Source organism: Ruegeria sp. BG5, from assembly GCF_056538425.1.
In genome coordinates, this window is the sequence record NZ_JBQFTC010000004.1 from 55,645 (window position 1) to 112,182 (window position 56,538).

Consider the following 56,538-nt stretch of genomic DNA (forward strand, 5'->3'; position numbering starts at 1 on the left):
GGCGTTGTCCTGATAAAAGGGCTGTTTGCCGATCACGTGGATCAATTGCGCGACGGCGTGGCGGCGAACATGGCAGAGCCTGGGCCCTATGCCTCGGAGAACAGAAAAGAGGGTCAGACCGGCCTGTTCTTTGACGATTACTGCAACTGGACCCGAATCCCGCAGTTTCGCGAGGTGATTGAGAATTCTCCGGCGGCCGAAGTGGCGGCTGATCTGATGCAGTCGAACAGCGTGCAGATGTTCCACGATCATGTGCTGGTCAAAGAACCCGGCACCTCGATGGCGACGCCCTGGCATCAGGACGGGCCGTATTACTTTGTCGAAGGGCAGCAGACCATCAGCTTCTGGTCACCGCTGGACCCGGTGAAACAGGCCACATTGCGTTGCGTTGCCGGATCGCATCGGTGGGAGAAAGAGGTTCTGCCGACCCGTTGGGTCAGTGAAGAGGGGTTCTTTCCGGATGAAGGTCAGTACATTCCCGTTCCCGATCCGGATGCCGAGGGCATGAAGGTTGTTGAGTTTGAGATGGAGCCGGGCGACGCCGTGGCCTTCAACTATCGCACGCTGCACGGTGCGCGTGGCAATCATTCGGACAGCCGCCGCAGGGCGTTCTCATTGCGGTTGGTTGGGGATGACGCGCGGTATGTGGACCGTCCGGGCCGGACCTCACCGCCATTTCCGGGGCATGACATGGTTCCGGGTCAGCGCCTGCGCGAGGATTGGTTCCCGGTCTTGCTGCAACGCTGATGGGGGGCTCTGCCCCCGCCGCGGCAAGCCGCGACTCCCCCGGGATATTTTTGGCCAGATGAAGAGCAGATCAGAACCACTGGCCGGGTTCCATCAGACCCAGCTCCATCAACTGATCTGACCGCCACTGGAACGGAACCGAGTTGCGCCAGCGGAAGCTGGGGATGTCGAAGGTGGAGCCCGCATTGCTTTTGAGGGCTTTTGCAGCGCGGAACGAGCAGATCGCAGCCGTCAGGTTGTGATGCCAGGGGCAGGAATAGGTGTTGTATTCCGGCTGGTTGAATGTGTGGTCCGGTTGAAGCGTCAGCTCTTTTTCGGCCTTGAACAGGGCGATCCTGTCGATGCGGCGTCGTTCATAGGGGATATGGTCCTCGAACCGCCAGCGCAGACCGCCGGACATGTCGAGTTGACGGTCGAGCGGTTGCCCCGTCGCGTCGTGGCGGGTGTGGGCATAGTAACCGGTACTGTCGAGCATGGCACTGTTCGGGGCGACGCCATTGGGGAATTGCGTCAGATCATCCGCGTACAAGTCGATCACATGGCATAGCATCGACGCGCGGCGTTCCTCGGTATGGAAGGCCAGCATCTCGCCAATGCTGCGGGTCTCGCAGAACGGATAGAACAGATATTCGGCATTGTAGCAATAGTATAGCCAGACACCCGGCGCGGCCTTTGTGATGCGGTTGACCGTGTCGAAGACAACAGACCCCGGGGCGCATTTCAACGTAACGCGATGCACCTGTTCGCTGATGGCCGCGCTCAGATCGAACTCGGCGGGCATGAAGGCGATCACGGATTTGAACCCGAGGCTCAGGTGGTGGTGCAGCGTGCTTTCGACCTCGACCTCATCCTCGGCAAAGACAAGCGCGACGGGACCTTTGCGCAGGGCGGTCTGACCCGATTTCAGGAAGGTATCGAGGGATTCGTACTGCATCGCCTGTTTTCGTTCGCGCCTTGCTGGAAAGTTCCGCCAAATTCGGGTAATTGCGCCCGCATTGCAAGCGGCGTTCGAAGCATATAGATGACGCCGATCCAGCGACTGCAAAGGCCCGATCCATGTCCGAACCGAAAAAGCTGTTTATCAAGACCTATGGCTGTCAGATGAACGTCTATGACAGCGAGCGCATGGCCGAGACGCTGGGCGGGCAGGGTTATGTCGAGACCAAGTCGGCGGACGATGCGGATATGATTCTGCTGAACACCTGTCACATCCGGGAAAAGGCGGCCGAGAAGGTGTATTCCGAACTGGGTCGGTTCAAGGGGCTGAAGGCCGAGAAACCCGATCTGAAGATCGGCGTTGCCGGGTGCGTGGCGCAAGCCGAGGGCGAAGAGATCATGCGGCGTCAACCGCTGGTCGATCTGGTGGTTGGCCCGCAAAGCTATCACCGCTTGCCCGAGATGGAGGCCAAGACCCGTACCGGGGCCAAGGCGCTGGACACGGATTTCCCCGAAGAGGATAAGTTCGAGAAGCTGAAGAACCGCCCCAAGGCCAAGCGCGGCCCGACGGCGTTTTTGACAGTGCAGGAAGGCTGCGACAAGTTCTGTGCCTTTTGCGTCGTGCCCTATACCCGCGGGGCCGAGGTCAGCCGCCCGGCGGATCGTATCATCCGCGAAGCGCAGGATCTGGTGGAACGTGGGGTCCGCGAAATCACCCTGCTGGGTCAAAACGTCAACGCCTATCACGGGGCGGGCCAAAATGGCGACATGACGCTGGCGGGTTTGATCTGGGAGTTGAACAAGGTTGATGGGCTGAAGCGTATCCGCTTTACCACCTCGCACCCCAACGACATGGCGGATGATCTGATCGAGGCGCATGGCACCTGCGAGAAACTGATGCCGTATCTGCATTTGCCGGTTCAGTCGGGCTCCGACCGGATATTGAAACGGATGAACCGCAGCCACACGGCTGAAAGCTATCTGCGCCTGATCGAGCGTATCCGGGCGGCGCGTCCCGATATCGTTATGTCGGGTGACTTCATCGTCGGATTCCCGGAAGAAACCGAAGAGGATTTTCAGGCGACGCTGGATTTGGTTGAGCAGGTCAAATACGGCTATGCCTATTCGTTCAAATACTCGACCCGACCGGGTACTCCGGCGGCAGAGCGGGCGCAGGTGGATCCGGATGCGGCCGATGATCGTTTACAGCGCTTGCAGGCCTTGATCACGCGCCATCAACGCGAAATTCAGGATGCGATGGTGGGCCGGACGGTGCGTGTCCTGTTCGAAAAATCCGGGCGTCTTGACGGGCAGATGGTGGGTAAATCCGAGTATCTGCATTCGGTTCACGTCAAGGGCCCTGAAATAGCGGTTGGAGATCTGCGCGACGTTCGCATCACCGAATCGGGGGCAAATTCGCTGGCGGGTGAACTGCTTTAGGTTGACGATTATCCGTCGATGAATGGCCAATTGTGGTGTTTGTTTCCAAAATTTACCCTTGATTTATTGCTTGGAACTATGTTCCGACGAAGGTCAGATTTTTGACAGACGAATATGGAAGCGTCTTTCAATTGTCGTTGGGCGTCGAATCACAGGCCTTGTCGACGTGTGATGGAGGGTACGAGTGGAAGTTCTTAGGGCATTGAAAATACCGGGTCCCTGGCGTGTTTTGCCGGTGGCCTCGGTCGTGACCATTCTGGCCAGTGCGACCATGGCGGGGGATGTGATCGGGGATATCACCGAACCGGATGTGGTCAGCCCGTTGCGTTACAGCAGCGATGTCCAAGCGTTCTACCTTGGATTGGGGGCAGGTTACGGATCGGGCGGCGATGATCGCTTTGGCCTGAGGACCAGTACCGATGTTTTTGCGATTGGCGAACAGGACGTTAGCGGATCTTACGGTGAAATCCGCGGCGGTTGGCGGGGCGTTGTCCCGACAAGCCTGGGTCGAGACTATGTCTACGGGTTCGAGGTTGGCTACAATTTCGGCTCGTTGGACGACACTGTCTCAACGCAAATCGGCAGCGATACGGTGCGCGGCGGAACCGAGATTTCGAATGTGCTGTCCGTGCGCCTGCGAAATGGCCTGACCAACAAAAGCGGACGTATCCTGTATTTCGTGAGCGTTGGATATGTCTGGGGCGATATCGAAACCACCAGCAGTATCTCGTCCGAATTCGCCAGCCAGTCGTTTGAAGACTCGGACCGCCGTGGAGGATTCTCGGCCAGTATCGGGGCCGAGCATAAGTTGAACGACAATTGGTCGATCACCGGAGAGTATGAATATATCCGCTTCGACTCGCGCGATGTGGATCTCGGATCCGACTTTTCCACCAAATCCACGCCCGGATATCAGGGGCTGAAATTTGGCCTCAACTACACGTTCTGACACGGGTCCTTGATGTCCTTTCGTGCTGGCCGGTTGGCGGTTTTGTCATCCGAATCGGAATTTTTGAATCTGTGGCTTGCGCCCACCAAGATTTGTTGTCTACGCTCGGGGTGAAACGCCAAGACAGGAGAACGGATTGGCCATCGGTGCCCTGACCCCACCGCAAGATGAAATGCCCCAGCGCGAGGCGTTTGTAGAGTTTCCCGATAACCGTTTGTTGATTGATCTTTGCGGCGAATATGACCGCAATCTGACCGACATCGAACACAAGCTGTCCGTGCAGATCGTGCGCCGTGGCAACCAGTTGGTTGTGATGGGCGAAGAGGATGCTCAGAAGCAGGCGATTGAGGTTTTGCAGTCGCTTTATGCCCGTCTGGAGGGTGGCCGCGACGTCGAAGCCGCCGATGTGGACCGCGAATTGCGCATGGGCAATTCCGAACAGGGCACGGGCAGTCGCGACGGCGATCAGCTTGAGATGTTCAAGGGCGGCGCGGTTGAGATCAAGACGCGCAAGAAACTGGTCGAGCCGCGCACGGATGCGCAAAAAGCCTATGTGCAATCGCTGTTCAACAACGAATTGGCCTTTGGCATCGGGCCGGCGGGGACCGGCAAGACCTATCTGGCCGTGGCCGTTGGCGTGTCGATGTTCCTTGGGGGACACGTGGATCGCATCATCCTCAGCCGTCCTGCCGTCGAGGCGGGCGAAAAGCTGGGCTATCTGCCCGGCGATATGAAGGACAAGGTCGATCCCTATATGCAGCCGCTTTATGACGCGCTGAACGACTTCCTGCCGGGCAAGCAGCTGGCGAAACTGATCGAGGAAAAGCGAATCGAGATCGCTCCGCTGGCGTTCATGCGCGGTCGCACGCTGGCCAACGCCTTTGTGGTGCTGGATGAGGCGCAGAACGCCACGACGATGCAGATGAAGATGTTCCTGACGCGATTGGGCGAGGGCAGCCGCATGGTCATCACCGGCGACCGGTCGCAGGTCGATCTGCCGCGCGGCGTGCAATCGGGGCTGGCCGATGCCGAACGTCTGCTGAAGACCATTCCAAATATCAGTTTCAACTACTTCACGTCCAAGGATGTGGTGCGCCACCCGCTTGTCGCCGCCATTATCGAAGCGTATGAGGCCGATGCGGGCCGTGAGACAGGTTGATCCATGGCCCCGAAACGGGGCTTTGGGCTGACAATATGAACCTGGAAGTAACAATCGAAGATGCGCGTTGGCAGGGGCTGGAGGCGTTGACCAAGCCAGCAATTGCGGCGGTTCTGGAGTATTGCGCGTTGGACGCCGAAATCTGCGAGATCAGCGTTCTGGGCTGCGATGACGACCGCATCGCACAGCTCAACGCTGAGTTCCGGGGCAAACCCACGCCCACGAATGTGCTCAGCTGGCCCGCCGAGGATCTTGCCGCCGAGGAGCCGGGCGGCAAACCCGACCGGCCCGATCCGGATTTCACTGGCGAAATTGCGTTGGGCGACATCGCGATCTCATATGACACCTGCGCGCGCGAGGCTGCCGAGGCGGGGAAATCCACAGATGATCACGTGACACATCTGATCATTCACGGAATGTTGCATTTGCTGGGCTATGATCACATTCGTGACCCGGATGCCACCTTGATGGAGGCTGTTGAGGTCGAGATACTTGGCAAACTGGGTATCGATAACCCATATAATGGATGAAGCGGGTACTTTCACCCGGACAATTGGAACAGGAAAATGGGCGACACAGACGGCAGTTCTAGGGCGGCGCACAGCGCGCAACCACAGGACAGCACCACGGAAATAGCTGAGAGAAGCGGTTTCTTTTCTCGGATTTTTGACGCGTTTACCGGTCAGGACGAAGATCAGGAAAGTTCTGTCAACGGCCAGCAGGTCGCGGCCCATCAGCCCCGAGGCATGATCAACCTGCGCCGGATGCGGGTCGAAGACGTTGCGATCCCCACGGCCGAGATCATCTCGGTTCCCTCGACAACCACCAAGGACGAGTTGGCGCAGCTGTTCCGCGAAAGCGGCCTGTCACGCATACCGGTCTATGAAGGGACGTTGGACACGCCGCTTGGGTTTGTTCACCTCAAGGATTTCGCGCTGACGCATGGGTTCAACGGCGGATCGGCCGAGTTCGATCTGGTGTCAATGCTGCGCACCTTGCTTTTTGTGCCGCCGTCGATGCCGATCGGTGTGCTGATGACCAAGATGCAAACCGAACGCCGCCACATGGCGCTTGTGATCGATGAATATGGCGGCGTCGATGGTCTGGTCACCATCGAGGATCTGATCGAACAGGTCGTGGGTGAGATCGCCGACGAGCATGACGCCGACGAAGATCAGCTATGGGTTCAGGAAAAACCCGGCTGCTACATCGTTCAGGCCCGCGTGCCGCTTGAGGATTTCGAGGCCGAGATCGGCCGGTCCCTGACCAGCCACGAGGATGTGGACGAGGAAGAAATCGACACGTTGGGCGGTCTTGTGTTCCTGCTGTCGGGTCGCGTGCCTGCGCGGGGCGAGGTCGTCCTGCATCCCGAAGGCCCCGAGTTCGAGGTTCTGGACGCCGATCCCCGGCGCATCAAACGCCTGCGTGTCATGCTGCCGGACGTGACTGCATGACCCCTGTCCGGGGCTGGCCCTTCAGCCTGAGGTTTGTTGCAACCGCCGCGTTGGGGGCGCTGGGCGCATTTGGTCTGGCCCCTTTCGGGTACTGGGTCGCCACTCTGCTGGCTTTTGTGCTAATCGCTCCGCTGTTTCTGGCTTCTGAAACGCGTGCTCGTGCGGCTTGGTTGGGCTGGGCTTTTGCGACCGGATATTTCGCCCATGCGCTAAGCTGGATTATTGAGCCGTTTCAGGTGGATGCAGAACGCCACGCCTGGATGGCCCCATTCGCTCTTGTCTTCATGGCGGGTGGGTTGGCGCTGTTTTGGGCGGCGGCATTCTGGGTCTCGCACGGGCGCGGGACCGCAATGCGCCAGGCCCTGTTTTTGGCTTTGGCCCTGTCGCTTGCCGAGTTTGCGCGGGGATATGTGCTGACCGGATTTCCTTGGGCTGGGCTGGCTCAGGTCTGGATCGATACACCTGCAGCGCAGCTTTTGTCCTTGGTTGGCCCCTACGGCCTGGGGGCACTGATGCTGTTAGTCACGCTTCCTGTTGGTGCGGCGCTGACGGGCCAGCGAACCGGGCGCGGGTTCCTTGTACCCGCCGTTTTTGTTGTGGCAAGCGTTGCGTTGACACTGGGTTATGCCGGTTCAAGGCCATCTGTTCTGAACACCGAAAATACTGTGCGGTTGGTCCAGCCAAACGCGCCTCAGCACCAGAAATGGGACCCGGCTTACGCGCCCCTGTTCTTCATGCGGCAGATCGAGTTCACGGCGGCCGAGCCGCGGCCCGATCTGATCGTTTGGCCGGAAACCGCGGTTCCCGCATGGCTCAGCAGCGCCGATCCATATCTCGAAGCCATTGCCGATGCGGCGCAGGGCACCCCCGTCGTGCTGGGCATTCAGCGCGGAGACGGCCCGCGGATCTATAACTCGATGATCTATCTGGATGAGGTTGGCGCGCGGACAGGTCTCTATGACAAGCACCATCTTGCCCCGTTTGGGGAATACATCCCGTTTGGCGATCTGCTCGGCCAGTTCGGCATTCACGGTCTGGCTGCAACGACGGGCCACGGCTTCAGCGCCGGTCCGGGACCGGAGCTGTTGGACATTGGCGCCTTGGGCCGTGCCGTGCCGCTGATCTGCTACGAGGCCGTGTTCCCGCAGGACGTCAACGGCGCGCCGGGGCGGGCAGATTTCCTGTTGCAGATCACCAATGATGCGTGGTTCGGCACCCGTTCCGGCCCCTACCAGCATTTGGTGCAGGCCCGTATGCGCGCCATTGAACAAGGCCTGCCCCTGATGCGCGCCGCCAATACCGGAGTGTCGGCGATGATCGACCCGCTGGGCCGGGTTACCGCGTCCTTGCCCTTGGGTGAGGCGGGCTATGTCGATGCCGTTTTGCCACAACCGCAGGCTCGGACCATTTATTCCCAAATCGGGGATAAAGCTGTCTTTGTCGCGCTATTGTTGCTTTTTGCCGGTGTCTTGGCCTTTGCCCGCAGGGGGCGATCTGAATTACCGATTGACCCGGTTTAACAAGGCGCGTATCCCCGCAAAAGCCTGTCACAACGGCTTCCTGGCGTGACAGAGAAATCTTAATGGAGCACTTTTATGTCCAGACAGAACTATACATTTACTTCGGAATCGGTTTCCGAAGGGCACCCGGATAAGGTTTGCGACCGGATCTCGGATGCCGTCCTTGACGCATTTCTGAATGAAGAACCCGAAGCACGCGTGGCGTGCGAAACCTTTGCGACCACGGATCGTGTCGTGATTGGTGGCGAAGTAGGTCTGTCTGATCAGGAAAAGCTGCACGACTATATGGGCCGCATCGACGAGATCGCGCGCGCCTGTATCAAGGATATCGGCTACGAGCAGGACAAATTCCACCATGAGACGGTCGAGGTGACGAACCTGCTGCACGAACAATCGGCCCATATCGCGCAGGGCGTGGATGCCTCGGGCGATAAAGACGAAGGTGCCGGTGATCAGGGCATCATGTTCGGTTACGCAACGACCGAAACGCCCGCGCTGATGCCCGCGCCGATCCAGTATTCGCACGCGATCCTGCGGCGTCTGGCCGAGGTGCGCAAGAACGGGTCCGAGCCTGCGCTGGGTCCGGACGCCAAATCGCAGCTGTCAGTTGTGTATCGCGACGGTAAACCGGTTGGCGTCAGCTCGATCGTGCTGTCGACACAGCATCTGGACGAGGCGTTAAGCTCTGCCGACATCCGCGCCATTGTTGAGCCTTATATTCGCGAAACTCTGCCCGAAGGCTGGTTGACCAACGAAACCGAATGGCACGTGAACCCCACAGGTAAGTTCGTGATCGGCGGCCCCGATGGCGATGCTGGTCTGACCGGGCGCAAGATCATCGTGGACACCTATGGCGGCGCGGCTCCGCATGGCGGCGGCGCGTTCTCGGGCAAAGACCCGACCAAAGTGGACCGCTCGGCTGCATACGCGGCCCGTTATCTGGCGAAGAACGTAGTTGCCGCGGGTATGGCCGAACGCTGCACCATTCAGCTCAGCTATGCGATTGGCGTATCCAAGCCTTTGTCGATCTACGCGGACACGCATGGTACAGGGCAAATCTCGGATGCCGAGATCGAGCAGGCGGTTGGGCAGGTCATGGACCTGACCCCACGCGGTATTCGCCAGCATCTGCAACTGAACAAGCCGATCTACCAGCGCACCGCAGCCTATGGCCATTTCGGGCGCACACCCGATGCTGATGGCGGTTTCAGCTGGGAACGAACCGACCTGACGGATTCGCTGAAAGCGGCGGTCTGACCTTCTGCTATCAAAAGGTGCGCCCTGACGGGCGCGCTCTTCTTTTTTGAAAATACCATTGGGGGTCGCTATTGGTTGCGCCATTGGTCCGAGAAACCAATGGCCATGGGCTGGCCCCCACCTCTGCCTCTTGCCACTCGTGAGTTGTCACAGTAAGGCGACCGCCATGAGCACCGAGACCCCCCAACGCCCCCGCAGAAACTTCTATGGCCGCTTCAAGGGCAAGACCCTGAAGCAGAGCCAGAAGACGTATCTGAACGAAGACCTCGACGCCCTGTCGCCCGGCGCGGTGGATTGGGAAAGCAACCCTGAACGCCACCCTCTGGACCTGAATACCCTGTTCGGTGGCAAGGATGTCTGGCTTGAGGTCGGCTTTGGCGGTGGTGAACATCTGGTGCATCAGGCCGCAAGCAATCCGGATATCGGGATCATCGGGGCCGAGCCCTATATCAACGGCGTCGCCATGTTGCTGGGCAAAATCCGTCAGGCCGGGGTTGAAAACCTGGCCGTACATCCCGGCGATGCCCGCGACTTGTTCGACGTTTTGCCTGAGGTGAGTATCTCACGCGCCTTCCTGCTGTATCCCGACCCCTGGCCCAAAACCCGGCATCACCGCCGCCGCTTTGTCACGCCCGAGCATCTGGAACCTCTGGCCCGCGCCCTGAAGCCGGGGTCGATCTTCCGGGTTGCGACCGACATTCCCGATTATGTTCGCCAGACGCTTGAGGAAGTCCCCCGCGCAGGGTTCGAATGGCTGGCCGAGCGCCCCTCGGACTGGCGCGAGCCGTGGGACGACTGGATTTCCACCCGGTACGAACAGAAGGCGCTGCGCGAAGGGCGTACGCCCCACTATCTGACGTTCCGTCGACTGGGTTAGCTGTCGTTCAGCGCAGGGAATGCACGCCCTTTGGCAAACCATGCGATCCCAAAGGCCCATAAGGCGATGGCCTCGACAAAGAAGGTCAGGTTCAGGCTGTTCCACCATTTAAGGAAACCCGGCCCGCCGATTTCGCCTTTGATCGCCAGCACCGCGACGCAGGCCAGAATGGTCAATCCGCAAATGCTGTAAAGCTTGTTGCGCCGCCGCTTGCTGTCGATCATCACGCCGTCCTTCTCGTGCCGTTGCGGGATGACCCGTTTCAGCACGATCAGGCAGTAGAGACCCAGATAGACGAACAGAATGCCTGCGGCGATCATGTGCCAGTTGCTGGCGGTGCTGAACAGGTTGAAAAAGCCTTGATCCGGTGCCTGTCCGACCTTGATGGGCGGGGCGTTCTTAACCTCGACAAAGACGCGCGACAGGAATGTCTGATGGCTTTCGCAGCCGCTGTCTAATGTGGGGACTGAGGCAACGATAAAAGCGCCGAACCCGGCGACGCTGCTCAGCGTGTCCTCAAAGAATGTATCACCTGTATAGGCGATCAGGAATCCACCAACGAAATAAAGCAACCCGACAAAGATCGCCCCCAGAAACTGGGCATAGTAGAAATGGCTGATACTGTCGCGAAAGCAGCTGCCGCCAAAGATTGCCCCGCCAGCCAGAATCAACGGCAGGCCGAAGGCAACGAGGCCGACAAGGAAAGCCAGCCTTTGTTCAATCTTGCTTTCAGGGCGCAGTGGATCTTTGGGGTGAAACAGGTCTCGGGGCCCTCGGGCCATCAGGGGTAAGGCGTCGGCCATGGCGTGTTCCTTCAATGTCAGGTTCAAAAATCAATCAAATCGAATGGCGGTATTGTAGCACCGAAGCGGCGTTTCTCACAGAATTAGCCGTTCGCCGGACCAAAGCGGCGTTTTGCGGGACCTTTGACGCTGGACCAACCGGTCCCAATTCGCTAAGCGGCTTGGGCACTGATAGCGCAAAAGGAGCCCCCATGTCCGGACACGGTACGCCCATTCCGATGACTTCGCATCCCTGCGGTCCGCTGACCGGTACTGCCGAAGTCCCCGGCGACAAGTCGATCTCGCACCGGTCCTTGATTTTGGGCGCGATGGCGGTTGGTGAGACAAGGATCTCGGGCCTTCTGGAGGGCGAGGACGTTCTGGACACCACCAAGGCCATGCGCGCCTTCGGGGCCGAGGTGACAGATCACGGCGGCGGCGAATGGACCGTTCACGGTGTGGGTGTCGGCGGTTTTGCCGAACCCGATCAGGTGATCGACTGTGGCAACTCGGGCACCGGCGTGCGGCTGATCATGGGTGCGATGGCGACCTGCCCGATCACGGCGACCTTCACTGGCGATGCCAGCCTGAACAAACGGCCGATGGCGCGGGTTACGGATCCTCTGGCGCTGTTCGGGGCGCAATCGGTGGGCCGTTCGGGTGGGCGTTTGCCGATGACCATCGTGGGCGCGGCAGAGCCTGTGCCGGTGCGCTATGAGGTTCCCGTGCCTTCGGCGCAGGTGAAGTCGGCTGTTCTGTTGGCCGGTCTGAACGCGCCCGGCAAAACCGTGGTGATCGAGCAAGAGGCCACGCGCGACCATTCCGAACGGATGCTGGCGGGCTTCGGGGCCGAAATCACGGTTGAGGACACCGATGAGGGGCGGGTCATCACCCTGACCGGTCGCCCCGAGTTGAAACCGCAGGTCATTGCCGTGCCGCGTGATCCCTCCAGCGCGGCCTTCCCCGTCTGCGCGGCGCTGATCACGCCCGGCTCGGACGTGCTGGTTCCGGGCATCGGCCTGAACCCGACCCGCGCGGGCCTGTTCACCACGCTGCGCGAAATGGGTGCGGACCTGACCTATGAGAATGAGCGTGAAGAGGGCGGCGAACCGGTTGCCGATCTGCGCGCGAAATACTCTCCGAATATGCAGGGGATTGAAGTTCCGCCCGAGCGCGCGGCGTCGATGATCGACGAATACCCGGTGTTGTCCGTCGTTGCGGCCAACGCCACCGGCACCACCATGATGGGCGGCGTGAAAGAGCTGCGCGTCAAGGAAAGCGATCGGATCGACGCGATGGCGCGCGGCTTGCGGGCCAACGGCGTCACGGTGAACGAAGGCGACGACTGGTGGTCGGTTGAGGGGCTGGGTATTGGCAACACCCCCGGCGGCGGCACCTGTGAAAGCTTTCTGGATCACCGCATTGCAATGTCCTTCATGATCCTTGGGATGGGCGCCAAGAGCCCTGTGACGGTGGATGATGCGGGCCCGATTGCGACCTCGTTCCCGATCTTCGAGCCTTTGATGGCGCGCCTTGGGGCGCAGCTTGTCAGAAACAATCGGTAAGTCGGACAATGACAAGCAGTTTCACCGTTGCGATTGATGGTCCGGCTGCGGCGGGCAAGGGCACAGTATCAAAGGCCGTCGCGGCGCATTTCGGGTTTGCGCATCTGGATACGGGGCTTCTGTACCGCGCGGTTGGCCGCCGTACGCTGCAAGGTGTGGAAGCTGTGGAAGCGGCGCAGTCCCTGACGGCAGAAGAACTGGATCAGGGTGATCTGCGCACGGCAGAAATCGCTCAGGCCGCGTCCAAAGTGGCTGTGATCCCCGAGGTACGAGCCGCATTGGTTGATTTCCAGCGTGCCTTTGCCCGGCGGGCAGGGGGGGCGGTTCTGGACGGGCGCGACATTGGTACCGTGATTTGCCCGCAGGCCGAGGTGAAACTGTTCGTCACCGCCAGCCCCGAGGTGCGGGCGGAACGGCGGTTTCTGGAACTTCACGCCAAAGGGGCCGACGTGACGCGGGCACAGGTGCTTGAGGATGTGCGCGAGCGCGATGCCCGCGACGCCGAACGCAGCACAGCCCCGATGAAAGCGGCGGATGATGCCGTTCTTCTGGATACGTCCGACCTGAGCATCGACGAAGCCCTGGCCGAGGCGCTTGCGGTGATAACAAAGAAACTGCCCGCGACACGGTAGCGACGCGGGCAGATCGGTCAGATTACAACTCGCCCACGGCGATGCTTTGAATCTTTGACCACTGATCGTCAGCAGTTTTCGCCGTTCCCGCAACATCTTTCAGGAAGGCGGCGCGGGTTTCGGCGTTCAGGAACAGATACAGCTTGCCATCTGCGACCAGATATTGATCCGGGTCGCCGTCGAACTTCTTGCCGACCGAAACACCAAACGAGCAGAAGCCACCATGTTGTGGCAGGAAGGCGGCTGGGTTGGCCTCGAACGCTTCGCGGTTTGCGGCGGTGGTAAAGTAGTAGGACGCCCCGTCATAGGTGGCGGAATGGGTCGCAAAACCTTCGACCGGGTTGCCGTCATTGACCAGCGCAACAAGGTCGACTCCGTGGGCGGCCAATGGCGCTCCGGCGGCGGAGATGCCGTTGGACACATTGATTTCATCTGCCGCAAAAGCGGGTGCGGCGGCCAGCGGCAGGGTTGCGATCAGAGAGGTCAAAACAAGTTTCTTCATGGTGTAGTCCTTTTCATTTTCTTTTTCGGGCCGAACCGGGTGTCGGCCTGTGAAACAGACATAGAGGCGGGGTTTTGAACGCGTTATCGCAGGAAGGCCCGCGTTTTTTGCAGATCGTTCAAACCTGCGGGCCTTGCATAAAATCCTGTTCACTAAGCTTTGTTTGGTCAGGGGCCATGGCAGCGCCTATGGTTAGCTGGACACTTGCAGGAGATTGATCATGATCCGCCTCGCCCTTGCGCTGATGTTACTGGCCGGAAGTCTTGCCGCCCAAGAGGCTGAGCCTCCGATGGATTATGAAAGGCTGGGCAAGATCCTGTTTGCCCTGGACCCCGAGGCGCAGCCGATTGGGCCGGGGTTTCAGCTTACAATCTCGGACGTGCCGGTTTTGGTTGTCACCGATGTCAGCACCAATCGGATGCGCGCGATGGTGGCGGTTCGCAGTGCCGATGAGCTGTCGAAAGAGGAACTTCACCGCATGATGCAGGCCAATTTCGACACCGCCCTTGATGCCCGTTATGCGATTGCCAACGGAACCGTTTGGGCGACGTTCATCCACCCGCTTGCATCCTTGCAAAAGGACCAGCTGATCTCGGGTCTGGCGCAGACAGTGAATATCGCTGCGACCTATGGCACATCCTACACCGGCGGCGCGATTCAATTCGGTGGCGGCGACAGCGATGAGTTGCAGCGGCAGCTGATCGAGGATCTGCTGAAGAAGGGCGAGGAAATCTAGGGGTTTACGTTGAACTTGATGCTTGTCGCTTGCAGCGTTCACAGGTCCGGGCAGTGTAGGAACCCCCAACAAAATATAGCGTCATAGACCCTAGCTGGACACAAGAATGATGCTATAGTCTCCCATAGCAAAAAAGGGACAGCTGCTACAAAAACCCCAAACAATAAGGGGAAGCAGCCATAAAATCCCCCAAGCCAACAGGGACAGAAATACATGAACAATCGTTTGCGCAAAATCACCATCGTGGGTGGCGGCACGGCGGGATGGATGACCGCGCTTATCCTCGAAATGGTGCTTTCCCGCACGTCCGCCCCCAAAGACCGCCCGCGCATCTGCCTGATCGAAAGCCCCAATATCTCGACCGTGGGTGTGGGCGAGGCGACAGTACCGCGCATGCCGGTCACACTGCGTCAGGCGGGTATTTCCGAGCGTGACTTTTTCCGTGAAACCAATGCCTCGTTCAAGCTGGGCGTGAAGTTCTGCAACTGGAACAAAGACGCCAAGGGCAATCGGATCGACTACGTAAACCCCTTTGCCCATGGGCAGTTGCTTGAGGGGTTGGAGGCCGCCGAGTATTTCCTGCGTTTTGGCAATGGGGATCGGGACTTTACGCAATCGATCTCACCTCATGACGATCTGGCCCGTCTGTGCAAAGGCGCGCGGGCCTTGGGGCAGCCGGAATTCGAGCAGCGCTTTGGCTATGCCTATCATCTGGATGCCGTGAAATTTGCAGGCATGCTGACTAAGGTCTGCACCAAGCGCGGCGTCGAACATATTCAGGATGAGGTGCAGGCGGTCGAACTGGACGAGCAGGGCAATGTCAGCCACCTGATGCTGGAACGCAAGGGCCGCCATGACGTCGAGATGGTCATAGATTGCACCGGCTTCCGCGGATTGATCATCAATCAGGCCCTCGGCGAGCCGTTCAAGGACTACTCTGAATACCTGCCGAATGATCGCGCCATGGCGTTGCAGGTCGAACATCCCGATCCGGAAAAGATCGAAAGCGTCACGCGGTCGACTGCATTGGGTGCGGGCTGGACGTGGCGGGTGCCGCTCTATAACCGTGTGGGCACCGGATATGTGTATTCGTCGGCGCATCGGACCGATGATCAGGCGGCGGATGAATACCTTGAATGGCTGGGCGACAGCGGCAAAGGTCTGACGCCGCGCGTCATCCCGATGCGCGTCGGGCGCGTGCGCAATGCCTGGGTCAAGAACTGCGTCGCTATCGGCCTGTCCGGTGGATTCATCGAGCCGCTGGAAAGCACCGCGATCCACATGATCGACCACGCCGTCCGCTGGTTTGCCGAGCATCTGCCCACGCGGGACATCGAGCCGCAGTTGCGCGACAGATACAATCGGCAGGTGAACAAGCTGTATGACGAGGTTCTGGATTTCATCTGTCTGCACTACCGGTTGGGCAACCGCACGGATGATCAATATTGGATCGACGCGCGCACCGAGATGAAAATCCCGGATCGACTGGCCGAGAATCTGGAACTGTGGCAGCACCGCCTGCCGATGGAACACGATATCGAGTTTGCAACGCTGTTCAATTTCCGCGTCTATCAGACGGTGCTTTTGGGCAAACAGGTCTATGACACGGGATATGGCACCGGCATTCGGGATCGTATTCGTCCGTTGAAAAAGCCGATCTGGTTCCAGTGGTGGAAGGGCGCGAAAGTGGACCTTGCGCAGATCCTCAAGACGATGCCGGACCACAAGACCCTGCTGCGCGATATCCGGGGTGAGCTGAAGCGACCTGCCTTTGACAAGGCCGTTGCGGCGAAACCTACAGTGGCGATGCCCGGTACGGCTCCGGCGCCGCTGGTGGTGCAGAACATGCCGAACCTTGTCGAGATTCAACGCGGCGAGAAGGACTTGCAGTTGTTCTAGCAAGCCCTTCGGGTGCGCGAAAAACCAAGATGGTGACGGTTTACGCCGGTACAGGCACCGGCGTCCGCTCACCCAGCAGATAGCGGATCACATCGATGTAGTCGAAGGCAAGCGAGATCACGATTGTCAGCAGGGCGAAGCGGATGATCCACCGGGGCGGCGTCGGCATATCGGCGCGGGCCTGCTGGAACCACAGGTAAATGGCCAGCGGTGTCCAGAACGGGATATGGCCCAGCCCCATCAGCCGCACATACCCCATCTGGGTGAAGATAAACTTGACCCCCAGCGCCGCCAGCACGGTGCCGACGACCGTGACAACCGCAACAAGGCGCGATTGCCGCCAGATCAGCAGCGCAAAGGGCAGGATAAAGGCCCCGAGGGTCAGGATTTTCATCCAGATCTGAATCCACTGTGGCTGCTGTGAAACGATAAGGTCGAACTCTCCCATGGGGCGACGGCTCCGTGTCTTGTTGTGATTGACCGTCAGGTGCCGTGTCCCGCCAGCGGGGGCAACCGGACACGCGCGGCATCAAGTAATTGTGAAACCGGCAAGTTCGGGCATGTCTTCGGGCGCAGATGGCTTTCGACTTGCGGGACCGGACCCAACCCGCTATAGAGCACCCGTCTTAACACGGGCGGTCAACGTCCGGATGACGTATCTGAGCAGGGCCGGGTCACCTCGGCCCTTTGTGTTTGTGTAATCGGATGCGCCCCGGATCACGCCTGAAGGCACCATCAAACAAGACCGGCGGAGACAACCGCTCGGCCAGCAAAAACGTATGTAAAGGAAAACAACGCCACATGGCTAACGCATCCATGGAGGAATTCGAAGCCCTCCTGAATGAAAGCTTCGAAATGGACACACCCGAAGAGGGTTCTGTTGTCAAAGGCAAGGTTCTGGCGATCGAAGCCGGCCAAGCCATCATCGACGTCGGCTACAAAATGGAAGGCCGCGTTGATCTGAAAGAATTCGCAAATCCCGGCGAAGCCCCTGAAATCGCTGTAGGTGACGAGGTCGAAGTTTACCTGCGCGCCGCAGAAAACGCCCGTGGCGAAGCCGTCATCTCGCGCGAGATGGCTCGCCGTGAAGAGGCATGGGACCGTCTGGAAAAAGCATATGCCGACGACCAGCGCGTCGAAGGTGCAATCTTTGGTCGCGTCAAAGGTGGCTTCACCGTCGATCTGGGTGGCGCAGTTGCGTTCCTGCCCGGCTCGCAGGTTGACGTCCGCCCCGTGCGCGACGCTGGCCCGCTGATGGGTCTGAAGCAGCCGTTCCAGATTCTGAAAATGGACCGCCGCCGTGGCAACATCGTTGTGTCGCGCCGCGCAATCCTGGAAGAATCGCGTGCCGAACAGCGTGCCGAGGTTATCGGCAACCTGTCCGAAGGTCAGACCGTCGAGGGTGTCGTCAAGAACATCACCGAATACGGTGCATTTGTTGACCTGGGCGGCGTTGACGGCCTGCTGCACGTCACCGACATGGCATGGCGTCGTGTCAACCACCCGTCCGAGATCCTGACGATCGGCGAAACCATCAAGGTTCAGGTCATCAAGATCAACAAAGAGACCCACCGCATCAGCCTGGGCATGAAGCAGCTGCAGGAAGATCCGTGGGATCTGGTTGCTGCGAAATACCCGCTGGGCTCGGTTCATCAGGGTCGCGTCACCAACATCACCGATTACGGCGCGTTCGTCGAGCTGGAAGCCGGTGTCGAAGGTCTGGTGCACGTGTCCGAGATGTCCTGGACCAAGAAAAACGTCCACCCCGGCAAGATCGTTTCGACCAGCCAGGAAGTCGACGTTATGGTTCTGGAAATCGACGGCGCCAAGCGTCGCGTGTCTCTGGGCCTGAAGCAGACCATGCGCAACCCGTGGGAAGTGTTTGCAGAAACCCACCCCGAGGGCACCGAGGTCGAAGGCGAAGTCAAGAACATCACCGAATTCGGTCTGTTCATTGGCCTCGAAGGCGACATCGACGGCATGGTTCACCTGTCCGACCTGTCCTGGGACGAGCGTGGCGAGGATGCGATCCAGAACTACCGCAAGGGCGACGTCGTTCAGGCGGTTGTCTCGGAAGTGGACGTCGAGAAAGAGCGTATCTCGCTGTCGATCAAAGCCCTGGGCGGTGACAAGTTCGCCGAAGCCGTGGGCGGCGTGAAGCGTGGCTCGGTCATCACTGTCGAAGTGACTGCTATCGAAGATGGCGGCATCGAGGTCGAATACGAAGGCATGAAGTCCTTCATCCGCCGTTCGGACCTGAGCCGTGACCGTGCCGAACAGCGCCCCGAGCGTTTCTCGGTCGGTGACAAGGTCGACGTTCGCGTCACCAACGTTGACAGCAAGACCCGCCGTCTGGGCCTGTCGATCAAGGCACGCGAGATCGCCGAAGAGAAAGAGGCCGTGGAACAGTACGGTTCTTCCGACTCGGGCGCATCGCTGGGCGATATCCTGGGTGCAGCGCTGAAATCGGGCGACTAAGCCCGGGCGCAGTCCCAATCATGAATTACGGCCTCGCGCACCCGCGCGGGGCCGTTTTTGTTGCGAATCAATATGTTCCGATTCATCGGCTTATTCGGGGTATCGCTCGCGCATTAAGTGTGGAAAACGGGAAAACTGGCAAAAAATCGCGTGAGTCCGCGCCAAATTCCCATGCCTTCGCCCATAGTTTGCTTTCCCCTGATCCGGCTTTTTCCCTATACTGTCAGAACAGTAGACCTGTCACACCGGCCGCCTGGGAGGGGTAGTACGAATGATCCGTTCAGAATTGATTCAGAAGATTGCCGACGAAAATCCACATCTTTATCAGCGTGACGTCGAGCGGATCGTGAACACCGTATTTGAGGAAGTGACAGATGCCATGGCCCGCGGCGACCGGGTCGAGCTGCGCGGATTTGGTGCATTTTCTGTGAAAAAGCGCGATGCCCGTGTCGGGCGAAACCCCCGCACCGGTGAGACCGTTCAGGTCGAAGAAAAATGTGTACCATTTTTCAAGACGGGTAAGTTGCTAAGGGACCGATTGAACGGTAAAGCCTGACCCCATGATGCGCTACCTTCGATATGCTTTTCTCGGGACCCTGGGGATCATCCTGATTTCGGTGTCTCTGGCCAATGTTCAATCGGTTGAACTCAAGCTGATGCCTGACGCTCTGGCCGCATTGCTGGGGTTCAATCTGACCACCACTTTGCCCTTGTTTCTGGTGGTGCTGGGTGGCGTTGTGGCCGGTCTGGTCATCGGGTTCCTGTGGGAATGGCTGCGCGAGCACAAGCATCGCAAGGACGCGACCGTGAAAAAAGGCGAAGTCCGCAAGCTTGAGCGTGAAGTCAAGAAGCTGAAGAAAAAGCAGAACGAAGGCAAAGACGAAGTTCTGGCCATTCTGGACGAAGCCAGCTAAGGCGCACCCAATGTCCGATGTAAGGTTCAAGATCTGCGGCTTGTCCGCCCCTGAACATGTGCGCGCTGCGGCCGAGGCCGGGGCGGGCTATGTTGGGTTTGTGTTTTTTTCCAATTCGCCCCGTAATGTGACGGCAGCAGACGCAGCCGTATTGGCGCATCAGGTTCCGGCAGGCGTCGCAAAAGTGGCCTTGGTCGTCAACGCGACGGATGAGGAATTGGACGCCATTACCTCGACCGTCCCGCTGGACATGCTGCAACTGCATGGCAAGGAAAGCCCCGACCGCGTGGCGCAGGTGCGTACCCGCTACGGCCTGCCTGTGATGAAAGCCATTGGCGTGGCCGAGGCCGAGGATCTGGCCGCGATTGACCTGTATTCGGATGTGGCCGACCAACTGCTGATCGATGCCAAACCGCCCCGCAATGCAGAGCTTCCCGGCGGCAACGGGTTGGCCTTTGATTGGCGCTTGCTGGCCGGTCGCAAATACTGGCGGCGTCCCTGGATGCTGGCCGGCGGCCTGACGCCTGAAAACGTGGCAGAGGCTGTTCGCATGACCGGTGCGCAGCAGGTCGATGTTTCATCCGGCGTTGAATCGGCCCCGGGCGAAAAGGACGCGGCCCTGATCAAAGCCTTCGCAGCCGCGCTGGGGTGATCTGATCCGCGCCTTGTTTCGTATCTCCTGCAAGGGGAGATGGAACATGCTGGCAGCCTTTGGCGGTATTTCGCTGAAACATTGGTACAACGCGCCCGAGTTCTTCTGGCGCACGCGACAGGCGTTGCATCAGGCCAAGGGCGACCCGCTATGCGTCCATGCGGACGTGTTCCATCAGGCGGGCCTCTATTTCTCGCTCAGCGTCTGGCAGGATATCGAGGCGATGCTGACCTTCGCGCAATCCGGCCCGCATCGCCGCGTGATGCTGGCGGCTGACCGGCTGGCAAATGTGAACCGGTTTTATCACTTTCCTTGCATTGGCGTACCGACGCCCCAGCAGGCCGTGGACGTTTGGCAGCAGTACACAGATCGCGCGTCATGATGCGTTTTGCCCATGGCAAATCCCGCCGCCACCTCCTATGAACAACGGGTACGACGAGTGGAGACACCCATGGCCAACGATCTTTTCAACTCTTTCATGTCCGGCCCCGATGAACAGGGGCGTTTCGGTATCTTCGGCGGACGGTTCGTCAGTGAAACGCTGATGCCCCTGATCCTGTCGCTGGAAGAGGAATACAACAAGGCCAAGGATGATCCGACCTTCTGGGCCGAGATGGATGATCTGTGGGCCAATTATGTGGGCCGCCCCTCGCCGCTGTATTACGCCGAACGCCTGACCGAGCATCTGGGCGGCGCGAAGATCTACCTGAAACGTGACGAGCTGAACCACACCGGCGCACACAAGATCAACAACGTGCTGGGCCAGATCATTCTGGCACGCCGTATGGGCAAGACCCGGATCATCGCCGAAACCGGGGCAGGGCAGCACGGCGTTGCCACCGCCACCGTCTGCGCCAAGTTCGGCCTGAAATGCATCGTCTACATGGGTGCCCATGACGTACAGCGTCAGGCCCCGAACGTGTTCCGCATGCGTCTGCTGGGGGCCGAGGTGATCCCGGTGACAAGCGGCAGAGGAACGCTGAAAGACGCGATGAACGACGCGTTGCGGGATTGGGTAACCAATGTGCGCGACACGTTCTACTGCATCGGCACCGTCGCTGGCCCTCACCCCTATCCGGCAATGGTCCGTGACTTCCAGTCGATCATCGGCAAGGAAGCCAAAGAGCAGATGATGAAGGCCGAGGGCCGTCTGCCTGACACGATCATCGCCGCCATTGGCGGTGGTTCGAACGCGATGGGCCTGTTCTATCCGTTCCTCGACGACAAAGAGGTCAATATCATCGGCGTCGAGGCCGGCGGTAAGGGCGTGAACGAGAAGATGGAACACTGCGCCTCTTTGACCGGTGGTCGCCCCGGTGTGCTGCACGGCAACCGCACCTATCTGTTGCAGGATGACGATGGCCAGATCCTCGAAGGTTATTCGATCTCTGCCGGGCTGGATTACCCGGGTATCGGGCCCGAACACTCGTGGCTGAATGATATTGGTCGCGCAAACTATGTCGCAATCACCGACAAAGAAGCGCTGGAGGCGTTCCAGCTGTGCTGCGCCACCGAAGGTATCATTCCGGCGCTTGAGCCCAGCCATGCGCTGGCCCATGTGATGAAAATCGCGCCCGATCTGCCCAAAGTTCACCTGATCTGCATGAACATGTGCGGTCGCGGGGACAAGGATGTGCAGACCGTTGCGAAGTACCTGAACTTCGACATGTCAGACACCGAAGGCCGCACGGCGGACTAAGCGCTGAAACCTTCGAACGGATAGAACCGGCCCACATGTGGGGGCCGGTTTTTCTTTGTCCTTCGTGCTGAGCGGTCTCTAGCCCTTCGAATTACGCGGTGCCAAACGGACCTAAAAACGGTTCATTGCGATAAAGCTCAGGTGCTCCCTCGTAAGTTCTCGGGGTGCGTTGGCTTATCGGGTCGTGGCGGGCTGTGGTCTTTGATGCCGAATTTCAGGTGGCGTCAGTCGGTCTTGGTGGAGTGTTGACGCAATATGTCCAGCGGCACAATCTCCAGCGCCCGATGATGCGTGGCCTCAAGATGCACCTGCGGGGCGCAGCCCTCGTCATGGGCTTGCAGGAACCGACCCGCGCACAGGCACCAGCTATCGCCGGGTTTGAGGCCGGGAAAATCGAATTCGGGACGTGGGGTGCTTAAATCGTTTCCGACATATTTCGAATAGGCCAGAAACTCGGCGGTCATCACGGCGCAGACCGTATGGCTGCCCTGATCCTCGGGACAGGTGTTGCAGGCCCCATCGCGGAAGAACCCGGTCAGGGGATCGCGCGAGCAGGGGGCGAGAACGCCCCCCAACACATTGATGCTGTCCTGCTTTTGCATGGACCTACCTTACAGGCTTTCGGCAATCTTGCGAAACATTCCCAAATTCACATCGTTCATGCCCGGTTCACGGAACTTACGATCCGCAGCCGTCGAGACGATCAGAACACCGCGCGCCCGGTCGATATAGATGTGCTGTCCATAGACACCACGGGCCATAAATTCACCTTCATGCGCGCCGGGCGGGATCCACCATTGATAGCCGTAGCCGTATTCATCGGGCGCTGTCGGGGCGCTGGACGCAACGGCTTCGGCGATCCATTCAGCCGAAACGATCTGCTTTCCGTTGTATTCGCCCTCTTGCAGGATCATCTGACCGAACCGGGCGAAGTCTCGGGTGGTGAAGTTCAGACCGCCCAACGCAAACGCAACCCCGTCACCATCGGTGATGTAGAAGCCATCCTGTTCCAGACCCAGCGGCTGTATGACCTTTTCCGTCAACAGGTCTGTCACGCTGCGCCCGGTCGCACCACGGATCACCATGCCGATGACATGGGTGTCGATCGATACATATTGCCAATCCTCGCCCGGGGTTACGAACGTGTCCTGCAACGAGGCCGCGAAATCGTCCAACTCACCGCCCAAAGCAATAACGCGGCCCATCCGGTTAATGTCCGAGTCGTAGTCCAGATAGTCTTCGTCGAAGGTGACGCCGCTGGCCATGTTCAACACATTGCGGATCGTCGCGCCGTCATAAGCTGTGCCCTTCAGGCTTGGCGCGTATTTCACCACCGGATCATCCAGCGAGTCGATAGCCCCCTCGGCCATCACGATACCGAACAAGGTGGCAAGATAGCTTTTGGCGACCGACCAGGAGATTCGCCGATCCTCGGGCGTGGTGCCCTGATAATAGTCTTCGAACAGAATCTGCCCGTCCTTGATCACCAGCAAGGATGTCAGCGACCGTTCCTCAAGCCATTGGTCGGTTCCGTCAGGCAGCTCGATACCAGCGCCATAAGGAAGTTCGGACACCGGCCCGTCACCGCGCGGCAGGTTCGCCGTCAGGAATGCCTCATCCATATGAGAGAAATTGTAGACAATTTTCTCCTCCGAAAACAGAGAGTTCACGGCCATCAGGCGCTTGATCTCTTCGCGCTTCCAGAATCCGACAACCGCCGCTGCCAGCACCAGAATGAGCAGGATGCGCAGCACCCACTTCAACAATTTTCTCATAGATCTCCTCCAATTTGCGGATTGTTGTAGAACGCGGTTCGTTCAATTCGCAATTGGGACGTGGCGGCACTGCACGCGGATTCTACTTGAACTTATCCAGCAGTTTTTGCATCGCCGAACGGTCGTCCGGCTGGGGCTCTGGTTCGGCTTTGATGGCAGGCGCAGCCGGTTTTGCAGGGGGTTTGGATGATCGCGGTGGAGCGGTGCGCAGGGCGACCGCATTCATGAACTTGCCGCCATCGCCATCGGCCAGGTGCCCAGCACCATCCGAGACACCGCGCAGCACATCCTCAAGCCAATCGCCATCGGCTTTGGCAAAATCGCCTAGCACATAGGGCGACACCATTTCCTTGCGCCCCGGATGCCCGATGCCCAGCCGAACCCGGTCGTAGGCCGGGCTGATATGTTCGTGGATCGAACGCAGACCGTTATGCCCGGCATGCCCGCCGCCCGCCTTGACACGCACCTTGCCGGGGGCCAGATCCAATTCGTCGTGAAACACCGTCACGTCGGTCGAGTCCAGCTTGAAGAACCGCATCGCCTCGCCCACGGATTGACCCGAACGGTTCATGAAGGTCTGGGGCTTGATCAGCAGCACTTTTTCGCCGCCAAGACGCCCTTCGGCGATCTCGGCCTGAAATTTTGACTTCCAGGGGCTAAACCCGTGATCCTCGGCAATCCGGTCCACGGCCATGAAGCCGATATTGTGCCGGTTGCGGGCGTATTTTGAACCCGGGTTCCCCAATCCGACAAACAGTTTCATCGTCTCGTCCTTCGTGCAGTGCAGGGGGTTGATGGCACGGAATACCACCCGATTCCAGCCCGACCAAAAGAAAACGGGGCCCGAAATGAGCCCCGTTTCAAAATCCAAATCGTTGGGTCCGGATTTATTCTTCTGCAGCTTCCTGGCCGACGACTTCTACTTCGTCCGCGGCCACTTCTTCGCCTTCTTCATCGTCGCTGGTCGACAGACCGGTCGGCGCTGAGATGTTGGCGATCACGAAGTCACGGTCGATGGTCGGCTTGGTGCCAGCAGGCAGATCAACCGACGAGATGGTGACAACGTCGTTGATGTTCAGGCCGGTCAGATCAACGGTGATCTTCTCAGGAATGTCACCGGCGGTGCACATCAGTTCGACTTCCGGGCGGACGACAGTCAGAACGCCGCCCTTCTTGATGCCGGGTGCTGCTTCTTCGTTGATGAACTCAACGGGGATGTACAGCGCGATCTTGGTGGTCCGGCGCAGGCGCATCAGGTCCAGGTGGGTCGGCAGGTCTTTGACGACGTCACGCTGAACGTCGCGGCAGATGACGCGAACGTCTTCGTGGCCTTCAACCTTCAGGTTCCACAGGGTCGACTTGAACCGACCCGCTTTCAGGCGCTTGAACAGAACGTTGAACGGGATCTGAATCGGCAGCGGCTCTTTGTCGCCACCAAAAACAATGCCCGGAACCATGCCGTCGCGGCGTGCCTGACGAGCGGCGCCCTTGCCTGTCCCCGTCCGTTCCAGAGCTACGAGATCAGGAATCTCTCCAGCCATGATAATTCTCCAATGTTAGGGCGGGCATCCTCCAAGGCTGTATGCCCGCGTGAAGTCGCGTCCTTAGCTTGATTCATTGGGTTTGGAAAGGGGTTTTTGGCGGTTTTCCTTTTTGCGAGGCTCTGCCTCGCGCTCCGGGATATTTATAGCCAGATGAATAAAGGATCCATGCTTCATCTGGCCACAAATATCTCGGGGGAGTCGCCCGAAGGGCGGCGGGGGCAGAGCCCCCTGCGCACGCCCATCAGCTTTGCCAACGCCCACCGAAATCTTCGGGGACCAACAAGTTGTGACGGCCCAGATCGGTCACTTTGCGTTCCCCGCAAAGCGCCATAGTGGTGTCGAGCTCTTTTTGGATCACCTCAAGGGCGGTGGTCACACCGGCTTGTCCCATCGCACCCAAGCCATAGACGAAGGCGCGGCCGATATAGGTGCCTTTCGCGCCGAGCGCCAAAGCTTTCAGAACGTCCTGCCCCGACCGGATGCCGCTGTCCAGATGCACTTCGGTATCTCCGCCAACCGCATCCATGATTTCCGGTAGCACCCGGATCGAACTGAGCGCGCCGTCCAGTTGGCGACCGCCGTGGTTTGACACAATGATGGCGTCTGCCCCCAGTTTGGCCGCCATTTTTGCGTCGTCGGCGTCCAAAATACCCTTCAGGATCACCTTCCCGCCCCAGTGCTCCATCAGCTTTTCGACCTTCGTCCAATCCAGGCTTGGATCGAACTGTTCCGCGGTCCATGCGCCCAGAGAGGACGCATCTGAAATGCCCTCGACATGGCCAACGATATTCCCGAACTCTCGCCGTTTGGCGCGCAGCATTTCGATGCCCCAAGACCATTTGGTCATCAGGTTCGCGATGGTTTTCAGGGTCAGCTTGGGCGGGGCGGACAGGCCGTTTTTCAGATCCTTGTGCCGCTGGCCCAGGATTTGCAGATCCAGCGTTATGACCAGAGCGGAACAATTTGCATCTTTCGCGCGCTGGATCAGTCGGCTGACGTAGTCTGTATCCTTCATCGTATACAGCTGAAACCAGAACGGTTTGGTTGTGTGCTCGGCCACATCCTCGATCGAGTTGATGGACATGGTGGACAAGGTGAACGGCACGCCGAATTCCTCGGCGGCCTTGGCGGCTTTCATTTCTCCGTCCGCATGTTGCATTCCGGTCAGTCCGACAGGTGCAAGCGCAACAGGCATCGATACATCCTGTCCGATCATTTGCGACGCTGTCGAACGCCCGGCCATGTCCACCGCGACCCGCTGGCGCAGTCGGATTTGTTCGAAGTCCGAGCTGTTTTCGTGAAAGGTCTGCTCGGTCCAACTGCCGCTTTCCGCATAGTCGTAGAACATGCGTGGTACGCGGCGTTCATAGATGCGTTTGAGGTCTTCGATATTGGTAATAACGGGCATGAAGCAGACCTTTGAGGTTTTGGTTAAATTTTCTTACCAAGTTTTGAAGATCCTCACTACGCCTTTCGTGATTGCCTTTTCCGTGTTCACTCCCCGGTAAAACAAAAGCCGCAGCGGGGTGACCCGGCTGCGGCTTTGCTCAAGTAGTTTAGGATGCGTTTATTCAGACGGAATGGGCCCCGTCGGACAGGGATTTGACAAAATCCAGCACCTCGGCAACCGGCTTGCCTGCGCCGATCTGGCTGACAATGGCCGAACCGACGACCGCGCCGTCTGCAACAGTTGCAATCGCGCGCGATTTTTCAGGCGTATTGATGCCAAAGCCTACGATGACGGGCAAATCGGTCGCGGATTTGATCCGGGCGACCTCGGGTCCGACATTGGTGGCTTCGGCCTCTGCCGCGCCGGTGATGCCGGTGATCGAGACATAGTAGACAAAGCCCGAGGTGTTCTGCAGGACGCGCGGCAGGCGTTTGTCGTCGGTTGTGGGCGTGGCCAGGCGAATGAAATTCAGGCCCGTCGCCTGAGCGGGCAGGCAAAGCTCTTCATCTTCTTCCGGCGGCAGGTCAACAACGATCAGGCCATCGATGCCAGCGGCCTTGGCATCCGCCAGAAACGCGTCCACACCCCGGCTGTAGATTGGGTTGTAGTAGCCCATCAGCACAATCGGCGTGGTGTCGTCGCTTTCACGGAAAGCGCGCGCCAGATCCAGCGTCCGCTGCAATGTCATGCCACCGTCCAGCGCGCGTTGGCCTGCGGCCTGAATGGTGGGGCCGTCCGCCATCGGGTCGGTGAAGGGTAAACCCAGCTCGATCACGTCCACGCCTGCGCCCGGCAATCCTTTGACCACCTCCAGCGAGGTGTCATAATCGGGGTCGCCCGCCATGACATAGGCAACAAATGCTTTCTTGCCTTCAGCTTTCAGGGCGGCAAACTTGGCGTCGATACGGGTCATCGGATGTCCTTGCAATCAGGTTTGGACCTGATGTGCAGAAAGTTTCACCGAAAATCAATCCCGCCCGGACCAGAACGGATCAGAAGCCCAGATGATACCGCAAGAGCAGGGTGTTCACGCCCGGGTTCGGGTCCTGCGTGCTGGCGTTCGACTTGTGGGTGATCGCAACCGAGATCTTATCGCCGCCATTCAGCGTATAGCCGAGGCCCAGAAGGCTGCGGATCTGGAAACTGCCGCCCAGATCATTCTCATCGCTGCCTTCATTGTAGTATCCCGGCATCACGCTGCCTTCGACAAACCAACGGTCGTTGAGGCTGTATACCCCAATCAGACCGGCGCCGAGATGGGCGCCGCCATCGGCGTCAACTGACAGGGCCGCACCCCAACCGGCGCTGAACCGGGTCGCCTGGTGAAAGGGTTGATGCTGGTATTCCAGCGAAACAAGGGCCTGATCATCGGCAGCATCATCGGAAAAATCCGCGTATCCGGCACCAAAAATCAAGGATTGAGCCTGGGCTGCTGCAGGAAGGGCAAGCGCCAAAGCAGAGGCGAAAAGGAACTTCTTCATAACCGTATTTCTAAGGCTGTTACATCGTTACGCGCTAAGTGGTTATCGTAAGATGTAAATTTCAATTCGCGCAAGAACACGATTTAGGAACAGTTTCGTGATGTGGCCATTTGGGCTCGGTCCGTTTCGCGTCACGCTACTGCTTGCGCATTCCACCGCAGGTGCATAGAAGACGCCGTCACATCGCTTTCAGGAGGCCGCAATGGGCTTTAAAATGGGAATCGTGGGTCTGCCGAATGTGGGCAAGTCGACCCTCTTCAACGCGCTGACCAAGACCGCGGCCGCGCAGGCGGCGAATTTCCCGTTCTGCACCATTGAACCCAATGTGGGGGATGTGGCGGTTCCTGACGACCGGCTGGACAAGCTGGCGGCGATTGCCTCATCGAAGCAGATCATCCCGACCCGGATGACGTTCGTGGACATTGCCGGTCTGGTCAAAGGGGCCTCGAAGGGCGAGGGGCTGGGCAACCAGTTTCTGGCCAATATTCGCGAGACCGATGCCATTGCCCATGTGCTGCGTTGTTTCGAAGATGGCGATGTGACCCATGTGGATGGCCGCGTTGATCCGGTAGCCGATGCCGATACCATCGAGACCGAGCTTATGCTGGCCGATCTGGAAAGCATCGAAAAGCGCCGTGCCAATCTGGTGCGCAAGCTGAAAGGTAACGACAAAGAAGCGCAGCAGCAGGAGCGTCTGCTGGCCGAGGCGCAGGCCATGCTGGAAAACGGCAAACCCGCGCGTCTGGTCGAAGTCTCCGACGAGGACGCCAAAGCGTGGAAAATGCTGCAGCTGCTGACCACCAAGCCCGTGCTCTATGTCTGCAACGTGTCCGAGGAAGAAGCCACCGAGGGCAATGAGTATTCGGCCCGCGTGGCCGAAATGGCCGCCGCGCAGGGCAATTCTCACGTCATAATCAGCGCCAAGATCGAAGAAGAGATCAGCCTGCTGGAAGAGGACGAAGCGCAGATGTTCCTTGAGGAGATGGGCCTGGAAGAACCCGGCCTCGACCGCCTGATCCGGGCCGGTTACGACCTGCTCAAGCTTGAGACCTATTTCACCGTCGGCCCGAAAGAGGCCCGCGCCTGGACCATCCGCACCGGCACCGCCGCGCCGCAGGCCGCTGGTGTAATCCACGGGGATTTCGAAAAGGGTTTCATTCGGGCCGAGACCATCGCCTATGACGACTACATCGCTGCGAATGGCGAGCAGGGCGCGAAAGAGGCAGGCAAGATGCGGGCCGAGGGCAAGGGCTACATCGTCAAGGACGGCGATGTGATGCACTTTTTGTTTAATACCTGAACCGGAACTGGTTAGGTCGCCTGCGACGTGCCTTGTTTTGGTTAAGTCACCAGTAGAGCAAGGCTTGCAACGCATAGGCGTCGCGTCGGCCGAGCTTGGTGACAAAATGATCCGTCGCTGGCCGCGTAAGGCCGGGCGGGGATCGTTCTACTAATTAGATTTTTGCCGGTTGCCTGCTTGGTGATCGACTGATCTTTTTTAAGAGCGGCTTCTTAGTTCGTCGAATTGATGAATCAAGAACTCCTGTTCCCGCGCACGCGAAACAACCTTTACTCCGATCAGTCCGTGAACCAAGCCGGCAGCGCCTGAGAGGAATGCGGACAAGCAAATCCAAACTACCGTTGGTCGCATGTTCAGTATTCCTGCTAGCGGCAGAAACGTCAGGTTTCCAAACCAAAACGACGTTATCAACAGCAATGCGAAACCGGCAGTCAAAATCAGGACGACTTCTGAACTGACATTTCGCCGTGCACGCTTAATTATTTTTCGGCGCGCGGCCAAGGTTAGTTGGCCGGGATCAAAATCAAGCATTGTGTATTAGGACTCTCACTGTAATCACAAACGTATTCAGCTCTGTCATTCATTCCACCTTACCTTATGAAACCACTATATTTTATTAAAGCGGTAAGTGCAGGCTGGATCCTGTCGACCGCGCGCTCTCCCTTTTTGAATATGCTAAGGACAAGCAGAATGTGGTTATTGAGTTCTTGTTCGTGCACAAAGGCGTGCGCCCCACTTCGGTATCGTGTAAAACCCGGTGGCCTTGTATCAGAGACATCTCCAAATGATCGAAATCCGCGACCTCCAACTCCTCAGCGCCCTTGCACGGCATCGCCATTTTGCCAAAGCGGCCGAGGAATGCGGGATTTCGCAGCCCGCCTTTTCGATGCGCATTCGCAACCTCGAAGATCGGTTGGGTGTGTCCATCGTCCGCCGTGCCAACCGGTTTCAGGGATTGACCGAAGAGGGCGAGATGATTGTCCAGCGGGCGCGGCGCATTCTGGACGACACCAAGGCATTGGAACAGCAGGTGCTGGCGGCCAAGGGTGAGATCACCGGGACGCTGATCCTCGGCGTGATTCCGACCGCGATTGCCTTTACCGGGCGTCTGGTCAAGCGGTTGCGGGACGCTCATCCCCGAATTGTAACCCGGATCGAGACCATGTCCGCGACCGCGATCCAGCACCGGCTGGACGAGGGTAGTCTGGATGCGGGCATCACCTATGGCGACAGCATCGGCACCGATCTGCGGCAGGTGCAACCCTTGTATGAAGAGACCTATGTGCTGCTGGTTCCGACCCATATGACGGATGAAACCGGCCCTATTCCGTGGGCGCGTGTGGCCGAATTCCCGCTCAGCCTGCTGGAACCGCAGATGCAGAACCGGCGCATCCTTGATCGGATTTTCGCCGAACAGGGCCTGCACCCGGATGTGGTGGCCGAGACCAGCGGCTTCACCGCCTCGATGGTCATGGCGCGTGAGGGGTTGGCGGCCACCGTTGTCCCCCGCGTTCTGGTGCGGGCGCTGGGCGATCTGAGGGGGACGCGGGTGCTGCCTCTGGTCGATCCGATTGTCAGCAAACCAATATGTCTGGCGACCCTGACCCGCGACCCGGAGCTGCCCACGGTCGAGGCCCTGCGCGCTGTGGTGACGTCTTTGCGGTGATAAGCTGTCGTTATCGTGCGATTGCGACAAGCGATTTGACGATATGCTGGTCTGATGAGACACGGGCCTTAATCGGAGGGCATCATGGCACCATTAGACACCAAGCCATCAGGCGCACCCAAGGGCGTCTGGAAGTCAGGTAAAGGCAAGGGGCGGCACACGCCCAAAGGCCGTCAGTTCACGGATGAGGCGCAGGCGAAAATCACACGCCTGCTGGGCGACCGCCCGCGCCGCCGTGACCTGCTGATCGAGTTCCTGCATCTGATTCAGGATGCGCATGGCCACATCAGCGCCGACCATATCGCCGCGCTGGCGGTCGAGATGCGGATCGGTCAGGCCGAGATTTACGAAACCGCCACCTTCTACGCCCATTTCGATGTGGTGAAAGAGGGCGAGACGCCGCCGCCCGCGCTGACCATCCGGGTCTGCGATTCTTTGTCCTGCGAAATGGCCGGTGCCCAGCAGTTGCAGAAGGCGCTGGAGGATGGGCTGGACGCGTCGCAGGTCCGCGTGGTGCGCGCGCCCTGCATGGGCCGCTGCGACACGGCTCCGGTTTTGGAGATCGGTCACAACCATATCGACCACGCGACCCCAGAAAAGGTGCAGGCGGCGATTGCGGCAGGTGATACGCATGCGCATCTGCCCGACTACGAAACCTTTGCCGCCTACGCCGAAAACGGCGGCTACGCCAAGCTGGCAGAGCTGCGCGACAGCGGCGATTGGGAGAAGGTGCAAGAGGACGTTCTGGCCTCGGGCCTGCGCGGTCTGGGCGGCGCTGGCTTCCCGTCCGGCAAGAAATGGGGTTTCGTTCGGATGAACGAAGGCCCGCGTTATCTGGCCGTCAATGGCGATGAAGGCGAACCGGGCACCTTTAAAGACCGTTACTATCTGGAACGCACGCCGCATGTCTTCCTCGAAGGGATGCTGATCGCCGCGTGGGCGGTCGAGGCCGAGACCTGCTTTATCTACATGCGCGACGAATACCCGGCGGTGCTAGAAATTCTCGCGACCGAGATCGCCGCGTTGGAAGACGCGGGGATTGTCGAGAAAGGCTATATCGATCTGCGCCGCGGTGCCGGTGCCTATATCTGCGGTGAAGAATCCGCGATGATTGAGTCGATTGAGGGCAAGAAGGGCTTGCCGCGTCATCGTCCTCCGTTTGTGGCGCAGGTTGGGGTCTTTAACCGTCCGACCTTGGTGCACAACGTTGAGACGCTGTATTGGGTCACCAAAGTCTGCCGCGAAGGTCCGGAATGCCTCAACAGCACAGAAAAGAATGGTCGTAAGGGCCTCCGCAGCTATTCGGTCTCGGGCCGGGTGGCGCGGCCGGGGGTCTACCTGCTGCCTGCGGGCTCGACCATTCTGGACGTGATCGAGGCTGCCGGTGGCATGGCCGAAGGGCAGACCTTCAAGGCGTATCAGCCGGGTGGGCCGTCCTCGGGCCTGTTGCCCGCATCGATGGATGATATCCCGCTGGATTTCGACACGCTGCAACCGCATGGCACCTTTATCGGGTCGGCCGCCGTGGTGGTCCTGTCCGATCAGGACACCGCCCGCGATGCGGCGCTGAACATGCTGCGCTTCTTCGAAGATGAAAGCTGCGGCCAGTGCACGCCCTGCCGGGCGGGCTGTGAAAAGGCAGTGAAGCTGATGCAGGCGGACAAGTGGGATCAGGACCTGCTGGAGGATCTGTGTCAGGTCATGGGCGACGCCTCGATCTGCGGTCTGGGGCAGGCGGCCCCGAACCCGATCCGCCTTGTCATGAAACATTTCGCTGATGAAATCTGAGGGGAGACAGAGCCATGCTTGATGCAAGCCCAAACAAGACCGTCACCTTCAACCTGAACGGCGAAGACGTCACCGTGCCCGAAGGCTGGACCATCTGGGAAGCCGCCAAGGGGCAGGGGTTCACCATTCCGCACCTGTGCCACAAGCCGCAGCCGGGCTATCGCCCCGACGGCAACTGCCGCGCCTGTATGGTCGAGGTCGAAGGCGAGCGCACGTTGGTCGCCTCGTGCATCCGTCCGGCGGTGGACGGCATGGTCGTGAAAACCGACAGCGACCGCGCCGAGAAATCGCGCGCCATGGTCATGGAACTGCTGGTCGCCGACCAGCCCGAAGAGGCGCATGACACCTCAAGCCATTTCTGGGATATGGCCAAGCTGAACGATGTTTCAGACAGCCGTTTCCCGGCAAAAGAGGCCGAGAAAATCCCGCTGCTGGACGACAGCCACGTTGCAATGCGCGTCAATCTGGACGCCTGCATCAACTGCAACCTCTGCGTCCGTGCCTGCCGGGAAGTGCAGGTGAATGACGTGATTGGCATGGCCGGTCGCGGGCATACGGCGCAGGTGGTGTTCGACCAGAACGATCCGATGGGGGATTCGACCTGTGTGGCCTGTGGCGAATGCGTTCAGGCCTGCCCGACCGGCGCCCTGATGCCTGCCACCGTGCTGGACGATCAGCAAAAGGGCGACAGCAAGGATTACGATTCCGAGACCGAAAGCGTCTGCCCGTTCTGCGGCGTTGGCTGCAAGGTCTCGCTGAAGGTCAAGGACGGTAAGGTCAAATATGTCGAAGGGATCAACGGCCCCGCGAACGAAGGCCGTCTGTGCGTCAAAGGCCGGTTTGGGTTCGACTATATCCACCACCCGCACCGCCTGACCAAACCGCTGATCCGGCGCGAGGATGCGCCTGAAAAGGGGCTGAACGTCGATCCCGGCAATCTGGGCACCCATTTCCGCGAAGCGACCTGGGAAGAGGCGATGGATCTGGCGGCCTCGAAGCTGAAAGCCCTGCGTAACGAAGACCCGCGCAGCGTTGCGGGCTTTGGTTCGGCTAAATGCACCAATGAAGAGGCGTATCTGTTCCAGAAGTTCATCCGTCAGGGCTTCAAGCACAACAACGTCGACCACTGCACCCGTCTGTGCCACGCGTCGTCCGTTGCGGCTCTGATCGAGAACGTGGGTTCCGGCGCTGTGACCGCGACCTTCAACGAGATCGAAAACGCGGATGTGGCGATCATCATCGGGGCGAACCCGATTGAAAACCACCCCGTTGCCGCGACCTATTTCAAGCAGTTCACCAAGCGCGGCGGCAAGCTGATCGTGATGGACCCACGCGGTGTCGGCATGCGCAAGTTTGCGGATGAGATGCTGCAATTCCGTCCGGGGGCGGATGTCTCGATGCTGAACGCGATCATGAACGTGATCGTCGAAGAGGAGCTCTACGACAGCCAGTACATCCACCGCTGGACCGAGAACTGGGAGGCCGAGAAAGAACATCTGCGCCAGTTCACGCCCGAGGCGATGGCCCCGATCTGCGGCATCGAACCGGATCAGTTGCGCCGCGTGGCGCGCACCTTTGCGCAGGCCAAAGCTGGTCTGATCTTCTGGGGTATGGGCGTCAGCCAGCACATTCACGGCACCGATAACTCGCGCTGCCTGATCAGTCTTGCGTTGATGACCGGCAATGTCGGCAAGCCCGGTGCGGGTCTGCACCCGCTGCGGGGGCAGAACAACGTGCAGGGGGCCTCGGACGCAGGTCTGATCCCGATGTTCCTGCCGGATTACCAGTCGGTCATGGACGATGGTATTCGCGCCAAGTTCAACAACGTCTGGAACTCGGACGACTTTTCGAACGAGAAGGGCCTGACCGTTACCGAGATCATTGATCAAGCCTATGCGGGCAACATCAAGGGCATGTACATCATGGGTGAAAACCCGGCCATGTCCGACCCGGATGTGAACCACGCGCGCGATGCGCTGGCCAAGCTGGATCTGATGATCGTGCAGGATATCTTCCTGACCGAAACGGCGAACTATGCCGATATCATCCTGCCCGCCTCGGCGCTGTATGAAAAGAACGGCACGGTGTCGAACACCAACCGTCAGGTGCAGCGGGTGCGGCCTGCCGTGACCCCTCCGGGTGAGGCGCGCGAGGATTGGACGATCACCGTCGAACTGGCGCAGCGGATCGGGTTGAACTGGGATTACACCGACGTGTCTCAGGTCTTTGCTGAGATGAAGCTGACCATGGCCTCGCTGGACAACATCACGTGGGAGCGGCTTGAGACCGAGACGATCACCTATCCGTCGCTGTCCGAGACTGACCCGGGGCAGGCGATTGTGTTTGGCGATGGCTTCCCACGCGCGGATGGCAGGGCTCGGTTCACCCCGGCCAACGTCATCCCACCGGATGAAGCGCCGGATGACGAATACCCGATGATCGCCACCACGGGCCGTCAGTTGGAGCATTGGCACACCGGATCGATGACCCGCCGCGCCACCGTTCTGGACGCCGTGGAACCGGAAGCGAACTGTTCGATGAACCCGCGTCAGCTAAAACTGATGGGGATCGAGCAGGGCGAAACGATCCGCCTGACCACGCGCCGTGGATCGATTGAGATCATGGTGCGGGCCGACCGGGCAATTGCCGAAGATATGGTGTTCATCCCGTTTGCCTATGTCGAGGCGGCGGCAAATATCCTGACCAACTCGGCCATCGACCCCTATGGCAAAATCCCCGAGTTCAAGTTCTCGGCCATTCGCGTCGAAAAGATCGAAGACGCTATCGCGGCGGAATAGGCAGGAAAGCCATCCGAAACGACCAAGGTCGGCCCAAGCAAGAGCCGACCTTGGTTGCACTGTTTCTGTTCCCCACGACCGGAAAGAATTAGCCCGAGACCAGAACCTTGCCTTTCTGGGGTTTTGGCATCTTGCCTTTTGCCTGCTGCACGACATGAGTGATTTCGTGAGCGATCAGCTTATTGTTCTTTGAATCCGCACCCTTGCCAAAGCAGATGTCGTTCCCGTTGGTGAAGGCCTTTGCCTTTAGCTCTTTGCAGATATCGGCGGCATTCCCGCCGATGTGAACGCGGACCTTGGACAGGTCGGCACCCAACGCGCCTTCCAACCCGTCGCGCAGTTTCTTTTCCAGCTTGGTTGCCTTGGTCCCGGACACTTCGGTTCCGATCGCCTTTACTTTCGCCTTTTTGTTTTTCAATGCCCCGACGATTTTCTCGGCTTCTTCCGCTTTCATAAATGGCTCTCCGTATTGATTTCGAAGCCTTTTTTGCGCCGACCCGGTTCTGGGTTCAGTGACACGTTTCACATATAGAAATCAGATTTTTTCTTTTTTTGAGAAAGGATTGGATTTTACCCCACGTAGGTAGCGCAGCGTTGCGGTCACCCACTTCCACACTGGACAGACGGGACGTTTATCGGCCTCATATTCTGACCCAGCGGAGACGACATGAGATGACCAATAGCCCCCTGTCCGGATATGACGGACCTTACCCGGCACCTGTGGAAATCCGGGGCTTTGACGTGAAACCGGAATGGATCGACTATAACGGCCATATGAATGTGGGCTACTACGGCGTGGCCTTCGACAATGCTTTCGAGGTTCTGCTGGTCGAGCATCTGGGGCTTGGTGAACCTCAGGTTCAGGCCTACGGGCAGGGGCCATACATTTTACAGGCCCATCTGCATTTTCTGCGTGAGGTGATCGCTGGCGCGCCGTTCTACTTTCGGTTCCGATTGCTGGATGCCGATCACAAGCGCGGCCACTATTTCGCTCAGATGATCTCAGAGGAAGACGACGCCGTCTGCGCGACGCAAGAGGCGCTGTTCATGAATGTCAGCCATCAGACCGGGCGGTCGGTTGCTTACCCCGACTGGGCCATTGCGCGCCTGGCGCGGATGGTGGAAGACCACAAAACCTTGGAGAGCGCCCCTCAGATCGGTCGTCCAATCGGAATTCGCCGTTAATAATCGCGTTCGAAGAACAGGCCTATGCCGGTTTCGCCCCGGCCATCGACCGTGCCCCGGACCGTAAAGTTATCATTCACGTCCAGGTTCAGGTTCACCTCGGTATCGCCCTCGGTGTTGACCGTGAAGTCCGTGTAGAGGTTGTCGCTGAGATACGCGCCCGCGCCCAGACGACCCGCGCCGCCCTCGGTCGCGCCGATATCGATTGTGTCGACGCCGGTAGAGTCGCGCAGCCCCTTGGTGGCGTCACCGCCCGCACCGCTGAGCTGCGCCAGCGACGCCGCCATTTGCGCGATGATAAACGGCGAGAGTTCCGAGAACCGGTTGCCGAACAACAACATGGCCAGCGCCTCTTCGGCGGGGCGTTCGGGGTCCGAGAATACATCGACTTCCGGGGAATCCAGCGGCCCGGCGATTTCAATCGTGGCGGTTCCATCCGAGGTGCTGGCAGACGATTCGAACTCGATATACGGGGTCAGATCGCCTTGCAGTGTCACGATCCCCTTGGTCAGAGCCAGCCTGCGGCCCAGAATATCGAAATTACCCCGGATCAGTTCAATCTGGCCCGAGGGGACAACGGATCGCGTTGTGCCACCGATGAAAATCCGCCCACCCAGTTCCGCGTTTACGCCGCGCCCGCGCACAAAGACGGCTTTGGGGGCCAGCAGACTGATATCCAGCGCAATGCGCGAGTCGCTTTGGGCGGCTTCCTCTTTCACCACCAATTGCGCCCGTTCGCGGGTGACATATTGCGCGCTGCTTTCGCCGATATGCGTGATCTCGGGGATCGGAGCCGCGCCCACGGCGCCCGAGGCGGCGGCGAGGTTGATATTGGTTTCCTCAAACGTGATCTGACCGGACAGGGAACTGTTTCCGGCCAAAGCCCCCGCCATGACGATCTGACCGTTGAGCGTGGTCTCATAAAGCAGCTGATCGGTCAGCACGAGGCTGTTCAATGCGGTGGTGATTTGGGCGTTGAACGGCGGCGTCAGATCGACCGGGCCGGACACGGTAAACCCGCCACCGGCGCGCATGCCGCCATTCATTGAGATGGTGGCGCGGCTTTGCGCCAGATCGACCGACCCGCTGATCCCTGTCACCGTCTGTCCCGCAGTTGGAATCGCAAAGGACGTTCCGGATGTGGTGATTGACCCGCTTAGGGACTCAAGCGCCGGTGCGCCCTTCAGCGCCAGATCGAACCGGGCCGCGCCTTCGATCTTGTTCGGAGTGATGAAGATATTGGCGATGCCAAGGTTGACGCCGCCCTGTGCCCTCAGATCAGCTGTGCCAGCGGTTTCGTCGAACGTCCCCGCCACGGTGCTGTTGATCCCGGCGGGTCCTTCAGCCTTGGCGTCGATGGTCCAGACCCCGTCTGACCGCTTTGCATTACCGGTTGCCGCGACGGTGCCGGGGAAATCCGGCACAAACCGCTCGATCCGGTTGAGCTTGGCGTCAAAGTCCAGATCGGCAGAGCCATCGGTATCGACCGTTCCGACAAGGCTGGCGTAAGAGCTGTCGGGCCCCTGCAAATTGGCCGTGCCCTCCAGCCCCGATCCGGTTGGCGCAACATTGCCGTCCAGTTTCAGGGGGCCGGTGAGTGTTTCCGACAACCGCCCCAAGTCGTCGAGGGCGGCGGTAAAGTTCAGCCCCCCGGTCTCGCGGCTCAACTGACCCGAAGCATTGGCGGAAAGGGCCGTTCCTTTCAGGCGGAAGGTGCGGATGTTCAGCCCGTTCTCATCGTTCAGGGCGTCCACGGTCAGGGTCGTGCGCCCCTGCAGCAGCGCATCCACCTGCTCGATCCCCGCGCGGATGTCATCTGCCTTGACGCTGCCGTTCACATCGAAGGCCTTGCTGCCCACTGCGCCCTTGCCTTGAAGCTGCGCCTCGACCGATCCCGCCAGATCGCGGTTTGCAAGGCCCGAGAACAAGGACAGGTTGGGAACATCCAAACTGGCCGTACCATCAACCGCAATATCTCCGGTGGGATCATCAATCGTAGCCGCGATCTGGGCTGTCACGGCGTTTCCGTTGACCTTGGCCTCGCGGATCGTGATCTGATCCTTAGACACGGCCCCGTCAAACTCGACCGAAGTTTGCCCTGTCAGAAGCGGATCGATATCCGCCATCCCGGTTTTGATGTCCCGGCTTGTCATGCTGGCCTTACCATCAAACCGAGGCGTTTTAACGGCCCCGCTCCCTTGGACACTGGCGGTGACCGACCCCGCCAGATCGCGGCCCGCAAGGCCCGAGAACAGCGACAGATCGGGAATAGACGCACTGGTCGCGCCATCGAAAGCAATGTCGCCGGTTGGATCGTCAATCGTCGCCGCGACTTGGGCCGTTACGGCATTCCCGTTGACCGTTGCCTCGCGGATCGTGATCTGATCTTGCGACAGCGCCCCTTCGAATTCGACAATGGTTTCGCCTTTCAGAAGGGGGTCAATCTCGGCCATCCCGGTTTTGATGTCGCGTGCCGTAACACTGGCTGTGCCGTCGAATTCAAGGGTCTGAACCGTTCCGGCCCCTTGCAGGCTGGCCTGAACCGAGCCGCCAAGTTCGCGTTTCGCCAGACCGGAAAAAACTGACAGATCGCGCGCGGACAGTTTGGCCTGACCGTCGATTGACAGGTTGCCATCAGGGGTTGTGACCGTCCCGCTTGCCTGCGCCCGTGCCGCATCCGCAATCAAGGTAAAGTCGCGCAGCGTGATTCCATCGGCTCCGCGCTTGGCATCGACTGTGATTGTTGTCTCGCCCCGGATTACCGGATCGATGTCGTCGCGCCCGGTGGACAGATCGCTGCCCTTGACCTCTAGCTTGCCATCAAAGCTGCCCTCAAGCGGTGAGCCTTTGCCCACCAGCCGGGCCGAGGCCTGCCCGCCCAGTTGCAACTGCGCGAGATTAGAGAACCGGGACAGATCTGTTGCGTCCAGCGAGGCCGAGCCATCCACGGCCAGCCCGCTGGTCAAACCGCTGATCAGCGCATCGACGCCCAGCGTATAGTCCGAGCCCACCAGCTCGAACCCCGACAGGTCAAGCGACTGATCGCTGCCATAGTCGAACGCCCCGTCCAGCGTGATCCGGTCCCCCAGCGCGGTGTTCATCGCAGGGTCTGCCAGATCAAGCCCGTCCAGCGCCGCCTGCACGTCGCCATCGACGTTGACGATGTCGCCCTGTTCCAGCGTGCCCTGCGCGGTGATCTGCGCCCGGTCCAGACTGATCTGAGGCGATTTGAACGCGTTGGCCGTCAGACTCAGGTCCCACAGATTGCCATTCGACTGATCGAACAGGGCCGAGATTTGAGCGGCTTCAATCGATGTCTCACCGCCCGAGGCTGGCAAGACAACAGTTTCCCCATTGGGCGGCGAGATGCGCCCTTGCAACGCTGCCAGTTGCAAGGTCCCACCCGCCGCCAATTGCAACTCGCCTTCCAGATTCAGGGCTTGGGACGTGAAATCCAGATCGCTGATCTGCAACGCGCCTTCGGGCTGTGTCTTGCCGTCGACAAACAGGCGTGTGTCCTGACCAAAGAATACGTCCATGTCGTCGGCGACAAAGGGGGTCAGATCACCGCTTAGGTCCGCAGTGAAGGCAATCCCGTCTTCGGCCGTTTCATCCTCGGCCGTTGCCGAACGCAACCTGACCTGACCGGCCACCCGTTGCTGGTTGTCGCTGCTCAGTCCGATATCGGCGGTGAAATCGGTCAGCGGCCCTGATCCCTTGGCGGTCAGTCCAATGGGCGGGCTATCGGGGATTTTCAACGCCGTCGAGATCAACCCGCCCGAGGCTTCGGTCACGTTCAGATCCAGATCGATCTGACTGTTCGAGTTCTGGAACCCTGCCGCCAGCGTGATCTCATCCCCTGCACGGTCCAGCCTTGTAATGTCGAGATTTGTGTCCAGCGTACCGTCCGCCAATGAAAGGTCGCCAGTGACGGTCAGTTCTGCGGCCACGCCGATCAAGGGCTCGCCCAAGGCCAATTCATCGATCCGGATCTCGCCGATTTCGATTGAGACCGGCAATTCCGGCAATTGAAACGGCTGGGTTTCTGCTGACGGGGGTGGGGCTTCAGTCGTTGTAGTGCCCGGAGCGCGGGCCACGTCGATCTCTTGCGCGGTCAGGGCGTTGACTGAAAACCGGCCCCGGATCAGGGCAAGACGGTTCCAGTCCAGTTCCGCCCCTTTGATCGTCAGCCAGACGCCTTCGTCATCGGCCACCGTGATCTCTTCTATCGTTGCGCGTGAACTCAGCGCGCCTTCCAAGCCTTTTACAGTGACGTTCTGATCGTCTCCCGACAGCGTGTCCTGCAGGAACCGCTCGATCATGCTGCCACCTTCGTCCTGTGCGTAAGCCGCAACCGGCGCGCAGGTCAGTGTGACGACCAGAACGGGGTATGAAAGACGCTGTATCAAAAGGCCTGCCCGATCCCGATGTAGAATTGCAACCCATCGCCCGTGTCGCCCTGAACAGGCACTGCAAGGTCAAAGCGCAGCGGGCCAAAACCGCCCAGATCATATCTGACCCCAAGCCCAGCCCCGGCATGATCCTCGGCCCCGGTGCCAACGAATGAGGACGTGTCTACGATACCGTAGTCATAAAACCCGACCAGCGACAGGGTGTCGGTGATCTTGCCACGCACCTCGCCTGAAAAGCCCAGGAACGATTTGCCGCCCGCAACGCCGGTGCCGACCGGAATGCCAAGGCTTTCAAACGGTTGCCCGCGCACCGTCCCGGCCCCGCCCGAGAAGAACAGAAAGTCCGGCGTCACCCCATCCGGCGGCGGCCCGATGACCGAGCCCAGCTGGACCCGCCCCGCCAGAACCAGCCTGCCACCGGTTCCAAGGCTGGTATAGGCGCGACCGTCAAAGAACAGCCGGATGCCGGTATCCGTACCCGAAAGCCCAACAAACGGCATGACCTGCGAATCCAGATAAAACCCTTTTGTCGCACTGACCTTGCTGTCGCGCTGATCCCATTCGGATCGGAATGGCAGGATAAAATACCGGAACTTGCGCCCGTCACCATAGGCATCGTCTGCGTTCGACCACTGAAAGCCCGCCGACGCTTCGGCGTATAGCTGATCCGAAAAGGTGCGCCGTGCACCGTAAGCCAGTGAGGCGACGGTCACGTTGTAATTGTCGGTGTTTCGACGCTCCAGCAGCGCGCTCCAGAAGGTGTTGTCGTCCGGGCCCAGCCGGTCGGGTTGATCCAGTCGCAGGCCAATGCGTCCGTCCAGATCCTCGGCCCCGCCGATATTGCGCAGGGCGGCCTCGAACCGCAGACGCTCGGCGCGGCGAAAGACATTGCGGTGGGTCCAGGTGGCGGTGACGTCGACACCATCGCGGGATGCGAGCTCGACACCGAAGGTCAGACGGCGTTTGGGCAGGTCTTCGAAGGTTGCGTCGAAATCCAGCGTACCATCTGGGTTCGGTTTCTCACGCTCTTGCAGGGACACCACGTTGAAGGTTCCGGTGCGGCGCAGGCGCGTGCCGACTTTCTGGATTTTGGCGGGCGAATAGACCTCGCCGCTGGGAAAGCCCGCGATCTTTTCGATCGACCGGTGGCGAACATCGGTGTCGCCCTTGATGAACATCTGGCCAAAAGTCAGTCGCCTGTCCGGGTCCAGATCAATCTCTGCATCCAGCCGCGCCTGAGCATGGCGCGCGATCACTCGCTGCCCGGCCACACTTGCCTTGGCATGACCCGCGTCCCGCCACGCCTGAACACCGGCCGAGGCCGCCTGTTGGATCGCGCCCGTGGTGGCCAGCTTGCCGGTGGCGAATTCCTCGGGCAGCACCGTGTCGGGGGCCAGAGGTTGCACAATTGCCGTGCCGAATTTGAAGGTCGGGCCGGTTTCCACTGTGATAACCGCGCGGTTGATCTGATTGGGAACGGTGAGCGAGCTCATCTCGGCTGCTTCCTGCCCGTCCAGTTTGATGCTGACGACCGGGCTGAAATACCCCTCGTCATATAGGATCTGCACCAGCGTCCGATAATCCGACAGGGCGGCAGACAGAATTTCCAGCGGCGTGTCCAGCCCGCGATCTTCGGCGGTGGCGACGGAAGAGGTTTCTTTCAGGCGCTCGACAACTTCCTTGGGGGCTCCGGGGGCGGTCAGTGTGGTTTCCAACGCAACCAGCGTTGTTGGCGCAAGGGCGGCGACAGCGCCCAATAGCCAGCATCTCAGACCGCGTCGCGGCTTGCTTCCCTGCATCAGTTGGCTCCAACTGCCCCCGAGTCGAAATCTCTTGTGCCGTGTTTCTGCACGGCTCTTTGAATTCAAGTTAGAGCATCTGAAACCGTTTTGGGGAAGGGGTTAATCGCGCGATGCGCCGAATTGCCGTGATCCGTGACCGCGTTACAGCCCGGCGTTGCGGACCCATCGGATGATGGCATCGCGATCTTCTGGTTCCATAAAGGTCACATTGGCCGGCGGCATCGCATGGGTCACACCGGCCTGCAGGTAAATCTGCTGCGCGTTGCGGGCAATATCCGCCTCGGTTTCCAGCAAAACGCCTTTGGGGGCCCAAAGGATGCCCTCCCAAACCGGCTCACGTGCATGGCACATGGAACAGCGCCCCAGAACGATGTCGTGTGCCTGCTCAAACCCTTCGGCTGCTGCGAATTTCTGTTCATAGGGCGTCAACGGCTGCGCCTCGGCCTCTTCAACCGGTTCATACATCGGTGCGGTCGACAGCCACATGATGGCGATGAACAGCATGGCGGTTGCCAGCCAGGTCCAGGTGGGGTTGCCTGCACGCGCGTGGCGGGTGTTGAAATAGTGCCGGATGGTGACGCCCATCAGGAACACCAGCGCGGCGATGATCCAGTTGTATTGGGTCGCAAAGGCCAGCGGGTAGTGGTTGGACAGCATCAGGAACAGAACCGGCAGGGTCAGATAGTTGTTGTGGGTCGAACGCAGCTTGGCGATCTTGCCGTATTTCGGGTCGGGTGTGCGCCCGTTCTTCAGGTCATCCACAACGATGCGCTGGTTCGGCATGATGATGAAGAACACGTTGGCCGTCATGATCGTGGCGGTAAAGGCCCCCAGATGCAGCATCATCGCGCGCCCGGTGAAAATCTGGTTGTATCCCCAGCCCATAGCCACCAGCAGGACGAACAGCAGTACCATCAACAGGGTTGGACGCTCGCCCAGACCGGATTTGCACAGAAAGTCATAGACCAGCCATCCGATAGTCAGGGACGCTGCCGAGATCAGAATGCCTTGCCACAGTGCCAGATCGGCCTTTTCGGCGTCGATCAGGTATAGTTCTCCGCCGACCCAGTAGACGATCATCAACAGCGCCGCACCGCTGAGCCAGGTTGAATAGCTCTCCCATTTGAACCAGGTCAGATGGTCGGGCATCCGCTCGGGCGCGACCAGATATTTCTGAATGTGGTAGAAGCCGCCGCCATGCACCTGCCATTCCTCGCCATCCGCAGGGCCGGGGATATTGCGGTTCAGGCCCAGATCCAGCGCGATGAAGTAGAAGGACGATCCGATCCACGCCATGGCCGTGATCACATGCAGCCAGCGCACGGCAAATGCCATCCAGTCCCAGAACACGGCAAAGTCGTACATGAATGAGGTCTCCGATTGGTTGCCGCCACACTAGGCAAACGGGCTTTTCTTCGGTATTCCCGTATATTGTCAAACTGTATCAAAAAAAACGATAAGATGTCCTATCTCGACAATATCCGCACCTTCGTCAGGGTTTATGATCTGGGCAGCATGTCCGCCGCCGGGCGCGATTTGCGGATTTCACCGGCTGTGACCTCGGCGCGGATTTCTCAGCTTGAGGATCATCTGGGCGTGCGTCTGTTTCAACGCACGACGCGGAACCTGTCACCGACCGAGCAGGGCAAAGCGTTTTATCCCGGCGCGGTGGCGGTGCTGGATGCGGTGGATGAGGCCGAAGCGCAGGTGACGCACCTGACCGAAGCCCCGCGCGGGTCTCTGTTCGTGGCGGCTCCGCTGGGGGTGGGGCGGCGGTTACTTGCCCCGCATGTGCCTGATTTTCTGGCGGAATACCCCGAGATCGATGTGCGTTTGCGCCTGACGGACCGATCCGTTGACCTCACGACCGAGGGGTTGGATCTGGCCTTTTTCATCGGTCAGCCCGAGGACAGCACCTTGCGCATCCGCAAAATCGCCGATTGCCAGCGCGTGCTGTGCGCTGCCCCTGATTATGTGAAGCGGAGGGGGATGCCTGAGACAGGGGCTGATCTGGTGAAGGACAAACACGAATGCCTAAATCTGCGCTTTCCCGGCGCGACCGAGTTTCAATGGATGCTGGAGACCCCCGACGGCCCGAAACGCTATGCGGTGTCGGGCCGGTTCGAATGTGATGACGGAGACGTCCTGACGGACTGGGCGCTGTCCGGGCAGGGCATTGCCATGAAGCCGGTGTTTGAAGTGGCCGATCACCTAAGCGCGGGCCGTCTGGTGGCCGTCGCGCAGGATACGCCGCCCGTGCCGGTGCAGATGGCGTGCCTTTATACACACCGCCGCCATCAGGACCCCAAGGCGCGCCTGTTCATGGATTTCATGATCGAGCGGATCGGAAAAGTCGTCCGAAACTCGGAATTGCCAGCCGGGTAGCGCTCCCGCCCCTGTTTGTGCCGTTCCGGCACCGCACAGCGTTGGGCCGGGCGCCGCAGCTGTGCTGCGGCGCGGGTGCGGCGGGATCGGGTGTGGCGCTGCCATTGATAAAAGCGCAACCGCGCCGGGCCCGCAGGGCGCGGCGCTGGGCCCAACGGGAAGGGACCCTGAAAGGGTCTCTGACCGGCGGGAGGGTTAGCTGCCGCGATAGGTCGAGTAGCCGTAAGGGGAAAGCAGCAGGGGCACGTGGTAATGTGCCTCGGGGTCGGACATACCAAACCGGATCGGCACCTGATCTAGAAACAAAGGGTCATCCCTGTCTTGTCCTGTCGCGCGCAGGTAATCGCCGGCGAAGAAGATCAGTTCATATGTGCCGGTCTTGAACGTCTCCTGCGGCAGGATCGGGCTGTCGGTACGACCGTCGGCATTGGTTTCCATCTCGACCAGCTTGCGATGGGAATTGCCGGACACGCTGTACAACGCGATTTTCAACCCGGCGGCGGGGCAGCCCCGGGCGGTGTCCAGAACATGTGTTGTCAGATAGCCTGCCACGAAAGCCTCCCTCAGATACGTCACTTTGCTGTGACACAGTGTGGCGCAAAGATCAAAACAGGGGAAATGCCGAAAGAACCGGAAACAGCGTTCGGATTGATTTGATAATCATTGGCGAATTTCTAGGATAAGCCTGTCGAAACATCCAAAACCGGAAGACGCCATGCAACCGCCTCGATACCCCCGCGACATGATTGGATACGGTGCCAACCCGCCAGCGGCGCAATGGCCGGGCGGGGCCAAGCTGGCCGTCCAGATCGTACTGAATTACGAAGAGGGCGGCGAGAACTGCGTTCTGCACGGTGATGCCGCATCCGAGGCGTTTCTGTCCGAGATCGTCGGCGCGGCGCAATGGCCGGGCCAGCGCCATTGGAACATGGAATCGATCTATGAATACGGCGCGCGGGCCGGGTTCTGGCGGCTGCATCGCTTGATGCAGGGCCTGCCGATCACGGTTTACGGCGTGGCATCGGCTTTGGCGCGGTCGCCGGATCAGGTGGCCGCGATGAAAGACGCCGGTTGGGAGATTGCCAGCCATGGGCTGAAATGGGTGGAACACAAAGACATGCCCGAGACGCAGGAGCGCGCCGAAATTGCCGAGGCGATCCGGCTTCACACCGAGGTCGTCGGTGAGCGCCCGCGCGGCTGGTACACCGGGCGCTGTTCCGAGAACACGGTGCGTCTGGTGTCCGAAGAGGGCGGGTTCGATTATGTCGCCGACACCTATGACGACGATCTGCCCTATTGGGCACAGATCGACGGTCGGGATCAGCTAATCGTGCCCTACACGCTGGATTGCAACGATATGCGCTTTGCCACGTCGCAAGGGTTCAATGCGGGCGATCAGTTCTTTTCCTATCTCAAGGACAGTTTCGACGCATTGTATGAGGAAGGGCAGGCGGGGGCGCCCAAGATGCTATCCATCGGGTTGCATTGTCGTTTGATTGGGCGACCGGGCCGCGTCATGGCGTTGAAACGTTTTCTGGAATACGCGCGCAGCTTCTCGGATGTGTGGTTTGCCACCCGGTTGCAGATTGCTGAACACTGGGCACAGACCCACCCGCCGCAATCCCATCCGAAGCCGTCGCAGATGGGACGGGACGCGTTTGTCGAAGCCTATGGGGGCATTTTCGAACACTCGGCCTGGATTGCCGAGCGGGCCTATGATCTGGAACTTGGGCCTGCTCATGACACCGCAGGCGGGTTGCACAACGCTTTGGCGCGGATCTTCCGGTCGGCCTCTGAGGCCGAGCGGTTGGGGGTTCTGACAGCGCATCCTGATCTGGCGGGCAAGCTGGCGCAGGCCAAGCGGTTGACGCAGGAAAGCACGTCCGAGCAGGCCTCGGCCGGGTTGGACGCGCTGACGGATGAGGAGCGCGCGACCTTCACCGAATTGAATACGCGGTACACTGAAACGTTCGGATTTCCGTTCATCATTGCGGTGCGGGATCATGACAAGGCCTCGATCCTTGCGGCCTTTCAGCGGCGGATTGAACAGGATCGCGATACCGAGTTTGCCGAGGCCTGCCGTCAGGTTGAACGCATCGCCGAATTCCGGCTGCGGGACGTGTTGCCCTCATGAGCCGCCAGATCGTTGCCGAGCCGCTGACTGCCAAGCTATTTGCGCCTTTTGGTGATGTGATCGAAGTGTCTGGCGATGCCGACAAGATCATCAACCAGGGGCAGTGTGGCCGGTATCATGATCGGGCGCTGCTGGATTTCACCGACGGGCGCGCCGGGATCAGCCTGTTCAACGCCAACCCGCGCGCGCTGCCATATGCGCTGGATATGGTCGAGCGGCACCCGGAGGGCAGTCAGGCGTTTATCCCGATGACCCATCAGCCGTTTCTGGTCGTCGTAGCACCCGATGAAGGAGGGCAGCCTGGGCGGCCCAGGGCGTTCATGACACGAGCCGGGCAGGCCGTGAACTATCATCGCGGTACGTGGCATGGGGTGCTGACGCCTTTGCACGGCCCGGGCCTGTTTGCCGTGGTGGATCGCATCGGTGAGGGTGCGAACCTCGAGGAATTCTGGTTCGACACCCCCTATGAGGTGATTGCGGGCTAACCCCGGAAGGCTCCCGCCCGGTCAGAACGCATCGAAGATGCGCGCTGACCCGTTGAGCCGGGCAGCGCGCGGGCAGGCCCGCCCGCTGCGGTCAGTCCGGATCAACCCGTCGCCATCAAACGGGCCACGTCCAGCATGCGGGCGGAAAAGCCCCATTCATTGTCATACCAGCCGAAGACACGGACCTGATTGTTGCCGACCATTCGGGTCTCGGGGCCTGCGATAACCAGCGATTCGGGGCGGGATCGCAGATCGGACGAGACCAAAGGCAGATCGGTCCAGCCAAGAACCGCCGAAGCCTCGACCGCTTCGCGAAACGCGGTGTCGAAAGCCTGTTCGCTCATGCCGCGCCCGAGCGTTGCCACAAGGTCCACCGCCGAAACGCTGGCGGTTGGAACCCGCACCGCTGCGCCCGAAATCCGTCCGGCCAGATGCGGGAGAACAACGTCGATCAGGTGGGTCGCGCTGGACGTGGTCGGCACCATCGACAGCGCCCCTGCGCGCGAACGCGCAAGATCGCCGCGCGGCGCGTCGACCATCGGCTGGCTGTTGGTGTAACAGTGGATAGTGGTCATATGGCCCGAGACGATGCCGCCGATCTGATCCAGTGCCCGAACCAGCGGCGCGAGGCCATTGGTGGTGCAGGATGCGTTCGAGACGATGCTGGCATCGCCCAGCTGATCCTCATTGGCACCCAAAACCACCGTCAGTTCAGCGGCGGGCGAGGGCCCCGAGATCAGCACCTTGCGTGCGCCAGCCGCCAGACCCCGGCGGGCGACATCGGATGAGCGTGCAATGCCGGTGCAATCCAGCAGGACGTCAACGCCTGACAGATCGATATTCGCCAGATCGGAACTGTGCGTCATCGGCACCGTGCGCCCGTCTATGATCAGGGCTTCGTCACCGGCAGACACGTCCCCGGCATAGGGGCCAAAGGTGCTGTCGTATTTGAACAGATAGGCACAGGTGTCCAGCGGTGCGATATCGTTGATCAGCACCAGCTCGATATCTGATCCTTGCGGCTGGGCCAGAACCTGCCGCAGGATCGTGCGGCCAATGCGGCCGAATCCGTTGATCGCGAGTTTCATGCGCAAGCTATGGCAGGCAGATCAGGCGATCTCAACGAAAGTATTGTACCAATTTCAACCGCAACTGACCTGCGAGAAGAACTGCCCCGAGATGTTCTGATACATGCTGGCCACGATCGGTTTGCATCCGGTTGCCTGCTGGATCGCCGCGATGGCCTGCAGGGTGCGCAGGCGCGGGGGCGGGCCGAACGGGTTGAGGTTGTTGTTGTCGCGGGTGGCACGGTAGATGACCGGCTCGTCCGAGACTTTGGTCACGGCCCATGTGCGGCTCATGACAAAGACCGATTTGGTCTCATCCTTGGCAGCGACCGGCGTGGACAAGGTTGCGGCCACCATGGCGCATGCGGCCAGAGCCATCAGGGGGGTACGCAGTTTCATCAGCCAGTCTCCAATACTCAAACAATGGAATTTGCTGGGATTTCAGCAAATTCCGGGGCCGCTGTGAACCCCTGCAGGGGTAAAAGGCGATGAAACCGGGTTTAGCGGGGCAAGGATAACGGCATATGCCGGTTCACATCTTTGTACAGAAGATACCGGAAACGCCCCGGTCCACCCGCGTAACAGGCCTGCGGGCAAAAGGCGCGTAGCCACATGTAATCGCCTGCCTCAACCTCAACCCAATCCTGATTGAGCCGGTAGACGGCCTTGCCTTCCAGCACGTAAAGCCCGTGTTCCATCACATGGGTTTCAGCAAAGGGGATCACGCCGCCGGGTTCGAAATTGACGATGTTGACATGCATGTCGTGACGCAAGTCCTGCGGGTCGGCAAAGCGCGTTGTGGACCAGCGCCCTTCGGTTCCGGGCATCTCGATCGGCGTCACGTCTCGTTCATTGGTGATGATCGGGTCGGGGACGGGCAGCCCGTTCACGGCCTCATAGGCCTTGCGAACCCAGTGAAACCGCGCCACGGCGTCGGATCGGTTGTGCAACGTCCAGTCCGCGCCGGGTGGGATATAGGCGTACCCCCCTGTATCCAAATTATATTCCGTTCCGTTCAACGTCAGATGCACGGCCCCCTCAACCACAAACAGAACGGCCTGAGCGCGCGGGTCTGTTTCAGGCTGATCGCTGCCGCCGCCAGGCTGAACCTCCATAATGTATTGCGAAAACGTCTCGGCAAAGCCGCTGAGCGGACGGGACAGGACCCACAGGCGCGTGCCCTCCCAAAACGGCAGGTAGCTGGTCACGATGTCGCGCATCGTGCCCTTGGGAATGACGGCATATGCATCTGTGAACACCGCCCGGTCGGTCAAAAGCTGGTCCTGGCCGGGGTGCCCGCCGAGGGGCGAAAAATAGGTTGGTTGTGTCATCATGTGCCTCGGGTTCGTTTGCGTTGCACTATGTGACCAAACCGGGTGCGGCCTCTAGCGCTGGGCTTGCGATAGGTTTGTTCGGGATAATTTGAAGGTCGCCGCGATAGGGGTTGGCCACGCCCCCGCGCAGGTATATCCTTGAAGTCAAAATTGATTTCAGTTCAGCGAGGCAGAAATGAAAGCCCGGGTCTTTTTCGCATTGGCACTACTTAGCATGGCAGGCGTTACGACGACCGCCTCGGCCAAACCATTGTCCCGAATCATCGCCGAAATGGGGCTTTCGCCTGCGGATTTCGAGGTGGCAAACAAAGCCTCGCGCAGCTTGCTGACCGACGGCACGCCCCGCGTCGGCAAGGAGATCGGGTGGAGCAATGTCGAGACCGGATCAAAGGGGACAATCCGGATTGATGCGGTCGAAGGCAATTGCGTCCGGCTGCAACACGACATTCAGCCCGAAGGCAAAGAGGCCTCGCGCGGGGTCAGAACCCGTCAATGCAAGGACGCGGGCGGCAACTGGGTGATGGCGCCCTGATTGCGCTAGTAACCGCGCGCCCTGTCGACCTCATTCAGAAGTGGCGCGCCGGTTGTCAGCCGCTGGAAGTTTTCTGCCACATCCGACAGCGCATCGCCCAGATGCCAACCGGACACATGGGGCGTGATCGTCACGCTTGGGTGCTGCCAAAGCGGGTTGTCGGCTGGCAGCGGCTCGTGACACGTCACATCCAGAATTGCATGGCCGGGCGTGCCCTGATCCAGCGCGGCAATCAGCGCACCCTCGTCAATCAGATCGCCGCGACCGGCGTTCAATAGCTGACTGCCGGGTTTCATAGTCGCCAGCATCTGCGCGTCGAACAGACCCACCGTTTGCGGGGTCGAGGGCAGGATGGCGCAGACATGATCGCACTGCCCCAGCAGACCGGGCAAGGCATCGTCGCCCTGCACGCAGGTGACGCCCTCGATCTGCTTAGGCGACCGGCTCCAGCCCAGAACCTGAAACCCGACAGCGCGCAGCATTCGCGCCGTGCGGTCCCCGATATGACCCAGACCCAGAACGCCGACGGTTGTATGGGGCGTGAAGGTTGGTTCCTTGGGCAGCCATTCAGCACGGGCCTGCGCGGCTTCGTGAAATGCCATGTGACGCTGGGCGCGCAGAATGTAGGCGACGAACCATTCGGCAATGCCTTGTGCCGGTGCATCCGGTTTCAGGCGCGCAACCCGCATGTGATCCGGCAGGTTGGGATTGCCGACAATCGTTTCTACGCCCGCCCCAAGCTTTTGCACCAGTTTCAGGTTCGGCAGCTGGTGCAGGTGGTCGTCTTTCAGGCCCACGACCGCAACCATCGTGATCTCATCGGCGTTGCCGATTGCGTCCGGCGTGCGAATATCGGCACCGGGGATCGCGGACCGGATGTCATTGGCGATGTCCGCATCGCTGATCCAGTTGGTCAGGCCGGTGTCTATCAACAGCGCCATGGGCGGTTCCTTCCCTTGAAATTGAACGTGGTGACGTTCCGTCACGCAACTGGACAGAGTCGCAACAGTTAAGCCATCCTCGGTCCGTAAGGTACAGCCCGGATTTCACCCGGCAGGAGGGAATTTCATGAATATGTCATTTGGTTTGCGCGAGGAAAACCGCGCCCTTTTGCAACGTGTCGCCGACATGGTCCGGGATGAGATCATGCCGCTGGAAGAAGAATACCAGGCCGAGATCAACAAGGACGACCGCTGGCAATATACCGAACGCCAGGCCGAAATCCTTGAGGGGCTGAAAGCCAAAGCCAAGGCCGCCGGTCTGTGGAATTTCTGGCTGACCGACAGCGACAAAGGGTTCGGGCTGACCACGGTTGAATATGCTTATTTCGCCGAAGAGATGGGCAAGACCCCCCTTGGGGCCGAGGTGTTCAACTGTTCCGCCCCCGACACCGGCAATATGGAAGTGTTCGAGCGTTACGGCACCGAGGCGATGAAACAACAGTGGTTGAAGCCACTGCTCGACGGCCAGATCCGCTCGGCCTATCTGATGACCGAACCGGATGTGGCTTCATCCGATGCGACCAATGTGTCGATGTCCTGCGTGCGGGACGGCGATGACTATGTCCTGAATGGCGAGAAATGGTGGTCATCCGGCGCGGGCGATCCGCGCTGCAAGGTCTATATCGTGATGGTCAAAACCGGCGGCGAGGATCAGCCCAAGCACAAGCGCCAGTCGATGATCGTGGTGCCCGCCGATACGCCCGGGATCGAGGTTCTGCGACCCATGCAGGTCTACGGCCACGACGACGCGCCGCACGGCCATATGCATATTCGGTTTACCGACGTGCGCGTGCCCGCAGAGAATATCCTCTTGGGCGAAGGCCGCGGGTTCGAGATTGCGCAGGGCCGCTTGGGGCCGGGGCGCATTCACCATTGCATGCGCGCAATCGGTCAGGCGGAAAGCGCACTGGAGCAGATGTGCAAGCGTTCCATGCAGCGTGAGGCGTTCGGCAAGAAGCTGGCGCAGCTGGGTGCCAATTACGACATCATCGCCGAATGCCGGATGGAGATCGAGATGGCCCGCCTGCTGTGTCTGAAAGCGGCGTGGTACATGGATCAGGGCGATGCGCGGGCCGCGGCCCCGTGGATCAGCCAGATCAAGGTGGTTGCGCCTCGGGTCGCGCTGAAGGTGATCGACGAGGCGGTGCAGATGTTCGGCGGGCAAGGGGTCAGTCAGGACACACCACTGGCCACCGCCTGGACTCATGTGCGAACCCTGCGACTGGCCGACGGACCAGACGCGGTTCACCGCCGTCAGGTCGCGCGGGCCGAATTGAAGAAACACACGCAGGAAAAGGTCTGACGCACCGCATGACCAGGTACGAATTCGACAATCTCGCCTATTTTCATCAGCGAGAAGATGGGGCTTTTGTCGGCAACGACCCGGCGCGCGGCCCCTGGTCAGCCGATCATTGTCACGCGGGGCCCGTCAGCGGCCTGATCGTGCGCGCTGCTGAAACCGAGGTTGGGCCCGAGAAGATGCTGACCCGTCTGACGGTTGATCTGCTGCGCCCTCTGCCCCTGTCGGGCTTGCGGGTGGCGGCAGAGACTACACGGCACACCAAAACGCTAGCCACCACGCGGGTGACGGTGCACGATCTGGACGACACCCTGTGCGCTACGGCGACAACCATGCATCTGGCGCGTCGTGATCTGGGCACAGTGCCCAATGTCCACGTCACTCAGCTGCGGTTCGAAGATGCGGTTGATGGGCCTTTCCCGATCGGTGAACTGCGCCACGACCTTCCGGGATTTGCCCATTACAGCGACATCAGATACCCGGCAGGGGGCAAACAGGGGGCCGGGCCGAAAGCCATCTGGATGCGCACGCCGAACCTGTTGGAGGGTGAGGTGCAATCGCCGATCCAGTCGCTTTGCCCGCTGGCCGATTGCGGCAACGGTATCTCGTGGAATGCGCCAACGGCGGAAATGGGGTTCATGAACACCGATCTGACGGTGAACATCCATCGCGAGCCTGTCTCGGAATGGTTGGCAGCCGACTCGATCTCGCACTGGCAACCTTCGGGCGTCGGCATGTCGCAATCGGTTCTGTATGATGCCGAAGGGCCAGTGGGGACAGCGCTGCAAACGTTGGTTCTGTTCCCACCCACATGATGCGCTCGGCCGGTTTCTGCGGTGAAGCCGGGAAACGCATTGCCGCTGCGGTGTTGCCGCCCTATCTTGCCGGCATGCGTTGGCTGATACCCATTCTGACTTGCTGCCTGCCGATCCCCGCGCTGGCCCACCCGCATGTCTTCATTGACACCGGGCTGGAGTTCATCGTGGACGAAGCAGGCAACCTGACCCATGTGCGCGTGACCTGGGCGTATGACGAATTCTACTCGCTGCTGGTTCTGGAGGATTTGAAGCTGGATCAGGACGCAGATGGCGTTCTGACAGAAAGCGAAGAGGCGTATCTGACCGGGTTCGACGCGCAATGGGTCGAAGGCTACAACGGCGATCTGGTCGTGACTGCCGGTGGTGCGCCGGTCAAGCTGTCCGGTCCGCTGGAACCCCACGCGACAGCCGAGAACGGGCGCGTCGTGACCACGCATCTGCGCGAGGTCGAAGGGGGTGCCGTGCCAGCTTACGCCTTGTCGGCCAAACCGTTTGATGAGACCTACTATACCGCATACGAAGTCAACCGGCCCGTGACCGTGTCCGGCCCGTCCACATGTTTTATCGAGCGTGTCGATCCCGATATCGATGGTCAGTTGGCGCAGATGCGGGCGTTTCTGCTGACATTGGATGCGGATTACGATCTGGAGGAAAACGACATCCCTCTGGTGGGCGAGAACTTCGCGACTGAGATCCTCGTGTCATGTCCAAATACCTGATCGTTCCGGTTGCCATCGCCTTTGGCCTGTTGGCCTGGTTCTGGGGAAGCGGTGGCTTTGACAGCCTCGCCGCCTGGGCCGCGGGTGAGCAGCGCGAGTTTCAGAACCAGATCGCACGGGCCTTGCGGGCAGCGCGGGCCGAGCAGCCGCAAGCCGTGGCAACGCTGCTGACCGTTTGTTTCGCCTACGGGTTCTTTCACGCGATCGGTCCCGGTCACGGCAAGGTCCTGATCGGAGGGTACGGTCTGGGCCGCCGCGTCGCGTTCTGGCGCTTGTCCGCGATCAGTGTGCTGTCCAGTCTTGGTCAGGCGGTGACGGCGGTTGTTCTGGTCTATGCCGGAGTGCTGGTCTTTCAGCTGTCGCGCGAGACCTTGGTAGGCACGACCGAGCAGGTAATGGCCCCCATCAGCTACGCGGCGATTGCAGCGATTGGCCTGTGGCTGGTTTTTCGGGGGGTGCGTAGCTTTGTCAGGCGGTCCCGTAACGACGCCAAGCCTTCCCATGCCCATGATCACCACCACCATCATCACCACGAGGGCGAGGTCTGTTCGGATTGCGGCCACCGCCACGGCCCCAGCGCGGAAGAAGTCGCCAATGTCGGCAGCCTGCGCGAGGCGATCATCCTGATCGCAGGTATTGCCGCGCGCCCCTGTACCGGCGCGCTTTTCGTGCTGATTCTGACCTGGCAGATGGGTATTGCGATGGTCGGTATCGCCGGAGCCTTCTCGATGGCGCTGGGCACGGCACTGGTTACTACCTTGGTCGGCTGGACGTCATTTGGGCTGCGCGGCGGGCTGCTTGCTTCGGCCTCGGCCACCCGGTTCGCCTCCGTTCTGGCACCGACCATCGAACTGGTGGCGGGGCTGGTGATCGCGGTTATAGCCGGTGGTCTGCTGTTGCGCGCGATCTAGGTCAGTCGAAGACCGGCTCGGGGTAGCCGACCCGCGCCAGATACAGCCCTTGCGGCGGGCATACAGGTCCACAGGCCGCCCGGTCGGTGGCCTGCAACGCATCGCGCACGTCCTCGGGTGACCACGAGCCCGCGCCAACGCGTTCCAGCGTGCCGACGAAACTGCGCACCTGATTGTGCAGGAAGGACCGGGCGCGGACGTGGAAATGAACCTCGGGGCCGGAAAAGCCCTGAACCCGCTCGACCCGCAACTCATCCAGAGTTTTGACCGGGCTGGCCGCCTGACAGATCGACGAGCGGAACGTGGTGAAGTCATGCCGCCCGATCAGCATGTCGGCACCCTTCTGCATGGCATCGACATCCAGTTTATGATTGACGCGCCAGACCTGCCCCTTGTCATGGGTCGCGGGCGCACGGCGCATCAGGATGCGGAACAGGTATTGGCGTTCGACCG

General features: G+C 60.0%; 53 protein-coding genes and 1 riboswitch (2 of these 54 cut by a window edge). Of the genes, 32 read left to right on the plus strand and 21 right to left on the minus strand.

Annotated features, from left to right (window positions below; all coding sequences use genetic code 11):
- Positions 1-747 carry the 3' portion of a phytanoyl-CoA dioxygenase family protein gene (locus ACR0KX_RS13765; RefSeq protein ID WP_170623837.1) on the plus strand. It extends 51 nt beyond the left edge of the window, so 747 of the gene's 798 nt are visible here — the last part of the coding sequence; its start codon lies beyond the left edge, outside the window; the stop codon is at positions 745-747.
- Between the two features lie 70 nt (positions 748-817).
- On the opposite strand, the gene ACR0KX_RS13770 is transcribed toward ACR0KX_RS13765, so the two are convergent.
- The gene (locus ACR0KX_RS13770) at positions 818-1,681 is read right to left on the minus strand and encodes a glycosyltransferase family 2 protein (RefSeq protein ID WP_480708517.1); all 864 of its coding nucleotides are present in this window, start codon (positions 1,679-1,681) and stop codon (positions 818-820) included.
- Positions 1,682-1,803: 122 nt separating this feature from the next.
- On the opposite strand from ACR0KX_RS13770, the gene miaB reads away from it, so the two are divergent.
- The 8 genes from miaB (at position 1,804) to trmB (ending at position 10,339) form a co-directional block, all read left to right on the plus strand.
- Positions 1,804-3,123 (plus strand): tRNA (N6-isopentenyl adenosine(37)-C2)-methylthiotransferase MiaB, encoded by a 1,320-nt coding sequence (gene miaB, locus ACR0KX_RS13775; protein WP_170454444.1) that lies wholly within the window; start codon positions 1,804-1,806, stop codon positions 3,121-3,123.
- Positions 3,124-3,307: 184 nt separating this feature from the next.
- Complete coding sequence (locus ACR0KX_RS13780; RefSeq protein WP_480580062.1) at positions 3,308-4,072, plus strand: outer membrane protein; 765 nt, start codon at positions 3,308-3,310, stop codon at positions 4,070-4,072.
- A 136-nt stretch (positions 4,073-4,208) separates the two neighbouring features.
- Positions 4,209-5,231: a PhoH family protein gene (locus ACR0KX_RS13785; protein ID WP_170520443.1), complete on the plus strand. Its 1,023-nt coding sequence runs from the start codon at positions 4,209-4,211 to the stop codon at positions 5,229-5,231.
- A 35-nt stretch (positions 5,232-5,266) separates the two neighbouring features.
- Complete coding sequence (ybeY, locus tag ACR0KX_RS13790) at positions 5,267-5,761, plus strand: rRNA maturation RNase YbeY (protein WP_170454439.1); 495 nt, start codon at positions 5,267-5,269, stop codon at positions 5,759-5,761.
- Positions 5,762-5,797: 36 nt separating this feature from the next.
- Positions 5,798-6,685, plus strand: a complete 888-nt coding sequence (locus tag ACR0KX_RS13795; protein WP_170454429.1) for a hemolysin family protein — start codon at positions 5,798-5,800, stop codon at positions 6,683-6,685.
- A complete protein-coding gene (gene lnt / locus ACR0KX_RS13800) occupies positions 6,682-8,205 on the plus strand; it encodes an apolipoprotein N-acyltransferase (protein WP_480708518.1) in 1,524 nt (507 codons plus the stop codon). The genes ACR0KX_RS13795 and lnt overlap by 4 nt, the downstream gene beginning before the upstream one ends.
- 21 nt (positions 8,206-8,226) lie before the next feature.
- Positions 8,227-8,275, plus strand: a riboswitch (SAM-SAH riboswitch).
- Between the two features lie 5 nt (positions 8,276-8,280).
- The gene (metK, locus tag ACR0KX_RS13805) at positions 8,281-9,462 is read left to right on the plus strand and encodes a methionine adenosyltransferase (RefSeq protein ID WP_480708519.1); all 1,182 of its coding nucleotides are present in this window, start codon (positions 8,281-8,283) and stop codon (positions 9,460-9,462) included.
- 166 nt (positions 9,463-9,628) lie between these two features.
- Positions 9,629-10,339 (plus strand): tRNA (guanine(46)-N(7))-methyltransferase TrmB, encoded by a 711-nt coding sequence (gene trmB, locus ACR0KX_RS13810; protein WP_170454423.1) that lies wholly within the window; start codon positions 9,629-9,631, stop codon positions 10,337-10,339.
- On the opposite strand, the gene ACR0KX_RS13815 is transcribed toward trmB, so the two are convergent.
- A complete protein-coding gene (locus tag ACR0KX_RS13815; RefSeq protein WP_170520454.1) occupies positions 10,336-11,142 on the minus strand; it encodes a hypothetical protein in 807 nt (268 codons plus the stop codon). The two genes, trmB and ACR0KX_RS13815, sit on opposite strands and share 4 nt — an antisense overlap.
- A gap of 191 nt (positions 11,143-11,333) precedes the next feature.
- Here ACR0KX_RS13815 and aroA point away from each other — a divergent pair, with 191 nt between their 5' ends.
- Both aroA and ACR0KX_RS13825 read left to right on the plus strand, forming a co-directional pair.
- On the plus strand, positions 11,334-12,686 hold the full coding sequence (gene aroA, locus ACR0KX_RS13820; RefSeq protein WP_480708520.1) for a 3-phosphoshikimate 1-carboxyvinyltransferase: 1,353 nt from the start codon (positions 11,334-11,336) through the stop codon (positions 12,684-12,686).
- A gap of 8 nt (positions 12,687-12,694) precedes the next feature.
- Positions 12,695-13,318, plus strand: a complete 624-nt coding sequence (locus ACR0KX_RS13825) for a cytidylate kinase (RefSeq protein ID WP_170454417.1) — start codon at positions 12,695-12,697, stop codon at positions 13,316-13,318.
- 22 nt (positions 13,319-13,340) lie between these two features.
- On the opposite strand, the gene ACR0KX_RS13830 is transcribed toward ACR0KX_RS13825, so the two are convergent.
- Positions 13,341-13,820 carry a YHS domain-containing (seleno)protein gene (locus ACR0KX_RS13830; protein WP_170454416.1) on the minus strand — a complete coding sequence of 160 codons (480 nt, stop codon included), beginning with the start codon at positions 13,818-13,820 and terminating at the stop codon, positions 13,341-13,343.
- A 220-nt stretch (positions 13,821-14,040) separates the two neighbouring features.
- Between ACR0KX_RS13830 and ACR0KX_RS13835 the strand changes: the two genes are divergently transcribed.
- Complete coding sequence (locus ACR0KX_RS13835; protein ID WP_170454415.1) at positions 14,041-14,556, plus strand: hypothetical protein; 516 nt, start codon at positions 14,041-14,043, stop codon at positions 14,554-14,556.
- A gap of 213 nt (positions 14,557-14,769) precedes the next feature.
- Entirely contained in the window at positions 14,770-16,455 is a 1,686-nt protein-coding gene (locus ACR0KX_RS13840; protein ID WP_170623829.1) for a tryptophan halogenase family protein, read from the plus strand.
- A 40-nt stretch (positions 16,456-16,495) separates the two neighbouring features.
- On the opposite strand, the gene ACR0KX_RS13845 is transcribed toward ACR0KX_RS13840, so the two are convergent.
- On the minus strand, positions 16,496-16,903 hold the full coding sequence (locus tag ACR0KX_RS13845; RefSeq protein ID WP_170623827.1) for a hypothetical protein: 408 nt from the start codon (positions 16,901-16,903) through the stop codon (positions 16,496-16,498).
- A gap of 353 nt (positions 16,904-17,256) precedes the next feature.
- On the opposite strand from ACR0KX_RS13845, the gene rpsA reads away from it, so the two are divergent.
- The 6 genes from rpsA to trpB all read left to right on the plus strand — a co-directional run bounded on the left by rpsA (position 17,257) and on the right by trpB (position 22,198).
- Positions 17,257-18,933, plus strand: a complete 1,677-nt coding sequence (rpsA, locus tag ACR0KX_RS13850) for a 30S ribosomal protein S1 (protein WP_170454410.1) — start codon at positions 17,257-17,259, stop codon at positions 18,931-18,933.
- Between the two features lie 271 nt (positions 18,934-19,204).
- A complete protein-coding gene (ihfB, locus tag ACR0KX_RS13855; protein WP_050603110.1) occupies positions 19,205-19,489 on the plus strand; it encodes an integration host factor subunit beta in 285 nt (94 codons plus the stop codon).
- Between the two features lie 7 nt (positions 19,490-19,496).
- Positions 19,497-19,847 carry a LapA family protein gene (locus tag ACR0KX_RS13860; RefSeq protein WP_170623905.1) on the plus strand — a complete coding sequence of 117 codons (351 nt, stop codon included), beginning with the start codon at positions 19,497-19,499 and terminating at the stop codon, positions 19,845-19,847.
- Between the two features lie 10 nt (positions 19,848-19,857).
- On the plus strand, positions 19,858-20,499 hold the full coding sequence (locus ACR0KX_RS13865) for a phosphoribosylanthranilate isomerase (RefSeq protein ID WP_170623825.1): 642 nt from the start codon (positions 19,858-19,860) through the stop codon (positions 20,497-20,499).
- A gap of 46 nt (positions 20,500-20,545) precedes the next feature.
- Entirely contained in the window at positions 20,546-20,881 is a 336-nt protein-coding gene (locus ACR0KX_RS13870) for a hypothetical protein (RefSeq protein WP_170623824.1), read from the plus strand.
- 69 nt (positions 20,882-20,950) lie between these two features.
- The gene (trpB, locus tag ACR0KX_RS13875; protein WP_480708521.1) at positions 20,951-22,198 is read left to right on the plus strand and encodes a tryptophan synthase subunit beta; all 1,248 of its coding nucleotides are present in this window, start codon (positions 20,951-20,953) and stop codon (positions 22,196-22,198) included.
- Positions 22,199-22,422: 224 nt separating this feature from the next.
- Here trpB and ACR0KX_RS13880 read toward each other — a convergent pair whose 3' ends face one another.
- The 7 genes from ACR0KX_RS13880 to ACR0KX_RS13910 form a co-directional block, all read right to left on the minus strand.
- Positions 22,423-22,800: a DUF2237 domain-containing protein gene (locus ACR0KX_RS13880; RefSeq protein ID WP_170623822.1), complete on the minus strand. Its 378-nt coding sequence runs from the start codon at positions 22,798-22,800 to the stop codon at positions 22,423-22,425.
- 9 nt (positions 22,801-22,809) lie between these two features.
- Positions 22,810-23,973, minus strand: coding sequence for a serine hydrolase domain-containing protein (locus ACR0KX_RS13885; protein WP_170623819.1), 1,164 nt, complete (start codon positions 23,971-23,973; stop codon positions 22,810-22,812).
- 82 nt (positions 23,974-24,055) lie between these two features.
- On the minus strand, positions 24,056-24,736 hold the full coding sequence (gene pth, locus ACR0KX_RS13890) for an aminoacyl-tRNA hydrolase (protein WP_170623817.1): 681 nt from the start codon (positions 24,734-24,736) through the stop codon (positions 24,056-24,058).
- 124 nt (positions 24,737-24,860) lie between these two features.
- On the minus strand, positions 24,861-25,514 hold the full coding sequence (locus ACR0KX_RS13895) for a 50S ribosomal protein L25/general stress protein Ctc (protein WP_170454398.1): 654 nt from the start codon (positions 25,512-25,514) through the stop codon (positions 24,861-24,863).
- A gap of 244 nt (positions 25,515-25,758) precedes the next feature.
- Positions 25,759-26,925: an alpha-hydroxy acid oxidase gene (locus tag ACR0KX_RS13900; RefSeq protein ID WP_170623815.1), complete on the minus strand. Its 1,167-nt coding sequence runs from the start codon at positions 26,923-26,925 to the stop codon at positions 25,759-25,761.
- Positions 26,926-27,088: 163 nt separating this feature from the next.
- Complete coding sequence (gene trpA, locus ACR0KX_RS13905; protein WP_170623813.1) at positions 27,089-27,880, minus strand: tryptophan synthase subunit alpha; 792 nt, start codon at positions 27,878-27,880, stop codon at positions 27,089-27,091.
- Positions 27,881-27,959: 79 nt separating this feature from the next.
- Positions 27,960-28,448, minus strand: a complete 489-nt coding sequence (locus tag ACR0KX_RS13910; protein ID WP_170454392.1) for an acyloxyacyl hydrolase — start codon at positions 28,446-28,448, stop codon at positions 27,960-27,962.
- A gap of 202 nt (positions 28,449-28,650) precedes the next feature.
- On the opposite strand from ACR0KX_RS13910, the gene ychF reads away from it, so the two are divergent.
- The 4 genes from ychF (at position 28,651) to fdhF (ending at position 36,000) form a co-directional block, all read left to right on the plus strand.
- Complete coding sequence (ychF, locus tag ACR0KX_RS13915; protein ID WP_170623811.1) at positions 28,651-29,748, plus strand: redox-regulated ATPase YchF; 1,098 nt, start codon at positions 28,651-28,653, stop codon at positions 29,746-29,748.
- A 784-nt stretch (positions 29,749-30,532) separates the two neighbouring features.
- The gene (locus ACR0KX_RS13920) at positions 30,533-31,414 is read left to right on the plus strand and encodes a LysR family transcriptional regulator (protein WP_170454387.1); all 882 of its coding nucleotides are present in this window, start codon (positions 30,533-30,535) and stop codon (positions 31,412-31,414) included.
- An 84-nt stretch (positions 31,415-31,498) separates the two neighbouring features.
- Positions 31,499-33,202: an NAD(P)H-dependent oxidoreductase subunit E gene (locus ACR0KX_RS13925; RefSeq protein WP_170623809.1), complete on the plus strand. Its 1,704-nt coding sequence runs from the start codon at positions 31,499-31,501 to the stop codon at positions 33,200-33,202.
- A 14-nt stretch (positions 33,203-33,216) separates the two neighbouring features.
- Positions 33,217-36,000, plus strand: a complete 2,784-nt coding sequence (gene fdhF, locus ACR0KX_RS13930) for a formate dehydrogenase subunit alpha (protein WP_170623807.1) — start codon at positions 33,217-33,219, stop codon at positions 35,998-36,000.
- Between the two features lie 88 nt (positions 36,001-36,088).
- On the opposite strand, the gene ACR0KX_RS13935 is transcribed toward fdhF, so the two are convergent.
- The gene (locus ACR0KX_RS13935) at positions 36,089-36,454 is read right to left on the minus strand and encodes an eCIS core domain-containing protein (protein ID WP_170623805.1); all 366 of its coding nucleotides are present in this window, start codon (positions 36,452-36,454) and stop codon (positions 36,089-36,091) included.
- A gap of 218 nt (positions 36,455-36,672) precedes the next feature.
- Between ACR0KX_RS13935 and ACR0KX_RS13940 the strand changes: the two genes are divergently transcribed.
- A complete protein-coding gene (locus ACR0KX_RS13940) occupies positions 36,673-37,185 on the plus strand; it encodes a thioesterase family protein (RefSeq protein WP_170623803.1) in 513 nt (170 codons plus the stop codon).
- Here ACR0KX_RS13940 and ACR0KX_RS13945 read toward each other — a convergent pair.
- The 3 genes from ACR0KX_RS13945 to ACR0KX_RS13955 form a co-directional block, all read right to left on the minus strand.
- Positions 37,182-41,594: a translocation/assembly module TamB domain-containing protein gene (locus tag ACR0KX_RS13945; protein WP_480708522.1), complete on the minus strand. Its 4,413-nt coding sequence runs from the start codon at positions 41,592-41,594 to the stop codon at positions 37,182-37,184. The two genes, ACR0KX_RS13940 and ACR0KX_RS13945, sit on opposite strands and share 4 nt — an antisense overlap.
- The gene (locus ACR0KX_RS13950) at positions 41,591-43,396 is read right to left on the minus strand and encodes a BamA/TamA family outer membrane protein (RefSeq protein ID WP_170520482.1); all 1,806 of its coding nucleotides are present in this window, start codon (positions 43,394-43,396) and stop codon (positions 41,591-41,593) included. The genes ACR0KX_RS13945 and ACR0KX_RS13950 overlap by 4 nt, the downstream gene beginning before the upstream one ends.
- Positions 43,397-43,540: 144 nt before the next feature.
- A complete protein-coding gene (locus ACR0KX_RS13955; RefSeq protein ID WP_170623801.1) occupies positions 43,541-44,764 on the minus strand; it encodes a urate hydroxylase PuuD in 1,224 nt (407 codons plus the stop codon).
- A 96-nt stretch (positions 44,765-44,860) separates the two neighbouring features.
- Here ACR0KX_RS13955 and ACR0KX_RS13960 point away from each other — a divergent pair, with 96 nt between their 5' ends.
- Entirely contained in the window at positions 44,861-45,784 is a 924-nt protein-coding gene (locus ACR0KX_RS13960) for a LysR family transcriptional regulator (RefSeq protein WP_170520487.1), read from the plus strand.
- A 195-nt stretch (positions 45,785-45,979) separates the two neighbouring features.
- On the opposite strand, the gene uraH is transcribed toward ACR0KX_RS13960, so the two are convergent.
- Positions 45,980-46,336: a hydroxyisourate hydrolase gene (gene uraH, locus ACR0KX_RS13965; RefSeq protein ID WP_170623799.1), complete on the minus strand. Its 357-nt coding sequence runs from the start codon at positions 46,334-46,336 to the stop codon at positions 45,980-45,982.
- A gap of 163 nt (positions 46,337-46,499) precedes the next feature.
- Between uraH and puuE the strand changes: the two genes are divergently transcribed.
- Together puuE and ACR0KX_RS13975 are read left to right on the plus strand one after the other, a co-directional pair.
- Positions 46,500-47,918 (plus strand): allantoinase PuuE, encoded by a 1,419-nt coding sequence (puuE, locus tag ACR0KX_RS13970; RefSeq protein WP_170623797.1) that lies wholly within the window; start codon positions 46,500-46,502, stop codon positions 47,916-47,918.
- Complete coding sequence (locus ACR0KX_RS13975; protein ID WP_170520491.1) at positions 47,915-48,403, plus strand: ureidoglycolate lyase; 489 nt, start codon at positions 47,915-47,917, stop codon at positions 48,401-48,403. The genes puuE and ACR0KX_RS13975 overlap by 4 nt, the downstream gene beginning before the upstream one ends.
- A gap of 101 nt (positions 48,404-48,504) precedes the next feature.
- On the opposite strand, the gene ACR0KX_RS13980 is transcribed toward ACR0KX_RS13975, so the two are convergent.
- The 3 genes from ACR0KX_RS13980 to ACR0KX_RS13990 form a co-directional block, all read right to left on the minus strand.
- Positions 48,505-49,491, minus strand: coding sequence for a glyceraldehyde 3-phosphate dehydrogenase NAD-binding domain-containing protein (locus tag ACR0KX_RS13980; RefSeq protein WP_170623795.1), 987 nt, complete (start codon positions 49,489-49,491; stop codon positions 48,505-48,507).
- Between the two features lie 54 nt (positions 49,492-49,545).
- On the minus strand, positions 49,546-49,869 hold the full coding sequence (locus tag ACR0KX_RS13985; RefSeq protein WP_480626831.1) for a hypothetical protein: 324 nt from the start codon (positions 49,867-49,869) through the stop codon (positions 49,546-49,548).
- A 101-nt stretch (positions 49,870-49,970) separates the two neighbouring features.
- Positions 49,971-50,801: a bifunctional allantoicase/(S)-ureidoglycine aminohydrolase gene (locus ACR0KX_RS13990; RefSeq protein WP_170623793.1), complete on the minus strand. Its 831-nt coding sequence runs from the start codon at positions 50,799-50,801 to the stop codon at positions 49,971-49,973.
- Positions 50,802-51,018: 217 nt separating this feature from the next.
- On the opposite strand from ACR0KX_RS13990, the gene ACR0KX_RS13995 reads away from it, so the two are divergent.
- Entirely contained in the window at positions 51,019-51,336 is a 318-nt protein-coding gene (locus ACR0KX_RS13995) for a hypothetical protein (RefSeq protein WP_480708523.1), read from the plus strand.
- 5 nt (positions 51,337-51,341) lie between these two features.
- Here the strand turns inward: ACR0KX_RS13995 and ACR0KX_RS14000 are convergent, their stop codons facing one another.
- Positions 51,342-52,277 carry a 2-hydroxyacid dehydrogenase gene (locus tag ACR0KX_RS14000; protein WP_170623789.1) on the minus strand — a complete coding sequence of 312 codons (936 nt, stop codon included), beginning with the start codon at positions 52,275-52,277 and terminating at the stop codon, positions 51,342-51,344.
- A 127-nt stretch (positions 52,278-52,404) separates the two neighbouring features.
- Between ACR0KX_RS14000 and ACR0KX_RS14005 the strand changes: the two genes are divergently transcribed.
- The 4 genes from ACR0KX_RS14005 to ACR0KX_RS14020 are packed head-to-tail and all read left to right on the plus strand — an operon-like array spanning position 52,405 to position 56,085.
- Entirely contained in the window at positions 52,405-53,640 is a 1,236-nt protein-coding gene (locus ACR0KX_RS14005) for an acyl-CoA dehydrogenase family protein (RefSeq protein ID WP_170454357.1), read from the plus strand.
- Between the two features lie 8 nt (positions 53,641-53,648).
- Positions 53,649-54,452, plus strand: coding sequence for a thioesterase family protein (locus ACR0KX_RS14010; RefSeq protein WP_170623786.1), 804 nt, complete (start codon positions 53,649-53,651; stop codon positions 54,450-54,452).
- The gene (locus ACR0KX_RS14015; protein WP_480580163.1) at positions 54,449-55,174 is read left to right on the plus strand and encodes a DUF1007 family protein; all 726 of its coding nucleotides are present in this window, start codon (positions 54,449-54,451) and stop codon (positions 55,172-55,174) included. The genes ACR0KX_RS14010 and ACR0KX_RS14015 overlap by 4 nt, the downstream gene beginning before the upstream one ends.
- On the plus strand, positions 55,159-56,085 hold the full coding sequence (locus ACR0KX_RS14020) for a HoxN/HupN/NixA family nickel/cobalt transporter (RefSeq protein ID WP_170623784.1): 927 nt from the start codon (positions 55,159-55,161) through the stop codon (positions 56,083-56,085). Before ACR0KX_RS14015 ends, ACR0KX_RS14020 begins: the two co-directional genes overlap by 16 nt.
- Before the next feature lies 1 nt (position 56,086).
- On the opposite strand, the gene truA is transcribed toward ACR0KX_RS14020, so the two are convergent.
- On the minus strand, positions 56,087-56,538 hold the 3' portion of the coding sequence (gene truA / locus ACR0KX_RS14025; RefSeq protein WP_170623781.1) for a tRNA pseudouridine(38-40) synthase TruA. The gene runs 316 nt beyond the window's last position; the window shows 452 of its 768 coding nt (coding positions 317-768); its start codon lies off the right edge, out of view; the stop codon is at positions 56,087-56,089.

Excerpts from the sequence above, each read along its gene's own strand:
- fdhF (WP_170623807.1), top strand. The coding sequence starts at position 33,217 with ATGCTTGATGCAAGCCCAAACAAGACCGTCACCTTCAACCTGAACGGC.
- metK (WP_480708519.1), top strand. The coding sequence starts at position 8,281 with ATGTCCAGACAGAACTATACATTTACTTCGGAATCGGTTTCCGAAGGG.
- ACR0KX_RS13860 (WP_170623905.1), top strand. The coding sequence starts at position 19,497 with ATGCGCTACCTTCGATATGCTTTTCTCGGGACCCTGGGGATCATCCTG.
- ACR0KX_RS13985 (WP_480626831.1), bottom strand. The coding sequence starts at position 49,869 with ATGAAACTGCGTACCCCCCTGATGGCTCTGGCCGCATGCGCCATGGTG.
- lnt (WP_480708518.1), top strand. The coding sequence starts at position 6,682 with ATGACCCCTGTCCGGGGCTGGCCCTTCAGCCTGAGGTTTGTTGCAACC.
- ACR0KX_RS13990 (WP_170623793.1), bottom strand. The coding sequence starts at position 50,801 with ATGACACAACCAACCTATTTTTCGCCCCTCGGCGGGCACCCCGGCCAG.
- ACR0KX_RS13830 (WP_170454416.1), bottom strand. The coding sequence starts at position 13,820 with ATGAAGAAACTTGTTTTGACCTCTCTGATCGCAACCCTGCCGCTGGCC.
- ACR0KX_RS14005 (WP_170454357.1), top strand. The coding sequence starts at position 52,405 with ATGAATATGTCATTTGGTTTGCGCGAGGAAAACCGCGCCCTTTTGCAA.
- ACR0KX_RS13770 (WP_480708517.1), bottom strand. The coding sequence starts at position 1,681 with ATGCAGTACGAATCCCTCGATACCTTCCTGAAATCGGGTCAGACCGCC.
- ACR0KX_RS13995 (WP_480708523.1), top strand. The coding sequence starts at position 51,019 with ATGGCAGGCGTTACGACGACCGCCTCGGCCAAACCATTGTCCCGAATC.
- ACR0KX_RS13980 (WP_170623795.1), bottom strand. The coding sequence starts at position 49,491 with ATGAAACTCGCGATCAACGGATTCGGCCGCATTGGCCGCACGATCCTG.
- trpA (WP_170623813.1), bottom strand. The coding sequence starts at position 27,880 with ATGACCCGTATCGACGCCAAGTTTGCCGCCCTGAAAGCTGAAGGCAAG.
- miaB (WP_170454444.1), top strand. The coding sequence starts at position 1,804 with ATGTCCGAACCGAAAAAGCTGTTTATCAAGACCTATGGCTGTCAGATG.
- ACR0KX_RS14000 (WP_170623789.1), bottom strand. The coding sequence starts at position 52,277 with ATGGCGCTGTTGATAGACACCGGCCTGACCAACTGGATCAGCGATGCG.
- ychF (WP_170623811.1), top strand. The coding sequence starts at position 28,651 with ATGGGCTTTAAAATGGGAATCGTGGGTCTGCCGAATGTGGGCAAGTCG.
- ACR0KX_RS13960 (WP_170520487.1), top strand. The coding sequence starts at position 44,861 with ATGTCCTATCTCGACAATATCCGCACCTTCGTCAGGGTTTATGATCTG.
- ACR0KX_RS13835 (WP_170454415.1), top strand. The coding sequence starts at position 14,041 with ATGATCCGCCTCGCCCTTGCGCTGATGTTACTGGCCGGAAGTCTTGCC.
- ACR0KX_RS13910 (WP_170454392.1), bottom strand. The coding sequence starts at position 28,448 with ATGAAGAAGTTCCTTTTCGCCTCTGCTTTGGCGCTTGCCCTTCCTGCA.
- ACR0KX_RS13870 (WP_170623824.1), top strand. The coding sequence starts at position 20,546 with ATGCTGGCAGCCTTTGGCGGTATTTCGCTGAAACATTGGTACAACGCG.
- ACR0KX_RS13920 (WP_170454387.1), top strand. The coding sequence starts at position 30,533 with ATGATCGAAATCCGCGACCTCCAACTCCTCAGCGCCCTTGCACGGCAT.
- ACR0KX_RS13940 (WP_170623803.1), top strand. The coding sequence starts at position 36,673 with ATGACCAATAGCCCCCTGTCCGGATATGACGGACCTTACCCGGCACCT.
- pth (WP_170623817.1), bottom strand. The coding sequence starts at position 24,736 with ATGAAACTGTTTGTCGGATTGGGGAACCCGGGTTCAAAATACGCCCGC.
- ACR0KX_RS13900 (WP_170623815.1), bottom strand. The coding sequence starts at position 26,925 with ATGCCCGTTATTACCAATATCGAAGACCTCAAACGCATCTATGAACGC.
- ACR0KX_RS13935 (WP_170623805.1), bottom strand. The coding sequence starts at position 36,454 with ATGAAAGCGGAAGAAGCCGAGAAAATCGTCGGGGCATTGAAAAACAAA.
- ACR0KX_RS13885 (WP_170623819.1), bottom strand. The coding sequence starts at position 23,973 with ATGAGAAAATTGTTGAAGTGGGTGCTGCGCATCCTGCTCATTCTGGTG.
- ACR0KX_RS14015 (WP_480580163.1), top strand. The coding sequence starts at position 54,449 with ATGATGCGCTCGGCCGGTTTCTGCGGTGAAGCCGGGAAACGCATTGCC.
- ACR0KX_RS13845 (WP_170623827.1), bottom strand. The coding sequence starts at position 16,903 with ATGGGAGAGTTCGACCTTATCGTTTCACAGCAGCCACAGTGGATTCAG.
- puuE (WP_170623797.1), top strand. The coding sequence starts at position 46,500 with ATGCAACCGCCTCGATACCCCCGCGACATGATTGGATACGGTGCCAAC.
- ACR0KX_RS13925 (WP_170623809.1), top strand. The coding sequence starts at position 31,499 with ATGGCACCATTAGACACCAAGCCATCAGGCGCACCCAAGGGCGTCTGG.
- ACR0KX_RS13840 (WP_170623829.1), top strand. The coding sequence starts at position 14,770 with ATGAACAATCGTTTGCGCAAAATCACCATCGTGGGTGGCGGCACGGCG.
- ihfB (WP_050603110.1), top strand. The coding sequence starts at position 19,205 with ATGATCCGTTCAGAATTGATTCAGAAGATTGCCGACGAAAATCCACAT.
- ybeY (WP_170454439.1), top strand. The coding sequence starts at position 5,267 with ATGAACCTGGAAGTAACAATCGAAGATGCGCGTTGGCAGGGGCTGGAG.
- ACR0KX_RS13975 (WP_170520491.1), top strand. The coding sequence starts at position 47,915 with ATGAGCCGCCAGATCGTTGCCGAGCCGCTGACTGCCAAGCTATTTGCG.
- ACR0KX_RS13795 (WP_170454429.1), top strand. The coding sequence starts at position 5,798 with ATGGGCGACACAGACGGCAGTTCTAGGGCGGCGCACAGCGCGCAACCA.
- ACR0KX_RS13955 (WP_170623801.1), bottom strand. The coding sequence starts at position 44,764 with ATGTACGACTTTGCCGTGTTCTGGGACTGGATGGCATTTGCCGTGCGC.
- ACR0KX_RS14020 (WP_170623784.1), top strand. The coding sequence starts at position 55,159 with ATGTCCAAATACCTGATCGTTCCGGTTGCCATCGCCTTTGGCCTGTTG.
- rpsA (WP_170454410.1), top strand. The coding sequence starts at position 17,257 with ATGGCTAACGCATCCATGGAGGAATTCGAAGCCCTCCTGAATGAAAGC.
- ACR0KX_RS13895 (WP_170454398.1), bottom strand. The coding sequence starts at position 25,514 with ATGGCTGGAGAGATTCCTGATCTCGTAGCTCTGGAACGGACGGGGACA.
- ACR0KX_RS13880 (WP_170623822.1), bottom strand. The coding sequence starts at position 22,800 with ATGCAAAAGCAGGACAGCATCAATGTGTTGGGGGGCGTTCTCGCCCCC.
- ACR0KX_RS13815 (WP_170520454.1), bottom strand. The coding sequence starts at position 11,142 with ATGGCCGACGCCTTACCCCTGATGGCCCGAGGGCCCCGAGACCTGTTT.
- aroA (WP_480708520.1), top strand. The coding sequence starts at position 11,334 with ATGTCCGGACACGGTACGCCCATTCCGATGACTTCGCATCCCTGCGGT.
- trpB (WP_480708521.1), top strand. The coding sequence starts at position 20,951 with ATGGCCAACGATCTTTTCAACTCTTTCATGTCCGGCCCCGATGAACAG.
- ACR0KX_RS13825 (WP_170454417.1), top strand. The coding sequence starts at position 12,695 with ATGACAAGCAGTTTCACCGTTGCGATTGATGGTCCGGCTGCGGCGGGC.
- trmB (WP_170454423.1), top strand. The coding sequence starts at position 9,629 with ATGAGCACCGAGACCCCCCAACGCCCCCGCAGAAACTTCTATGGCCGC.
- ACR0KX_RS14010 (WP_170623786.1), top strand. The coding sequence starts at position 53,649 with ATGACCAGGTACGAATTCGACAATCTCGCCTATTTTCATCAGCGAGAA.
- ACR0KX_RS13865 (WP_170623825.1), top strand. The coding sequence starts at position 19,858 with ATGTCCGATGTAAGGTTCAAGATCTGCGGCTTGTCCGCCCCTGAACAT.
- ACR0KX_RS13950 (WP_170520482.1), bottom strand. The coding sequence starts at position 43,396 with ATGCAGGGAAGCAAGCCGCGACGCGGTCTGAGATGCTGGCTATTGGGC.